36 protein-coding genes and 2 pseudogenes (1 of these 38 cut by a window edge) are annotated in these 49,987 nt (G+C 63.2%); 21 read left to right on the forward strand and 17 right to left on the reverse strand.

Translation table 11 applies throughout. From position 1 onward, the window contains the following. From ACIP1G_RS18350 to ACIP1G_RS18380, 7 genes and pseudogenes are all read left to right on the forward strand, one after another. A protein-coding gene (locus ACIP1G_RS18350) for a hypothetical protein (protein ID WP_400739588.1) crosses the window boundary here: on the forward strand, positions 1-102 show its 3' end. Its footprint begins 1,281 nt before the window's first position; only the last 102 of its 1,383 coding nucleotides appear in the window; its start codon lies off the left edge, out of view; it ends in the stop codon at positions 100-102. A 233-nt stretch (positions 103-335) separates the two neighbouring features. Continuing rightward, complete coding sequence (locus ACIP1G_RS18355; protein WP_400739590.1) at positions 336-2,252, forward strand: sigma-54-dependent Fis family transcriptional regulator; 1,917 nt, start codon at positions 336-338, stop codon at positions 2,250-2,252. A gap of 1 nt (position 2,253) precedes the next feature. Then, positions 2,254-3,987, forward strand: a complete 1,734-nt coding sequence (locus ACIP1G_RS18360) for an ABC transporter ATP-binding protein (protein ID WP_400739593.1) — start codon at positions 2,254-2,256, stop codon at positions 3,985-3,987. After that, positions 3,977-4,648 (forward strand): peptidase S8 and S53 subtilisin kexin sedolisin, encoded by a 672-nt coding sequence (locus tag ACIP1G_RS18365; protein ID WP_400739595.1) that lies wholly within the window; start codon positions 3,977-3,979, stop codon positions 4,646-4,648. The genes ACIP1G_RS18360 and ACIP1G_RS18365 overlap by 11 nt, the downstream gene beginning before the upstream one ends. Continuing rightward, positions 4,641-5,933 (forward strand): NAD(P)/FAD-dependent oxidoreductase, encoded by a 1,293-nt coding sequence (locus ACIP1G_RS18370; protein WP_400739598.1) that lies wholly within the window; start codon positions 4,641-4,643, stop codon positions 5,931-5,933. Before ACIP1G_RS18365 ends, ACIP1G_RS18370 begins: the two co-directional genes overlap by 8 nt. Before the next feature lie 90 nt (positions 5,934-6,023). Then, positions 6,024-6,782: an RHS repeat-associated core domain-containing protein gene (locus ACIP1G_RS18375; protein ID WP_400739600.1), complete on the forward strand. Its 759-nt coding sequence runs from the start codon at positions 6,024-6,026 to the stop codon at positions 6,780-6,782. Positions 6,783-6,853: 71 nt separating this feature from the next. Then, positions 6,854-7,275, forward strand: a pseudogene (locus tag ACIP1G_RS18380) (FAD-dependent oxidoreductase); the annotation flags it as partial. 119 nt (positions 7,276-7,394) lie between these two features. Here ACIP1G_RS18380 and ACIP1G_RS18385 read toward each other — a convergent pair. Beyond that, positions 7,395-8,888, reverse strand: a complete 1,494-nt coding sequence (locus tag ACIP1G_RS18385) for an aldehyde dehydrogenase family protein (RefSeq protein WP_400739603.1) — start codon at positions 8,886-8,888, stop codon at positions 7,395-7,397. Positions 8,889-9,380: 492 nt separating this feature from the next. Here ACIP1G_RS18385 and peaA point away from each other — a divergent pair, with 492 nt between their 5' ends. From peaA to ACIP1G_RS18410, 5 genes are all read left to right on the forward strand, one after another. Then, positions 9,381-10,946, forward strand: coding sequence for a quinohemoprotein amine dehydrogenase subunit alpha (peaA, locus tag ACIP1G_RS18390; protein ID WP_400739606.1), 1,566 nt, complete (start codon positions 9,381-9,383; stop codon positions 10,944-10,946). A 48-nt stretch (positions 10,947-10,994) separates the two neighbouring features. Continuing rightward, a complete protein-coding gene (gene peaB, locus ACIP1G_RS18395; RefSeq protein ID WP_400739608.1) occupies positions 10,995-12,425 on the forward strand; it encodes a quinohemoprotein amine dehydrogenase maturation protein in 1,431 nt (476 codons plus the stop codon). A 1-nt stretch (position 12,426) separates the two neighbouring features. After that, positions 12,427-12,750, forward strand: coding sequence for a quinohemoprotein amine dehydrogenase subunit gamma (qhpC, locus tag ACIP1G_RS18400; protein WP_346643600.1), 324 nt, complete (start codon positions 12,427-12,429; stop codon positions 12,748-12,750). 32 nt (positions 12,751-12,782) lie between these two features. Next, positions 12,783-13,904 carry a quinohemoprotein amine dehydrogenase subunit beta gene (gene peaD, locus ACIP1G_RS18405; protein WP_400739611.1) on the forward strand — a complete coding sequence of 374 codons (1,122 nt, stop codon included), beginning with the start codon at positions 12,783-12,785 and terminating at the stop codon, positions 13,902-13,904. A gap of 207 nt (positions 13,905-14,111) precedes the next feature. Next, on the forward strand, positions 14,112-15,785 hold the full coding sequence (locus ACIP1G_RS18410; protein ID WP_400739613.1) for a fatty acid CoA ligase family protein: 1,674 nt from the start codon (positions 14,112-14,114) through the stop codon (positions 15,783-15,785). Between the two features lie 67 nt (positions 15,786-15,852). Here the strand turns inward: ACIP1G_RS18410 and mobA are convergent, their stop codons facing one another. From mobA to ACIP1G_RS18435, 5 genes and pseudogenes are all read right to left on the reverse strand, one after another. After that, on the reverse strand, positions 15,853-16,368 hold the full coding sequence (gene mobA, locus ACIP1G_RS18415; protein WP_400739669.1) for a molybdenum cofactor guanylyltransferase MobA: 516 nt from the start codon (positions 16,366-16,368) through the stop codon (positions 15,853-15,855). A gap of 42 nt (positions 16,369-16,410) precedes the next feature. After that, positions 16,411-17,139: pseudogene (locus ACIP1G_RS18420) on the reverse strand (Fic/DOC family protein); the annotation flags it as partial. Further along, a complete protein-coding gene (locus tag ACIP1G_RS18425; RefSeq protein ID WP_400739615.1) occupies positions 17,136-17,405 on the reverse strand; it encodes a hypothetical protein in 270 nt (89 codons plus the stop codon). The pseudogene ACIP1G_RS18420 and the gene ACIP1G_RS18425, both read right to left, overlap by 4 nt. 43 nt (positions 17,406-17,448) lie before the next feature. Beyond that, positions 17,449-20,595 (reverse strand): multidrug efflux RND transporter permease subunit, encoded by a 3,147-nt coding sequence (locus ACIP1G_RS18430; protein ID WP_400739616.1) that lies wholly within the window; start codon positions 20,593-20,595, stop codon positions 17,449-17,451. 11 nt (positions 20,596-20,606) lie between these two features. Next, the gene (locus ACIP1G_RS18435) at positions 20,607-21,782 is read right to left on the reverse strand and encodes an efflux RND transporter periplasmic adaptor subunit (protein WP_400739619.1); all 1,176 of its coding nucleotides are present in this window, start codon (positions 21,780-21,782) and stop codon (positions 20,607-20,609) included. 225 nt (positions 21,783-22,007) lie between these two features. Here ACIP1G_RS18435 and ACIP1G_RS18440 point away from each other — a divergent pair, with 225 nt between their 5' ends. The 4 genes from ACIP1G_RS18440 to ilvA all read left to right on the forward strand — a co-directional run bounded on the left by ACIP1G_RS18440 (position 22,008) and on the right by ilvA (position 26,280). Then, positions 22,008-22,709 carry a response regulator gene (locus ACIP1G_RS18440; protein ID WP_400739622.1) on the forward strand — a complete coding sequence of 234 codons (702 nt, stop codon included), beginning with the start codon at positions 22,008-22,010 and terminating at the stop codon, positions 22,707-22,709. A gap of 6 nt (positions 22,710-22,715) precedes the next feature. Continuing rightward, on the forward strand, positions 22,716-24,014 hold the full coding sequence (locus ACIP1G_RS18445; protein ID WP_400739623.1) for an ATP-binding protein: 1,299 nt from the start codon (positions 22,716-22,718) through the stop codon (positions 24,012-24,014). Between the two features lie 90 nt (positions 24,015-24,104). Then, positions 24,105-24,536, forward strand: coding sequence for a PACE efflux transporter (locus tag ACIP1G_RS18450; protein WP_400739626.1), 432 nt, complete (start codon positions 24,105-24,107; stop codon positions 24,534-24,536). A 181-nt stretch (positions 24,537-24,717) separates the two neighbouring features. Beyond that, positions 24,718-26,280: a threonine ammonia-lyase, biosynthetic gene (ilvA, locus tag ACIP1G_RS18455; protein WP_400739629.1), complete on the forward strand. Its 1,563-nt coding sequence runs from the start codon at positions 24,718-24,720 to the stop codon at positions 26,278-26,280. A gap of 685 nt (positions 26,281-26,965) precedes the next feature. Here ilvA and ACIP1G_RS18460 read toward each other — a convergent pair. The 4 genes from ACIP1G_RS18460 to ACIP1G_RS18475 form a co-directional block, all read right to left on the reverse strand. Continuing rightward, a complete protein-coding gene (locus ACIP1G_RS18460; RefSeq protein ID WP_400739632.1) occupies positions 26,966-28,147 on the reverse strand; it encodes a hypothetical protein in 1,182 nt (393 codons plus the stop codon). A gap of 63 nt (positions 28,148-28,210) precedes the next feature. Further along, positions 28,211-28,678 (reverse strand): VOC family protein, encoded by a 468-nt coding sequence (locus ACIP1G_RS18465; protein ID WP_025752945.1) that lies wholly within the window; start codon positions 28,676-28,678, stop codon positions 28,211-28,213. Positions 28,679-28,788: 110 nt separating this feature from the next. Beyond that, positions 28,789-30,408 (reverse strand): NADP-dependent glyceraldehyde-3-phosphate dehydrogenase, encoded by a 1,620-nt coding sequence (locus tag ACIP1G_RS18470; protein ID WP_400739635.1) that lies wholly within the window; start codon positions 30,406-30,408, stop codon positions 28,789-28,791. A 149-nt stretch (positions 30,409-30,557) separates the two neighbouring features. Further along, positions 30,558-34,385 carry a dermonecrotic toxin domain-containing protein gene (locus tag ACIP1G_RS18475; RefSeq protein WP_400739637.1) on the reverse strand — a complete coding sequence of 1,276 codons (3,828 nt, stop codon included), beginning with the start codon at positions 34,383-34,385 and terminating at the stop codon, positions 30,558-30,560. 177 nt (positions 34,386-34,562) lie between these two features. Between ACIP1G_RS18475 and ACIP1G_RS18480 the strand changes: the two genes are divergently transcribed. After that, entirely contained in the window at positions 34,563-35,714 is a 1,152-nt protein-coding gene (locus ACIP1G_RS18480; protein ID WP_400739640.1) for a hypothetical protein, read from the forward strand. Between the two features lie 81 nt (positions 35,715-35,795). After that, the gene (locus ACIP1G_RS18485) at positions 35,796-36,578 is read left to right on the forward strand and encodes an AraC family transcriptional regulator (RefSeq protein WP_400739642.1); all 783 of its coding nucleotides are present in this window, start codon (positions 35,796-35,798) and stop codon (positions 36,576-36,578) included. A gap of 44 nt (positions 36,579-36,622) precedes the next feature. Here the strand turns inward: ACIP1G_RS18485 and ACIP1G_RS18490 are convergent, their stop codons facing one another. Then, on the reverse strand, positions 36,623-37,204 hold the full coding sequence (locus ACIP1G_RS18490) for a LysE family translocator (RefSeq protein ID WP_400739645.1): 582 nt from the start codon (positions 37,202-37,204) through the stop codon (positions 36,623-36,625). A 387-nt stretch (positions 37,205-37,591) separates the two neighbouring features. Here ACIP1G_RS18490 and ACIP1G_RS18495 point away from each other — a divergent pair, with 387 nt between their 5' ends. Continuing rightward, a complete protein-coding gene (locus tag ACIP1G_RS18495; protein WP_400739647.1) occupies positions 37,592-39,163 on the forward strand; it encodes a TerC family protein in 1,572 nt (523 codons plus the stop codon). Here ACIP1G_RS18495 and rarD read toward each other — a convergent pair. Further along, on the reverse strand, positions 39,126-40,013 hold the full coding sequence (gene rarD, locus ACIP1G_RS18500; RefSeq protein WP_400739650.1) for an EamA family transporter RarD: 888 nt from the start codon (positions 40,011-40,013) through the stop codon (positions 39,126-39,128). The two genes, ACIP1G_RS18495 and rarD, sit on opposite strands and share 38 nt — an antisense overlap. A 32-nt stretch (positions 40,014-40,045) precedes the next feature. After that, positions 40,046-41,632 (reverse strand): EAL domain-containing protein, encoded by a 1,587-nt coding sequence (locus tag ACIP1G_RS18505; protein ID WP_400739653.1) that lies wholly within the window; start codon positions 41,630-41,632, stop codon positions 40,046-40,048. 299 nt (positions 41,633-41,931) lie between these two features. Between ACIP1G_RS18505 and hppD the strand changes: the two genes are divergently transcribed. Further along, positions 41,932-43,008: a 4-hydroxyphenylpyruvate dioxygenase gene (hppD, locus tag ACIP1G_RS18510; protein ID WP_400739655.1), complete on the forward strand. Its 1,077-nt coding sequence runs from the start codon at positions 41,932-41,934 to the stop codon at positions 43,006-43,008. A 22-nt stretch (positions 43,009-43,030) separates the two neighbouring features. Here hppD and ACIP1G_RS18515 read toward each other — a convergent pair whose 3' ends face one another. Both ACIP1G_RS18515 and ACIP1G_RS18520 read right to left on the reverse strand, forming a co-directional pair. Further along, on the reverse strand, positions 43,031-43,837 hold the full coding sequence (locus ACIP1G_RS18515) for a CSS-motif domain-containing protein (RefSeq protein ID WP_400739657.1): 807 nt from the start codon (positions 43,835-43,837) through the stop codon (positions 43,031-43,033). Positions 43,838-43,969: 132 nt separating this feature from the next. After that, on the reverse strand, positions 43,970-44,656 hold the full coding sequence (locus ACIP1G_RS18520; protein WP_400739660.1) for a type 1 glutamine amidotransferase domain-containing protein: 687 nt from the start codon (positions 44,654-44,656) through the stop codon (positions 43,970-43,972). A 198-nt stretch (positions 44,657-44,854) separates the two neighbouring features. Here ACIP1G_RS18520 and ACIP1G_RS18525 point away from each other — a divergent pair, with 198 nt between their 5' ends. Continuing rightward, entirely contained in the window at positions 44,855-46,921 is a 2,067-nt protein-coding gene (locus ACIP1G_RS18525) for a response regulator (protein WP_400739662.1), read from the forward strand. A 6-nt stretch (positions 46,922-46,927) separates the two neighbouring features. Here the strand turns inward: ACIP1G_RS18525 and ACIP1G_RS18530 are convergent, their stop codons facing one another. Next, positions 46,928-48,544: a response regulator gene (locus ACIP1G_RS18530; protein ID WP_400739664.1), complete on the reverse strand. Its 1,617-nt coding sequence runs from the start codon at positions 48,542-48,544 to the stop codon at positions 46,928-46,930. Between the two features lie 78 nt (positions 48,545-48,622). Next, complete coding sequence (locus ACIP1G_RS18535; RefSeq protein WP_400739665.1) at positions 48,623-49,678, reverse strand: tetratricopeptide repeat protein; 1,056 nt, start codon at positions 49,676-49,678, stop codon at positions 48,623-48,625. Between the last annotated feature and the right edge of the window lie 309 nt (positions 49,679-49,987).

Genomic DNA, 49,987 nt, shown 5'->3' on the forward strand with positions numbered 1-49,987 from the left:
ATTGAAGGGCCAGAGGTCGTGACGCTTTATATTGTCGACGACCGTGAGGGCCTGCGAATGGTACTGGATAACCTTGAAATAAGAGAACTGTCAGCAGAATAGCCAGAATCGCGGGGAACCCCAGCCTCACAGGTTCGGCACGTTGCAACAAACATGAGGTGGTGGCCTTGCGTCGCGCGGGCGGCGCTCGATTTCCTTCACTTAGGAAGCGGGCCATGCCCCTGCCACGACGCAATCCATCAACCAGGATGACGCCCGGCCATTTCTCCCGCACACTGCGCAAAATTCCCAAGCCCGTACCCTGCCATCTTGCCGGGGCGCAGCCGGAGTAGAAAATGGCGCGATATCTAATAACAAACGCCCAAGACCCGCTGCACGAATCCCGCCAGGCGCGCATGCGCCTGGCCAGCGAAGGCGAGCTGCCGCTGGGCATGCTGCGCGATGAAATCGACGCCTCCTGGCGCCGCAGCCTCGGCCACGGCCTGGATTGCCTGCAAGGCGAGCAGGTCGGCCTGGGCCTGGGCCTGGAACAGGGCCATGACCTGCGCGCGCTGCTGGAACGCAACCGGCTGCTGGTGGACGCGGTTACCCCCGAGCTGGACTACCTGGTCTCGCGCCAGGGCAAGGCAGGCATCATTATCCTCGGCGATGCTCAGGCCAACGTACTGGCCATCGAAGGGCAGAAACACGTGCTGGAACGCGAAGGCCTGCGTGACCTGCACCCCGGCAGCTGCTGGAGCGAATCGTTGCGCGGCACCAACGCCATCGGCACCGCCGTGGTCGAAGGCCGGCCGACGCTGATCAACTGCGGCGAGCATTACCTGGACCGGCTCAGCCCGTTCTCCTGCACCTCGGTGCCGCTGCGCGACCCGCGCGGCGAAGTGATCGGCGTGCTCGACATCACCCGTGAAGGGGTCATGGCCCAGCCACAGGACAGCCTGAGCATGCTGATGCTGGCGGCCGGCAATATCGAGAGCCGGATGTTCGGCCTGTGCCACCCCGAGCAGTTGGTGCTGGCCTTCCACAGCCGCCCGCAATACCTCAACAGCGCCTGGCACGGCCTGCTGGCGCTGAGCCTGGACGGCGAGGTGCTGGCCGCCAACGACAACGCCTGCCAATTGCTCCAGGTACCGCGCCAGGGCTTGATCGGGCGCCGCAGCAGCGACCTGCTGGGTGAGCGCTCACCGGCCTTCATTGCCCGCCTGTGGCAGGGCGGTGTGAGCACAGTGCAAACGGCCACGGGCGAATTTTTCTTCCGTGCACTGCAGCTGCCACGGCACAGCCCGGTCAATGGCAGCGCGGCGCATGCCAGGCCGGCAGCGGCCATCAAATCTCCAGCGCTGGAGGCCCTGGCCGGCGGTGATGCGCGGTTGGCGCGCAACCTGCGCATGGCCCGCCAGGGCCTGGGCACCGGTTTGCCGGTGTTGCTGCTGGGCGAGACCGGTACCGGCAAGGAAGTCGTGGCCCGTGCCCTGCACCAGGCCAGCCCGCGGGCCGACAAGCCGTTCGTTGCGGTCAACTGCGCGGCGATTCCCGAGGGGCTGATCGAGTCCGAACTGTTCGGCTACCGCGAGGGTGCCTTCACCGGCTCGCGCCGGGGCGGCATGGTCGGGCGGCTGATGCAGGCCCATGGCGGCACGCTGTTTCTCGACGAGATCGGTGACATGCCGCTGGCCCTGCAGGCGCGGCTGTTGCGCGTGCTGCAGGAGCGCCGGGTGGCACCGCTGGGCGCGGGCGACGAGCAGGACATCGATGTGGCGCTGATCTGCGCCACCCACCGCGACCTCAAGCGCCTGGTACAGGTACAGCACTTTCGCGAAGACCTGTACTACCGGGTCAACGGCGTGTCGCTGCGCCTGCCGGCCCTGCGCGAGCGCGATGACCTGGCGAGCATCATCGAGGGCTTGCTGGACAAGTCCGGCGCCAAGGGCGTGAGCCTCAACCCGGCCCTTGCGGCGCTGCTCGAAGGCTTCGACTGGCCGGGCAACATCCGCCAGCTGGAAATGGTCGTGCGCACCGCCTTGGCCATGCGCGAGGACGGCGAGCAGGTGCTGACCCTCGATCACCTGACCGATTGCCTGCTGGAAGAACTGGCCAGCGGCACGACACCTTCCGGTAGCCTCAAGGACAACGAACTGGAATTGATTCGTGGCGCACTGGCGCGCCACCAGGGCAATGTCTCGGCCGCCGCCGAAGCGCTGGGCATCAGCCGGGCGACGCTGTACCGCAAGCTCAAGCAGTTGCGCGGCTGACATGGGCAACCTGTTCGCCAGGCTGGTGGAATCCAGCAACCCGCTACTCATACGCCAGGCCCTGGCCTGGCTGTATGGTTTCGTCCGCCCCCATCGACGGGCCATCGGCGTGCTGCTGGGCTTGTCCTTCGGCGCATCGCTGCTGGCACTGGTGCAACCCTGGCTGGTCAAGACACTGATCGACGACGGCCTGCTGGCCAAGGATTACCAGACCCTCTGGCACATGGCGGCGATCATGATCGGCGCCGGCGTGCTGGGCACGGTGCTGGCGGGCGTCAACCGCTACCTGCACACGCGTTTGTCAGGGCGCATCCTGTTCGCCCTGCGCGATGACCTGTACCGCCATCTGCAGCAGCTGTCGCCGACGTTCTACGGGCGTCGGCGTACCGGCGACATCCTCTCGCGGCTGGACGGCGATGTTGCCGAGATCCAGCGTTTTGCCGTGGATTCGCTGTTCTCGGCGGTGTCGGCAGTGATTGGCCTGGTGGGCGCGGTAGCGCTGATGCTGATGCTGTCCTGGCAACTGTCGCTGTTGTTGGCACTGCTGATCCCGATCGAAGTGCTGTGGTTGCGCTGGATGCGGCGCAAGGTCGAGCGTGAGGTGCGCAACCTGCGCGAGCGCTCGGCGGATGTGTCGTCGTTTCTGGTTGAGACCCTGCCGGCGATGAAGTTCATCCAGGCGTCCGGCCAGCAGAACCGCGAGGCCGGGCGCCTGGACCAGCTGGGGCAGGGCTATATGCGCCAGTTGCTCAAAGTGCAGGTGACCGAGTTCTTCACCCAGGCAATCCCCGGCACTCTGACCTCGTGGTGCCGCGCCTGCGCGTTCCTGGTCGGTGGCTGGTGGGTGATCCAGGGCACCTGGCAACTCGGTGCGCTGATCGCGTTTTCCACCTACATGGGCATGGCGGTCGGCCCGGTGCAGAGCCTGTTGGGCCTGTACGTGGCGGTGCAACGCATGGCGGTGAGCCTGGGCCGGGTGATGGAGTTGAAGCAGGAAGCGGTGGCCGTGCGCGAGGCCGACTCGCCCAGGCCGATGCCAGAAGGGCCGGGCGAGCTGCGCCTGGAAGGTGTGAGCTTTGCCCATGACGGGCGCCAGGGCGCGGTGCTGGCGCAGGTCGATGCCTGTATTGCCGGTGGCCTGAAAGTCGCCATCAGCGGTGCCTCTGGCGTCGGAAAGTCGACCCTGATCGACCTGCTGCAGCGCTTCTACGACCCGGATGCCGGGCGCATCCTGCTCGATGGCGCCGACCTGCGCGAACTCGACCTGGCCGCCGTGCGCCAGCGCATCGCCGTGGTCAGCCAGGACATCGTGCTGTTCCGCGGTACCCTGGCGCAGAACCTTGCCTACGGTGCCCCGCAGGCCAGCCGCAGCGAGCTGGAGCGGGTGGTGCGCCTGGCCCACCTCGGCAGCCTGGTCGAAAGCCTGCCGCTGGGCCTGGACGGGCTGCTCGGCGAGCGCGGCCAGCAGCTTTCCGGTGGGCAGAAACAGCGCATCGCCATTGCCCGGGCAGTGCTGCAGGCACCTTCGATCCTGGTGCTCGACGAGGCCACTTCGGCGGTCGACGAAGCCACCGAACGCGAAGTGATTGCCGCTATCGACGAACTGTTCGCCGGGCGCACGCGCATCCTCATCAGCCACCGCGCATCGACCCTGGCCGATGCCGACCTGCACCTGCATCTGCAAGGTGGGCAACTGCGCGTATTGCCCCAGGAGACGATCAGGCATGGCCACTGAATTCAGAGTAGGTGTGATCGACAGTGGTTGTGCGCCAGCACAGTCATTGGTTGCTGCCCGACGCTTCTGGCTGGATGAGGGCGTGCTGTGCGAGGGCGAGTTGCAACCGGACCGGCTCGGCCATGGCAGCGCCGTGCTGGCCAGCTTGCAAGCCGAGGCCGGCGAGCTGCCGCTGTTGCTGGCTCAGGTCTTCACCGAGCAAGGCAGCACCAGTGCCCTGCAGGTCGCCGCCGGGTTGTTCTGGCTGGCCGAGGAGGGGGTGACGTTGATCAATCTCAGCCTTGGCTTGCAGCAGGACCGGGCGGTGTTGCGCCAGGCCTGTGCTGAAGTGCAGCAGGCCGGCGTGCTGCTGTGCGCGTCCAGCCCGGCGCAGGGCAGTGCGGTGTACCCGGCTGCGTATCCGGGGGTTATCCGCATCACCGCCGATGCCCGTTGCGCGCCAGGGCAGTGGTCGTGGCTCGGCAGTGCCCAGGCCGATTTTGGTGGCCATGTGGGGGAGCGCGGGCGGGCCGGTGCGAGTCTGGGATGTGCGGCGGTGAGCGGGCGGATTGCGGCGTTGCTGCAGCAACGGCCCGGCCTGGATCGCCAGCAGATTTATGCCTGGCTGCAGGCTCATGCCGCGTTCAGCGGCCCGGAGCGACGAGGTGCAGCGGATGCCTGAGCCACACATTCTGGTGCTGGGCGCCGGGCCGGCTGGCGCCGCTACCGCACTTGGCCTGCGGCGGCTGGGCTACCCGGTGACGGTGGTCTCCGACTGGCGGCGTTTTGCCGCCGTGGAAGGGGTTTCGCAACGGGTGCTGGAAGGGCTGCGTCATGCCGGCCTGGGCGGCGCCCTGGCCGAGGCAGCGGTACCGGCTGCACGCCAGGTACGCTGGAGTGGCCAGCATCTGCAACTCAATCAGGAGTTTCTGCTCGATCGCCAGCGTTTCGACCGCGCCTTGCGCGATGACCTGAGGCGGGCAGGGGTAACCTTGGTGGAAGGGCGCGTTCGCGAAGTCTCGCGTGCTGAGGGCTACCAAGTCCGGCTGGATGACGGGCAACTGCTGCAGGGCCACTTTATGGTCGAAGCGCGCGGTCGCCAGGCACCATTGGCGGCCGACCGTTTGCGTGGCCCGGAAACGGTCAGCCTGCTCAACCTCTGGCAGGGTGAGCCCCGCACACCTGCGTCGGCCGTGGAAAGCCTGGAGGATGGCTGGGCCTGGATGGCCAGGCTGGCCGATGGGCGTTGCTACTGGCAGGTGACTTTGGACGCCGAGGGGCTGCCGGGCAAGGCGGGGCTGCCTCAATACTGCGCTGCACGCCGAGGTGCTTCGGCGCTGGTTTCCGAGTTGTTCGATGCACGTGCGCTGGAACCAGTGCAGGTGCATGCCCGCAGCAGCACGGCGATCCTTGCGGGTGACTGCGTGGGCGATGACTGGCTGCGGGTGGGTGATGCGGCAATGGCGGTTGACCCATTGTCGGGGAACGGGATATTCCAGTCGCTGTCATCGGCGTTGCAGGCGCCGGTAGTGATCAATACCTTGCTGCGCCGTCCTGAGCGGGCCGGCCTGGCGAAGCAATTTCATCAGCAGCGTATCGAACAGTTGTTCATGCGTTTTGCCCGCATCGGGCGGGATTTTTATGGGCAGGAGCTTGAACGCGCTGGGCAGCCATTCTGGGAACGCCGTCGAGGCTGGCCGGATACACAGCCGTTACATCTGGCGGCGGACTGGGCGGCGGTTCGGGTGGGGCGGCGGCCGGTGTTGCGGGACGGGTTTGTGGACGAGGCGCAGGTGGTGGTGACGGCGGATCAGCCGTTGGGGGTGTGGCATTTGCAGGGAATAGATTTGCCCTGTGTGGTGGCTAAGTTGCTGGCTGGGAGCCCGCTCGAAACCGTGCTCAAAAGCCAAGCGATGGAGCAACAAAAAATGTTGCGGCGGTGGTTGGCCGATCAGGGTTACCGCTGAGCGTATTGATACGGCATGACCGCTGCGGACCTAGCATAACTGACAGTTGTGCCTCGCGATGCGTGATGTTCTGATGGCGGGATTGAACACATGCGTACAGTGAGGGTACTTGTGAGAAAGCTTCTACCTTACCAATACACACTTTATGGACATGCTGGCATTTCTTCGCGTGTTTCTGTTCTTGGCTTCAATGGGCAGCCGCTAGATAGCTTTTCAAATTGTTATCTTCTGGGGAACGGTAAACGAGCGTTCAGTTCGATCTTGATGCGTTTTTGTTCTCCTGATGAACTTAGCCCATTCGGCCTGGGAGGGATCAGTGCGTATGTGTATTGTAGTGGTGATCCGGTTAATAACATCGATCCGACAGGAAGTATTAAGTTTAATGTTATCATGAGTCGTCGTCCTCGTCCTCGTCCTCGGCCTCGGCCTGTTGGAGTTATAGCTCCTTCAAGAGCCCAGCTACTACCGGATAGATTATTTAAAAACAGGCGGACGATAAGATTGACGGAGCGAACGGTGGTAACTCCGACACCACCAAACTTTCACTTCACAGATCAGGAGCTTTCTAATGCAGACCGCATTCACTTTGTCGCCTCTCAATCAACAACAATGGAGCACTTGCGGAGCCATGCCCCAGGGGGGTTGTTTGGACGGATGATTGCTTTGGCGGTCAGGGAAGAGACCTCCGGGGTGATAGGAAACATTGGGCAACTCTATGCGCCGGGGCAAGTTAACTTGAGGGTAAATGGTCCCTATCTTGATATTCTTCTAATGCATGCTTGGGACGCAATGGAGGTCTGGCGACGCGTTGCTACTACGGAGGAAGTGGCACGTGTTTTGAGACAGTAGAAAGTACTATCCTGCTCTTTGTTGTCGAGTTTTCTTTGGTTTTCGGTCAAGTAACGATGATGGACTAGAATCTGCGCCGGCCCGAGCGCGCCGCACTGGCGAAGCAGTTTCATCAGCAGCGGATCGAACAGCTGTTTATGCGTTTTGCCCGCATCGGGCGGGATTTTTATGGGCAGGAGCTTGAGCGCGCAGGGCAGCCATTCTGGGAACGCCGTCGAGGTTGGCCAGATGCTCAGCCGTTGCATCTGGAGGCGGATTGGGGCTGTGCGGGTGGCGGCGGCGGCCGGTGTTGCGGGAGGGGTTTGTGGACGAGGCGCAGGTGGTGGTGACGGCGGATCAGCCGTTGGGGGTGTGGCATTTGCAGGGGGTCGAGCTGGCGCCGGTAGTGTTCAGTTTGCTTGCAGGTGAATCGCTCGATACCGTCTTGAATGGGAAACCCGCGGAACATCAGATAATGCTGCGGCGTTGGTGGGGAGAGCAGGGTTACAGCTGAAATCCTGGGTCTGCTTGGTGGCCCTTTCGCGACACAAGGCCGCTCCTACAGAGAACGCGCACTCCTGTAGGAGCGGCCTTGTGTCGCGAAAGGGCTGCAAAGCAGCCCCAGGGTGACTATCAGAGCTTGATCAAAACTGACTTGAGCTCGGTGTAGTGTTCGATGGCCGCAGCCCCCATCTCACGCCCGACACCGGACATCTTGTAGCCCCCAAACGGCAGCGCCGGGTCCAGCGCGCTGTGGCAGTTGACCCACACCGACCCCGACTTGATGCGCGGGATCATCCGGTGCACGGCGGCCAGATCGTTGGACCAGATGCTGGCACCCAGGCCATAGGGGTTGTCGTTGGCCATGCCGACCACTTCGTCGAGATCATCGAACGGCATCGCCACCAGTACCGGCCCGAAGATCTCTTCCTGCACCAGGCGGTGGCGCTGGTCGACGTCGACGATCACGGTCGGCTTGACGAAGTAACCCGGCCCAAAGCCCTCGCCGCCGCAGGCGATGGTCGCGCCCAGCTCGCGCCCCAGTTCGATGTAGCCGGTGACGCGGTCCTGCTGCTTGGCCGAGATCAGCGGGCCCATCTGCACCGCCGGGTCCAGCCCGCTGCCCAGCTTCATGCCATTGGCAATGCTGGCGATGTCGGCCACTACATTGTCGAAATGCTTGCGGTGCACATACAGCCGGGAGCCTGCGCAGCACACCTGGCCCTGGTTGAAGAAGATTGCCGTGGCGGCGCCAGCGGCGGCGTCCTGCAGGTTGGCGTCGGGCATGACGATGGTTGGCGACTTGCCGCCCAGCTCCAGGGTGACGCGGGTCATGTTGTCCATGGCCGCCTTGCCGATCAGCTTGCCGACTTCGGTGGAGCCGGTGAAGGTCAGTTTGTCCACGCCGGGGTGGCGGCTAAGCGCGGCGCCGGCGTTCAGGCCGGTACCGGTGACCACGTTGAACACGCCTGCCGGGTAGCCGGCTTCGTCTACCAGTTCGGCCAGCTTGAGCACGCTCAGCGGGGTTTCATCAGCGGGCTTGAGCACCACGGTGCAGCCGGTGGCCAGGGCCGGGCCCAGCTTCCAGCAGGCCAGCAGCAGCGGGAAGTTCCAGGCGACGATGGCGCCGACCACGCCGACAGCCTCACGGCGCACGAAACCGTGGAACTGGTCGTTGGGCATCAGCGGCATGGAGGCCTCGACGGTGCTACCCTCGATCTTGGTGGCCCATCCCGCCATGTAGCGCAGGAAGTCGATGGCCAGTTGCACGTCCATCACCTGGGCCACGGCGGCGCTCTTGCCGTTGTTCAGGCATTCCAGTTCGGCCAGCTGGCGGGCGTCACGTTCCATCAGGTCGGCCAGGCGCCACAGCAGGTTTTGCCGTTCCCGCGGGCGCAGGCGGCTCCAGGGTGAATCGTCGAAGGCCTGGCGTGCGGCGCGCACGGCGCGGTCGACATCTTCGGCTTCGGCGGCGGGCACCTCACCCAGCACTTCACCAGTGGCCGGGTTGCGGAACGACAGGGTGCGACCGCTGGCGGCGTCCTGCCAGTCGGCGCCGATGCGCATCTTCAGCTTGCGTTCGAGGAAGGCGCGGGTGGCGGGCAGGATGGGCAGTTCGGAAAGCATGGGGCTGTGCCTCTTGTCTTTGGATGTGACGGGCACTGGCGCAATGGCCGTGCCAAGCTGGGCTGATGGCCGCAAAGCGCTGAAGGTATTGGGTTTTGCCTGTGCGCAAGGTTGTGATTGCAGGCCTGCGCTGTTGCACATTGAGACGGTGTGAGACGGTGGTGAAACAAAAAAAGCGGGGCCGCTGTGCGGCCCTTTCGCGACACAAGGCCGCTCCTACAGGGGACCGCGTGCAGCCTGTAGGAGCGGCCTTGCGTCGCGATCGGCCTGCGCAGCAGGCCCCTTGTCTCAAGGTGAAACACTCAGTCGCGGAATGGGACGCTCAAGGAACAGGATGCGGCATTCGAATGTCGCTGAAATTCCCCTCAACACCTTGATTTAAAACATTTTTGCAGCACCTGGCACAGTTTCTGTATCACAACCGTCACATGCACACCTGCTGTACCAAAGCGTGCGAAAAACGATAAGAACAACAACCGTGGAGGTCTGACCTTGAAGACGACTCGACTCCGGCGGCATGCGGGCAAACTGGCGCTGGTCGCCGCCGCGCTGCTGAGCACCCAGGCCATGGCGGCCGAGCAGGGCCCGAGCCTGTTGCAGAACAAGTGCATGGGGTGCCATATCCCCGAAGGCAACGATACCTATAGCCGCATCAGTCATCAGCGCAAGACGCCGGAAGGCTGGCTGATGAGCATCGCCCGCATGCAGGTGATGCACGGCTTGCAGATCAGCGACGACGACCGTCGCACGCTGGTCAAGTACCTGGCCGACAAGCAGGGCCTGGCGCCGAGCGAGACCGATGGGGTGCGCTACGCCATGGAGCGCCGGCTCAACACCGTCGAGCACTTCGACACCCAGCTCAGCGAAACCTGTGGCCGCTGCCACTCCGGTGCCCGTGTCGCCTTGCAACGGCGCCCGGCCAAGGAGTGGGAACACCTGGTCAACTTCCACCTCGGCCAATGGCCGTCCCTCGAATACCAGGCCCAGGCGCGTGACCGCGACTGGCTGCCGATTGCGCTGCAGCAAGTAGTACCCGAGCTGGCCAAGCGCTACCCGATGGAAAACGCGGCGTGGGCCGAATGGCAGAAAGCCAAGCCCAAGGCCGACGTGCTGCCGGGGCAGTGGGCATTCAGTGGCCATATGCTGGCCAAGGGCGATGTACGTGGGGTAATGAGCGTTACCGCCAACGAGGGCGACACCTTCAAGGTCGAGGTCAAGGGCGCTTATGCCGATGGCACGCCGTTCAACGGCAGCGGCTCGGCAATCCTTTACAACGGTTATGAATGGCGCGGCAACGTCAAGGTCGGCGACGCCAACCTGCGTCAGGTGTTCGCTGCGCTGGATGGCGAAATGAAAGGCCGTATGTTCGAGGCCGAACACGATGAGCGTGGCCTGGACTTCACCGCCGTGAAAGAAGGCAAGGCGCACCTGCTGGCGGTACAACCGGCGTTCATCAAGGCCGGCGCCGAGAGCGAAATCACCTTGGTCGGCAGCGGCCTGACTGGCAAGCCAGACCTGGGCGCCGGGGTGGAAGTGACCGAAGTGCTGGAGCAGACCCCGACCCTGGTGCGGGTCAAGGCCCGCGCGGCGGCCGATGCCAAGCCCGGCCAGCGCGAAGTGGCAGTGGGCGCGCTCAAAGGCGTCAACCTGGCGGTCTACGACAAAGTCGACGAAGTGAAGGTAGTACCAGCGTTCTCCATTGCCCGCATTGGCGAGAACGGCGCTTCGGTGCCGAAAGTGCAGGGCCGTTTCGAGGCCGAGGCCTGGGGTAAAGATGCCAACGGTCAGCCGCTGCGCATCGGCTACCTGCCGGCCAGCTGGAAGGTCGAGCCGTTCAACGAGCGGGCGGTCGAGGACGAAGACGTCAAGTTCGCCGGGCAGATGCAGGCCGATGGCGTGTTCGTGCCAGGCGGTGCCGGCCCCAACCCCGAGCGCAAGATGATGACCAACAACGCTGGCAACCTGAAGGTCATCGCCACGCTGGCCGACGGTGGTCAAACTGGCGAAGGGCACATGATCGTCACCGTACAGCGCTGGAACAACCCGCCGCTGCCGTAACGGCAAGACGCAACGGTTTTCCAACGGATCGATTATCGGGAGGTCGCCATGGGCGTACTACTGAACCTGGTCGAACGCAACCTGCATGAAGTGCAGGTCGATGCCGACCGCATGCTGTTCCATATTCCCAGCAGTTCGCTGTTTGCCACCGATGCGGTGACCGGCAGCATCATCGACGCCTTGCGCCAGCAAGGCTGCTCGGCCGAGGAGCTGATGCAGCGCCTTGGCCAGCAGTTTGCCGGCGACGATATCCAGGACACCCTGCGCGAGCTGATCGCGCTGGAGCTGGTCAGCGACGGCTCGCCGCTGACCCCGGAAATCGCCCTCAAGCAGGTCGAGCGCACCGCGCTGAACACCGTGGTGCTCAACGTCAACACCGGCTGCAACCTCAGCTGCACCTATTGCTACAAGGAAGACCTGGACAAACCGTCCGCCGGCAAGAAGATGAGCACTGATACGGCCGAAGCCTCGGTAGAGATGCTGCTCAAGGAATCGCCCAACGAGGAACGCTACAGCGTGGTGTTCTTCGGTGGCGAGCCGCTGTCCAACCGGCCGTTGATCGAGCACATGGTGGCCTACTGCGAGCGGCGTTTTGCCGAGGCGGGCAAGCAGGTGGAGTTCATCATGACCACCAACGCCACCTTGCTTACCGAAGAGATCATTGACTGGCTCAACGCCCACCGCTTCGGCCTGTCGATCAGCATCGACGGCCCGAAGACCGTGCACGACCGCAACCGCATCACCTTGGGCGGGCAGGGCACCTATGACGTGGTGCGGCGCAAGGCCGACCTGCTGCTGTCGCGCTACACCAGCCGCCCGGTGGGCGCGCGGGTCACGCTGACCCGTGGCATCACCGACGTCGAGACCATCTGGAACCACCTGTTCAACGAAATGGGCTTTGCCGAAGTCGGCTTTGCCCCGGTTACCTCGGGCGACATGGCCGACTTCAACCTCACTGGCGAAGAGCTGGTGCAGGTGTTCGCCAACATGAAAGCGCTGGGCCGCAAGTACCTGGAGGCGGCACTGGAGCACCGCAACATCGGCTTCTCCAACCTGCACCAGCTGATCACCGACATCCACGAGGGCCACAAGAAGGCCCTGCCGTGCGGTGCCGGGCTGAAGATGCTGGCGGTGGACCACAAGGGCGAATTGAACCTGTGCCACCGCTTCACCGGGTCCAACCTGCCGACCTTCGGCAACGTGCACCAGGGCGTGAAGCAGGCACAGCTCAACGACTTCCTGTCGCAGCGCCTGGACCGCAGCAACACCGGCTGCGAAAGCTGCCGCATCCGCAACCTGTGCTCCGGTGGCTGCTACCACGAGAGCTACGCCCGCTACGGCGACCCGCAGCACCCGACCTACCACTACTGCGAACTGATGCGCGACTGGGTCGACTTCGGCATCGAGGTCTACAGCCGCATCATGGCCGCCAACCCGGCCTTCATCGACCGCTACATCACCCCGCGGAAGGCGCACTGACATGAAGCACTTGAAGCCCCTGAACAACAAGGCGCGCATCCTCGAACAGGCCGCCGCCGAAGACCGCGTGGAAGAAGTCATGGCCATGAGCGCAGTGGCTGGCTGCACCGCTACCACCGACCCGGGTTGGGAAGTGGACGCCTTTGGCGGCGTGAGTTCGCTGTGCCAGCCGATGGAAGCCGACCTGTATGGCTGCTCCGACCCTTGCTGGTGGCCGGCCCAGGTGCCGGACATGATGAGCACCTACCAGGAATGGAACGCCCAGGCGAGCAATTCCCAGGAAGACTGGCGCAACCTCGGCACCGTGTTCCCGAAAGACAAGTGACCGGCCCAACAAGAATGACAAGGGGAAACCGCATGAAAGCTGGACGCTGCGCGCCACTCGCGCTCACCATCGCCGCCATGGCTTGTGCCGGGCTGGCACAGGCCGACGACACCGGGCCGGCGCTGAAGGCTGGCCACGAATACATGATCGTGACCAACTACCCGAACAACCTGCATGTGGTCGATGTGGCCACTGACACGGTGTACAAGAGCTGTGTAATGCCCGACAAGTTCGGCCCCGGCACCGCGATGATGGCGCCGGACAACCGCACCGCCTACGTGCTCAACAACCACTACGGCGACATCTACGGCATCGACCTGGACACCTGCAAGAACACCTTCCACGCCAACTTGTCCAGCGTGGCGGGCGAAGTGGGCCGCTCGATGTACTCGTTCGCCATCAGCCCGGACGGCAAGGAAGTGTACGCCACGGTCAACCCGACCCAGCGCCTGAACGACCACTACGTGGTCAAGCCGCCACGGCTGGAGGTGTTCAGCACCGCCGATGGCCTTGAGGCCAAGCCGGTACGCACCTTCCCGATGCCGCGCCAGGTGTACCTGATGCGCACTTCCGACGATGGCACCCTGTATTTCGCTGGGCCGGACATCTACAAGATGGACGTGAAGACCGGCAAGTACACGGTGGCCTTGCCGCTGCGCAACTGGAACCGCAAAGGCTACAGCGCCCCGGACGTGCTGTACTTCTGGCCGCACCAGAACCCGCGCCACGAGTTCTCGATGCTGTACACCATTGCCAAGTTCAAGGATGCCAAGCAGGACCCGAACGAGGCCGAGTTGCTGTACGGCTACCTCAGTGTCGACCTGAAGACCGGCAAGACCCATACCCAGGAATTTGCCGACCTGACCGAGCTGTACTTCACCGGCCTGCGTTCGCCCAAGGACCCGAACCAGATCTACGGCGTGCTCAACCGGCTGGCCAAGTACGACATCAAGGAGCGCAAGCTGATCAAGGCGGCTAATCTGGAGCACACCTACTACTGCGTCACCTTCGACAAGAAGGGCGACAAGCTGTACCTGGGCGGCACCTTCAACGACCTGGCGGTGTTCAACCCGGATACGCTGGAAAAGGTGAAGAACATCAAGTTGCCGGGTGGTGACATGTCTACCACTACACCGCAGGTGTTCGTCCGTTAAACCGGTGTGTGCTTCTTCGCGGGTAAACCCGCTCCCACAGGCATCCCACAATTTTCAGACCTGTGGTGATCCTGTGGGAGCGGGTTTACCCGCGAAGAGGCCGGCACAAATAACACAAAAACCAAGAAAGCGCCGCGCCCCTTGTAGGAGCGGGTTTACCCGCGAAGAGGCCGGCACAGACAACACAAAAACAACAAGAGATCGCCCATGCCTCAGCCAAGCTATTCCCAGGGCAACCAGGCCAAGCCCCTGCTGACCCAATGCATCGGCGACGCCTTCGACACCACCGTCGCCCGCTTCCCCAACCGCGAAGCCCTGGTAGTCCGCCACCAGGCCCTGCGCTACACCTGGCAACAACTGGCCGAGGCCGTCGACCAGCACGCCCGCGCGTTGATGGCCCTGGGTGTGCAGCCCGGTGACCGCTTGGGCATCTGGGCACCCAACTGCGCCGAATGGTGCATCACCCAGTTCGCCAGCGCCAAGGTCGGTGCGATCCTGGTCAATATCAACCCGGCCTACCGCTCCAGCGAACTGGATTACGCCCTCGGCCAGTCCGGCTGCCGCTGGATCATCTGCGCCGATGCATTCAAGACCTCCGATTACCACGCCATGCTGCTGGGCCTTATCCCTGGCCTGGCCAACGGCCAACCGGGCGCCCTGATCTGCGAGCGCTTCCCGGAGCTGCGCGGCGTGGTCAGCCTGGCCGTCGCGCCACCGCCGGGCTTCCTCGCCTGGCACGACCTGCAAGCCCGTGCAGACGCCGTCAGCCGTGAAGCCCTGGCCGAACGCCAGGCACAACTGCGCAGCGACGACCCGATCAACATCCAGTACACCTCGGGCACCACCGGTTTCCCCAAAGGCGCCACCCTCAGCCACAGCAACATCCTCAACAACGGCTACATGGTCGGTGAAAGCCTGGGCCTTACCGAGCATGACCGGTTGGTGGTACCGGTGCCGCTGTACCATTGTTTCGGCATGGTCATGGCCAACCTCGGCTGCATGACCCACGGCAGCACCCTGATCTACCCCAACGATGCCTTCGACCCGCTGGCCACGCTGCGCGCGGTGGCAGAGGAAAAGGCCACTGCGCTGTATGGCGTGCCGACCATGTTCATTGCCGAACTGGACCACCCGCAGCGCGGTGAATTCGACCTGTCGAGCCTGCGTACCGGGATCATGGCCGGTGCGACTTGCCCGATCGAAGTGATGCGCCGGGTGATCGGCGAGATGCACATGGCTGAGGTGCAGATTGCCTATGGCATGACCGAGACCAGCCCGGTGTCGCTGCAGACCGGTGCCACTGATGACCTGGAACGTCGCGTGACCAGCGTTGGCCGCACCCAGCCACGGCTGGAGAACAAGGTAGTAGACACCGACGGCAATACCGTGCCGCGTGGCGAAATCGGCGAGCTGTGCACGCGCGGCTACAGCGTGATGCTGGGTTACTGGAACAACCCCAAGGCCACGGCCGAGAGCATCGATGAAGAAGGCTGGATGCACACCGGTGACCTGGCGGTGATGGACGAGCAGGGCTACGTGCGTATCGTCGGGCGCAGCAAGGACATGATCATTCGCGGGGGGGAGAACATCTACCCGCGCGAACTGGAGGAGTTCTTCTTCACCCACCCGGCGGTGGCCGATGTGCAGGTGATTGGTGTGCCGTGCAGCAAGTATGGTGAAGAGATCGTGGCCTGGGTGCGGCTGCACCCGGGGCATACCGCCAGCGAAGAGGAACTGCGCGAGTGGGCGAAGGCGCGGATTGCGCACTTCAAGGTGCCCCGGTACTTCCGCTTTGTCGACGAGTTCCCGATGACGGTGACGGGCAAGGTGCAGAAATTCAGGATGCGCGAGATCAGTATCGAGGAGTTGTCTGCCGGGTGATGTATTGCCTGTACCGGCCTCTTCGCGGGTTTACCCGCGAAGAGGCCGGTACAGGCAACAGATAGTCTCAGCCCTGTAGCAACTCCGGGCTGTTGAAGTTGCTCAACCGGCGATCACCCTCTGCACATTCCAGCGCCTGGACCTTGTCGCGCAGCAAGGCCTTCTGCAAACTCCGCTCCCCCTCGGCCCAGGCCTGTTCCAGCACCGGCAACACCCGGCGCGGCAGCACGCTGAACATCGGCTGCCAATAGCCCCCCTGGCGCACCATGGCGGCGCAGTCATCAGCTGCTGCCACACGCAGCAGGTCCTCGATCAGCGCCCGGTCAACCAGCGGCGCATCGCAAGCCAGCACCACCACCCATTCATGCCGTGCCACCTTGAGCCCGGCAATCACCCCCGCCAGCGGCCCCGGGAAGTCCGCCTCGGCATCGCCCACCAACTGGTCGGCATACGCCCGGTAGGCATCCTGATTGCGGTTGCAGGAAATCACCAGGTCGTCGCACAGCGGCCGCACCACACGGTGCACATGCGCCACCAGTGGCTCGTTTTGCCAGTCGATCAAGCCCTTGTCACGGCCACCCATGCGCTGCCCGCGGCCACCGGCAAGGATCAACAGAGAGCAAGGCGGCAGGGAGCGATAAGCGTGATAAAGCTTCTGCACTTCTGGATCGTCCAGGCTTTCATACCTGATGTTTTCTTTGTCCAGCCCATCCAGTCCTTGGATTGCGCCAATCATCTCTGGCCATTGCGCTCTATGCGAAACATCTATCAGGAAGGGCTTCAGGTATTTATCCAGATGACCTTTCGAGGGATGGTTGATTTCAGTGCTCAAGGCCGAGAGGTAGTCATCCTTGATGGTGCGAGACCAGTCGATGGCAAAACCGGCACGATGACAGAGCTCCATGAACACCAGCAGTATCGTTCGGCCGTTACCGTCCAGAAATGGATGCGCATCGGCCAATAGCCCGAGTACTTCGCCCGGGTGCTGCCTGAGCCGCTGCTGGTCTTGCCCAAGTTTCAGCGCATGGGATGCCCAGTGTTGGATCTGGTCGGGAGGGCAGAATGCGGTATGCCGCGGATCATTGTCTGTTCCCTTGAATACCGCCAGTCTTGGCACAAGTTCGGCGCGGTCCTTGCCGGCCCAGGGATAGAAGTCCGAGAACAGTAGTTGATGCAGCTCCAACAAGGTCTGGTAGGTGATGTGCTGACAATTGGATAGCAGGAAAATGGCGTCTTCCAGGCTGGATTCAAACGCCAGGTGCTCCATTTTTTTGATTTGTGCAGGGTCTTTGAGCTTGAAGACGTTTCGCAGGTAACCTGCGGACTGAAAATCGTTGAAGGGATCGAACATCATGCGCTGATCTTTCGCCCATTGCCGTATTCAGGAGCTTCATTTAAATAACGGGCTTCCAGCTCAAGAATCTGCCGCTTGGTGAGAACACCTTTTTTCTTGAGCGAAACCAGCATTCTTTCGATGTCGTCGAGGGTGACAATATCACCCGACATACGAGTGATCGTCGTTGCCAGGTCGCTGAAACGGTCCTTTTCACTGGTAACACCATGCTGTTTGGCAAGTTCCAGGACCTGGCTTTTGATGCTGGCATCGCGGGCTTGTGTCATTTCAGCTCCTCCACCGATGCCAGCAATATTAACACACCGACTTTTACCCGTGCGGGCTGCCATCCACGGCGTTATCTAGTTGGCCAGTAGCCTCAATGGCAGCTTTTTTGCGCCCCGCAAAGCGCATCACTACCACGAAGAACACCGGCACAAACACCACCGCCAGGGTGGCGCTGAGCATGCCGCCGATCACCCCGGTGCCGATGGCCTGCTGGCTGGCCGAGCTGGCGCCGCTGGCGATGGCCAGTGGCACCACGCCGAGGATGAACGCCAGCGAGGTCATCACGATCGGCCGCAGGCGCAGGCGCGCGGCCTGCACGGCGGCGTCGACAGCGTCCACCCCCTGGTCGACCAGGTGCTTGGCGAACTCGATGATGAGGATGGCGTTCTTTGCCGACAGGCCGATCAGGGTAATCAGGCCAACCTTGAAGAACACGTCGTTGGGCATGCCACGCAGGGTCACCGCCAGCACCGCGCCGAGTACGCCGAGCGGTACCACCAGCAGTACGGCAGTGGGGATCGACCAGCTTTCGTACAGCGCCGCCAGGCACAGGAACACCACCAGCAACGACAGCGCCATCAGCATCGGTGCCTGGCTACCGGACAGCCGCTCTTGCAGCGACAGACCGGTCCATTCCAGGCCGGCACCGGCTGGCAGCTGCGCCACCAGGCGCTCGATTTCGGCCATGGCCTCCCCCGAGCTGTAGCCGGCCGCAGGCTCGCCGGAAATCGACACCGCCGGATAGCCGTTGTAGCGGGTCAGCTGCACCGGGCCGCTGACCCACTTGGCCTGGACGAACGCGCCCAGCGGTACCATCTTGCCGCTGTTGTTGCGTACATGGATTTTAAGCAGGTCCTGGACCTGGCTGCGCTGGTCGCCTTCGGCCTGCACCACCACCCGCTGCATGCGGCCCTGGTTGGGGAAGTCGTTGACGTAGCTGGAGCCCACGGCCACGTCCAGCACCGTGCCGATATCGGCGAACGACACGCCCAGGGCATTGGCCTGGCGGCGGTCGATTTCCAGCTGCACCTGCGGGCTCTCCGCCAGCGAAGCTTCGCGCACGTTGGTCAGCAGCTTGCTTTTGCCGGCGCTTTCCAGCAGCTGGTCACGGGCCGCCATCAGTTCGGTGTGGCCCATGCCGCCACGGTCCTGCAGGCGGAACTCGAAGCCGGTCGACTCGCCCAGGCCGTCGATAGGGGGTGGCAATACCGAGAAGGCGATGGCGTCCTTGAGCTGGCTGAAGGCCATGGTCGCGCGGTCGGCGATCGACTGGGCACTGTCGTCGGCACCGCGCTCGGACCAGTCCTTGAGCGTGGTAAAGGCCAGCGCCGCGTTCTGCCCGCTACCGGAGAAGCTGAAACCAAGGATCAACGTGGTATTACCCACGCCTGGCTCTTCGGCGTTGTGCGCCTCGATCTGCGCGGCCACCTGCTCGGTGCGCATGCGGCTGGCGCCGGGTGGCAGCTGGATGTCGGTGATGGTGTAACCCTGGTCTTCGGTGGGCAGAAACGCCGTGGGCAGCTGGCTGAAGCCATAGCCCAGCACCGCCAGCAGCACCGCGTACAGCAGCAGGTAACGGCCGCTGCGCTTGAGTGCTAGCACCACCCAACGCTGGTAGCCGTTGCTCATGCTTTCGAAACGGCGGTTGAACCAGCCGAAGAAGCCCTTGCGTTCATGGTGCTCACCCTTGGCCACGGGCTTGAGCAGGGTGGCGCACAGCGCTGGGGTCAGGCTGAGGGCCAGGAACGCCGAGAACAGGATCGACACCGCCATCGACACCGAGAACTGCTGGTAGATCACCCCCACCGATCCCTGCATGAAGGCCATGGGCAGGAACACCGCCACCAGCACCAGGGTGATGCCGATGATTGCGCCGCTGATTTGGCCCATGGCCTTGCGCGTGGCCTCTTTGGGCGGCAGGCCTTCTTCGGCCATGATCCGCTCGACGTTTTCCACCACCACGATGGCATCGTCGACCAGGATGCCGATGGCCAGCACCATGCCGAACAGGGTCAGCACGTTGACCGAGAAACCCATGGCCAGCATCACGGCAAAGGTGCCCATCAGCGCCACCGGTACCACCAGGGTCGGGATCAGCGTATAGCGCAGGTTCTGCAGGAACAGGAACATCACCGCGAACACCAGCAGCATGGCTTCGAACAGGGTGGTGATGACCTGTTCGATCGACACTTTGACGAACGGCGAGGTGTCGTAGGGGATGTCGTACTTGACGCCTTCCGGGAAGTAGCGTGCCAGGTCTTTCATCTTCGCGCGTACCAGCTCGGCAGTTTCCATGGCGTTGGCGCCGGGTGAAAGCTGCACGCTGAAGGCGGTGGCCGGCTTGCCGTTCAGGCGCGTGCCGTACTGGTATTCCTGGGCACCGATCTCGACCCGGGCGACATCACCGATGGTGACGGTGGAGCCGTCCGGGTTGGCGCGCAGGACAATGGCGGCGAACTCCTCGGGGCTGCTCAGCTGGCCCTTGACCACCACGTTGGCAGTGATTTCCTGGGTGCTGCGGCTGGGCAGGTCACCGATGCTGCCGGGCGCGACCTGGGCGTTCTGGCCGGCGATGGCTTCGGCCACGTCATTGGGTGTGAGGTTGAAGCCGATCAGCTTGCGTGAGTCGATCCAGATACGCATGGCACGCTCGGAGCCATACAGCTGGGCCTTGCCGACGCCCTTGAGGCGGCGGATTTCATCCATCACGTTGCGCGCGAGGATGTCCGACAGCGCGGTTTCGTCGAGCTTGCCGTCTTCGGAGGTGAGGGTGGCCAGCAGCAGGAAGCCGGTGGACACCTTCTCCACCTGCAGGCCCTGCTGGGTAACCGGACGCGGCAGGCGCGACTCGACCACTTTCAGGCGGTTTTGCACGTCGACCTGGGCCAGGTCCGGGTTGGTGCCTGGGGCGAAAGTGGCGGTGATGGTGGCGCTGCCCAGGCTGCTCTGCGACTCGAAGTACAGCAGGTTGTCGGCGCCGTTGAGCTCCTGCTCGATCAGGCTGACCACGCTTTCGTCCATGGTCGCCGCCGAGGCGCCTGGGTACACGGCGTAGATCTCCACCTGCGGCGGCGCTACGTTGGGGTATTGGGCCACCGGCAGTTGCGGGATGGCCAGCGCGCCGGCCAGCAGGATGAACAGCGCGACCACCCAGGCGAATACCGGGCGGTCGATGAAGAATTGCGGCATGAATCAGGCCCTCACTGGCCGGTGTGCTGTGCGATAGGCGGCGCCTTGGATGCGTTGTCGACCTGCACCCGGTCACCGGCCTTGACGTGTTGCAGGCCCTCGACCACCACCCGCTCGCCGGGGGCCAGGCCTTCGCTGACGACCCAGCGGTCGCCTTGGGCGCTGCCCAGCACCACCTGGCGGTCGCTGACCCGGGCTTGCTGGTCGACCACCAGCACCTTGGGTACGCCGGCGCTGTCACGCAGGATGGCGCGCTGCGGCACGCTCAGGCCCTTGGGTTGCACGGCCTGCTCCAGGCGCACGCGCACATAGCTGCCAGGCAACAGGTCGAGGTCCGGGTTGGGGAACTCGCTGCGCAGGGTGATCTGGTTGGTGCTTGGGTCGACGCTGATGTCGGAGAACAGCAGCTTGCCGGGCAGCGGGTAGGCGCTGCCATCGTCCTGGATCAGCGTGGCGCGGGCCTGGCCGTCGCCAACCTGTTGCAGCTCGCCTGCGCGCAGGGCACGGCGAAGGGCGTTGAGCTCGCGGGTGGACTGGGTGACATCGGCATGGATCGGGTCCAGTTGCTGGATGGTCGCCAGCGGGGTGGTCTCGTTCTGCCCGACCAGCGCGCCTTCGGTGACCTGGGCGCGGCCGATGCGGCCGGAAATCGGCGCGGTCACGGTGGCGTAGCCAAGGTTCAGGCGGGCACGCTCCAGCGCGGCCTTGGCTTCGGCCACGGCGGCATCAGCCTGCATGAAGCTGGCCTTGGCGTTGTCGTATTCCTGGCGGCTGACGGCCTTGTCGTCGACCAGCTCGCGGTAGCGCTGCTCCTGCAATCGGGCCTGGTACAGGGTGGCCTGGGCCTTGGCCAGGGTGGCGCGGGCGCTGTCGTGGTCGGCCTTGAACGGTGCCGGGTCGATCAGGAACAGCACATCGCCCTGCTTGACGTCGCTGCCTTCACGATACACCCGCTTGAGTACCACGCCCGCGACCCGCGCACGCACTTCGGCGGTGCGCGGCGCGAGGATACGGCCGCTGAGTTCACTGCTGATGGCCAGGGGCTGCAATTGCAGGGTTTCCACCCGCACTTGCGGGATGGGGGCCTGTTCGTCTTGCTCGGTGCTGTCGCTGCAGCCGGCCAGGGCCAGGCTCATGAACGCCAGGAGCGCCAACGGGCGCAGGCGCGGGGGGAGGGTAGTAGGCATGCGGATCTTCCGATGATGACCGGGTATATGCTACGGCAGGCGTTGCCTGGGCGGCTGTTAATACCTGTAGGGCGAGTGTGAAAAAGTGTGAAGAACAATCCTGTGGTGGGGCAGTGTTCTATATCCTGAGTATTCCTGTGCCGGCCTCTTCGCGGGTGAACCCGCTCCCACAGGTATCGCACAGGGGCCGACATGGGCATACCTCAACCCAGATTTGATCCGCCTATGCCGAATATTTTCCTGGTCGAAGACGACAGCGCCCTGTCCGAGCTGATCGCCAGCTACCTGCAACGCAATGCCTTCCATGTCCAGGTGATCGCCCGTGGCGATCATGTGCTGGACGAGTACCGCCGGCAAAAGCCCGACCTGGTCATCCTCGACCTGATGCTGCCGGGTATCGATGGCCTGCAGCTGTGCCGCCTGCTGCGCCAGGAGTCGCAGAGCCTGCCTATCCTGATGCTGACCGCCCGTGACGACAGCCATGACCAGGTGCTGGGCCTGGAAATGGGCGCCGACGACTATGTGACCAAACCCTGCGAGCCCCGCGTGCTGCTGGCCCGTGTGCGCACCCTGCTGCGCCGTAGCAGCGTCAACGAACCGCGCCTGGACAACGACCTGATCCTGATCGGTGGCCTGCGCATCGACTTGGCCGAGCGCACGGTGAGCTGGCGCGGCGAAGAGGTGGAGTTGTCCAGCGGCGAGTACAACCTGCTGGTGGTGCTGGCGCGCAATGCCGGCGAGGTCATGAACCGCGACCGTATCCTGCAGCAACTGCGCGGTATCGAGTTCAACGGCACCGACCGTTCGGTGGACGTGGCCATCTCCAAGTTGCGCCGCAAGTTCGACGACAACGCCGGTGAAGCACGCAAGATCAAGACCGTGTGGGGCAAGGGCTACCTGTTCAGCCGCGTCGAGTGGGAGTGCTGACCGGCCATGCTCAAGATCCTGGTGCGGTTGTACCTGGTGATCATCGTCGCCTACGCCGGTGCACTGCTGTTCATCCCTGACACCATCGTCGGCCTGTTCCATGACCGCTTCATGGCCTACAACCTGGACCAGGCCAAGGGCGTGCAGTCGTTGATCGTGCGCCAGTTCCGCCAGGCGCCGCGCGAGCAGTGGCCAGTGGTGGAACAAGAGCTGGCCGATGATTTCGCGCCACTGCAACTGCAACTGCTGCGCGTGGACCAGGCCGACCTGAGCGAAGAAGAACAGGCACGCCTGGAGCATGGCCTTTACGCCGTGCGGATTGCCGACTGGGGTTACTACGAGACCGTGCTGGCGCCGCTCGACAAGGAATGGCTGGTGCGCCTGCATTCTCCGCCAGACCCGCTGGACATCAACGTGCTGTCGTGGGGTGTGACCGTGCTGATCGGTGCGGCCATGCTCGGTTGCCTGCTGCTGTGGGTATGGCCGCACTGGCGCGACCTGGAACGCCTGAAGGAAACCGCCCGACGCCTGGGCCAGGGGCAGATGGCCGAGCGTACGCATATCTCGCCGCATTCCAACATCGGTGAGCTGGCCGGGGTGTTCGACACCATGGCCAGTGACCTGGAGCGCCACGTCAACCAGCAGCGCGAGCTGCTCAATGCGGTGTCGCATGAGTTGCGCACGCCACTGACCCGGCTGGACTTTGGCCTGGTGCTGCTGTTCGACGAAGTGCCACCGGCCAGCCGCAAGCGCCTGCTGGAGCTGGTGGGGCATGTGCGCGAGCTGGATGAACTTGTGCTGGAACTGCTGTCCTATAGCCGGCTGTACAACGCCGACCAGGCCCGCGAGCGGGTCGAGGTGTCGTTGCTGGAACTGGTCGATAGCGTGCTGGGCGGCTTTGCCGAGGAACTCGATAGCCGGGGTATACAGTGGGAAGTGCAGGCCGAGGGCGATTTGCCGCGGTTTGTGCTGGACCCGCGGCTGACGGCGCGGGCGGTGCAGAACCTGGTGCGTAATGCCATGCGCTATTGCGACGAGAGTTTGTTGCTGCGCTTGCGCCTGGAAGCGGATGGCGGCTGCTTGCTGACGGTTGAGGATGACGGGATTGGCATTCCGGTGGAGGAGCGGGAGCGGATCTTCCAGCCGTTCTATCGGTTGGACCGTAGTCGTGACCGTAACACCGGCGGGTTTGGGCTGGGGCTGGCGATCAGCCGTCGGGCGATCGAGGGGCAGGGTGGGACCCTGACCGTGGCGCAGTCGGCGCTGGGTGGGGCGCAGTTCCGGATTCGGTTGCCTGCTGGGTGATGGGTTGGCAGGGCCGGCCTCTTCATTTCAGGCTTTTTCTTGTGGGCTACTTCTTGTAGTTTTAAAGGTCGTTTACCCAGGGAGCTGAACATGCAAGGCAAGGCACGCAAGATCGTCCAGGCCATTCTTTACGAAGCCATCGCCGTCGCCTGTGTGGCGCCCGCGCTGGAGCTGGCGTTTGGCGCTGGCATGGCGCAGTCGACCGTGCTGTCGGTGCTGATGTCGGGTATCGCCATGAGTTGGAACATGGCCTTCAACTGGGCGTTCGAGCGCTGGGAGGCGCGCCAGCACCAGCGTGAGCGCACCTTCATGCGGCGCCTGCTGCATGCCTTGGGCTTCGAAGGCGGGCTGGTGCTGATCCTGCTGCCGCTGGTGGCGTACTGGCTGGACGTGAGCCTGTGGGCGGCCTTGCTGACCAACCTGGCGTTGTTTGTGTTCTTCTTCGTTTATGCCTTTGTCTTCCAGTGGGGCTTCGACAAGGTGTTCGATGTGCCGCTTTCGGCGCAGCAGGCAAAGTGTTGACTTGCAACCGCGCGGCAGGCTAAGTTCCTACCCCATGAATACATTCCCGCACGTGAACGCCATTATTATTACCGCCATTATCAGCTTGGCGGGCTAGCGCGTACGTGCACCGAACCCGCCCTGGAGGCGGGTTTGTTCTCTCTGACTCCTGGGCAACGTGAAAACAGCCAAGGAGTCATCGATGACCAGCTTCAGCGTCACCCCGCGTACTACTGTCACCCCCCAGCAACTGCTGTCGGAGCAGGTGCGGCGCATTCTTGCCGCGCCGGTGTACGACCTGGCCATCGAAACGCCCCTGCAAGCCGCGCCTGCTTTGTCTGCCAGCCTGGGCAACCAGGTGTTGCTCAAGCGTGAAGACCTGCAGCCTACTTTCTCGTTCAAGATCCGCGGCGCCTACACCCGCCTGTCACGCCTGAGCAGCGCGCAGCGCGAGCGTGGGGTGATTACTGCATCAGCAGGTAACCATGCCCAGGGTGTGGCCATGGCGGCATCGCACCTGGGCATGAAGGCCACCATCGTCATGCCTACCACCACGCCATCGCTGAAAGTGGAAGGCGTGCGTTCGCGCGGCGGGCATGTGGTGCTGCACGGTGAAAGCTTCCCGCATGCGCTGGCCCACGCGCTGAAACTGGCCGACAGCGAAGGCGCCACCTTCGTGCCACCGTTCGATGACCCGGATGTGATCGCCGGGCAGGGCACCGTGGCCATGGAAATCCTCCGCCAGCGCCCGGGTGCGCTGGATGCCATCTTCGTGCCGGTGGGGGGCGGTGGCTTGATCGCCGGTATCGCCGCCTACGTGAAATACCTGCGCCCGGAGGTGAAGGTGATCGGCGTCGAGCCAGAGGACTCCAATTGCCTGCAGGCTGCCATGGCCGCTGGTGAACGGGTGATCCTGCCGCAGGTCGGTACCTTTGCCGATGGCGTGGCGGTGGCGCAGATCGGCGCCCATTGTTTCGAGCTGTGTCGGCACTTCGTCGATGAGGTGGTGACGGTGAGCAGTGACGAGCTGTGTGCGGCGATCAAGGACATCTACGACGATACCCGTTCTATCACCGAGCCGTCTGGAGCCCTGGCCGTGGCCGGGATCAAGAAGTACGTGGGGCGCAACGGCGTGCAGGGGCAAACCCTGGTGGCTATCGACTCTGGGGCCAACGTGAACTTTGACCGCTTGCGCCATGTGGCCGAGCGCGCCGAACTGGGCGAGCAGCGCGAGGCGATCATCGCTGTCACCATCCCGGAACAACCAGGCAGCTTCCGCGCCTTCTGCCAGGCGCTTGGCAAGCGGCAGATCACCGAATTCAACTACCGCTATTACCCTGGCAAGGAGGCGCGCTTGTTCGTCGGGGTGCAGACCCACCCTGTGCACGACCCGCGCGAGCAATTGCTGGCCAGCTTGCGTGAGCAGGGTTACAGCGTGCTGGACCTGACCGATAACGAGCTGGCCAAGCTGCATGTGCGCCATACCGTGGGTGGCCATGCCGCGCCGGGGGCTGATGAGCGGGTGCTGCGTTTCGAGTTCCCGGAGCGGCCGGGGGCGTTGCTGGGCTTTTTGGAGCGGTTGGGCAAGCGTTGGAACATCAGCCTGTTCCATTACCGCAACCATGGTGCGGCGGAGGCGCGGGTGTTTGCCGCGCTGGAAGTGCCGGGGGAGGAGTTGGCGGGGTTGCCACTGGCGCTGGATGAAATGGGGTATCGGTATTGGGATGAGACGGAGAACCCGGCGTACAAGCTGTTCCTCGGCTGAGTCCGGTTTTTGTGGCGAATGCAATTTCCCGAATCTTCACCGTTGCAGGCGCCACCGCATTCGCGGGTAAACCCGCTCCTACATTGATTGGTGGTGCACACCGACCTCGCGGGTTTTACAGCCCGTTGTAGGAGCGGGTTCACCCGCGAAGAGGCCGGGCCTGCGGGCCAATTTCCCTGGCCGTTCGCGGTTGCAGGCACCACCGCATTCGCGGGTGAACCCGCTCCTACATTGGTCGGTGGTGTATACCTGAATCGCGGGTTCGGTACAGCCCGTTGTAGGAGCGGGTTCACCCGCGAAGAGGCCGGGCCTGCGGGCCAATATCCCTGGCCGTTCGCGGTTGCAGCCGCCACCGCATTCGCGGGTGAACCCGCTCCTACATTGGTCGTTGGTGTATACCTGAATCGCGGGTTCGGTACAGCCCGTTGTAGGAGCGGGTTCACCCGCGAAGAGGCTGTGCCTGCGGGCCAATATTCCTGGCCGTTCGCGGTTGCAGGCACCACCGCATTCGCGGGTGAACCCGCTCCTACATTGGTCGGTGGTGTACACCTGAATCGCGGGTTCGGTACAGCCCGTTGTAGGAGCGGGTTCACCCGCGAAGAGGCCGGGCCTGCGGGCCAATATCCCTGGTCGTTCGCGGTTGCAGCCGCCATCGCATTCGCGGGTAAACCCGCTCCCACACGGTTCAGCGCTCGCGCATGAAGAAACCTGCGACGAACTTGCGGAAGGTTTCCAGGCTCTTGAAATCGGCGTAGCGCTTGAAGTTCTCGGCATCCGGCTCGGGGCCGATCGGCTGCTCCAGCAGCGACACCGATAGCACCCGGTCCTGATCCGAGGTCATTACCAGTTCGTCCATCACTTGGCCACCGATCACCGGGCGACGCATCTGCACCTTGACGCCCTTGCTGGCCATCCAGTCAATCAACGACACCAGGGCCTTGAGCGGCTCGCGTTCTTCATCGCGATACACCGGGAACAGGTGGGCGCGTGATAGCACCGGCACGCTGGCCACATGGATCAGCTCGTAGTAGTGGCTGCCGGCACTGGTCGGCGAGTAAAGCATCAGCGCCAGCAATGGCCCGCTGGTGCGGTTGCCGCCCCAGTACAGGTGGTGCCCCTGGAAGTCGAAGCCGTCTTCACTGCGGTTGTTGAACAACTTGCGGCCTTTGATCTGGTCGACGCAGTCCAGCAGCAGGCCGTGGCGGCGGTGGTTGCCGAACACCGTGGCTTCGCGCAGGCGGGACTTGAGCATCAGCATGTGCTTCATGTCCAGGCGGGTTTCCAGGTAGTTGCTGGCGGGTACCCGCTCTAGCAGCGGGTAGCGGCCGGCCACGCTGCGCAATTCGGCAAATTGCGTGGTCAGGTCCTTTTTCAGGTGGGTGGCATACAGGTTCAGGCCGCTGGTTTCGAGCCAGGTCAGCAGCAGCGACAAAAGCCGCTGCTGTTCACGCCGCTCGCTGCCATCGCTGCCAGCACTGGGGGTGGCAGCGCGAAAGTCGCCGATCAGGCGCAAAGGTGTGTCGGGCGGCAGCCAGGCAGCAGGGGGCTCGGGGTCGTTTTCGCGCTCGGCGGCTTCCCGTTCGTCCTTGGTGAACGGGCAGCCGGGTGCATGCTCGGCGGTGCCCGGGTTGTTCTTGAGGAACAGCGTGCCGGTGTTGCCATTGAGGGTGACGTTGAGCACCGGCAACGCATCGGTGCGGCAATCACAGGCCAGCCACTGGTTGGCGTTGCGCACTTTCATCAGCAGCTGGTTGGCCTGCAGCAGGCGTGGGCCGACGAGGCTGCCGGTGGCAAAGCCAACCAGCAACTCCTCTTCGGCGGGGGTCAGGCTGCGCACCTGGGCGGCGGTTTTGTCGATGATTCGCATGAAGCAGCTCCAAGCTACGAGCCCCAAGCTTCAAGCAAAGTCGCGCCGCTTTCAACTTGCCGCTCAGTTGCCGCCGAACATCTTCGCGGCACGGGCGCGAATTTCGTCGGGGGTGAGGTCCTCCTTGTGGGTGGAAACGAACCAGATGTTGCCGAACGGGTCTTTCAGGGTGCCGCTGCGGTCGCCGTAGAACTGGTCGGTCAAGGGGTGCAACTGGGTGCCACCGGCCGCCAGGGCCTGGGCGTAGACCTTGTCGCAGTCCTCGACGTACAAGTGCAGGCCCACGCCTGCGCCGCTGAGCTTCTGGCTGGCGGTGAGGCCACCTTCCATGTCGCAGGGGTCACCGAGCATCAGCGAAGAATCGCCAATCTTCAGTTCGGCATGGCCGACGCGGCCACCCGGGGCGTCGAGGCGAAACATTTCTACCGCGCCAAAGGCCTGTTTGTAGAACTCGATGGCCTTGGCGGCGTCGTTGATGGCCAGGTACGGGGTGATGCTGTGCTGGCCTTCGGGGATGGGTTTGGCTGCCATGTTCAACTCTCCTTTGCAGTGGGCGCCGGTTGGCGCCCTGTTGCTTAGAGTCGTTTGCACAAATGGAAAATCGACAGCGGCGCTAGAACGATTCTCTATAAGTGCGGCCGTCAGAAGATGTAGTCGGTGGTCAGGAAGCTCGACTGGCGGTTGCGGATGATCTCGCTGATCAGTTCCTTGTTGGCCTCCTGGAAGCGCGTTGCGACCAAGGTACGGATAGAGAACACGCGCAAGGCGTCATGCACCGACAGGGTGCCTTCGGCGCTGTTCTTGCGACCGTTGAACGGGTAGGTGTCCGGGCCGCGCTGGCATTGCGCGTTGATGTTGATGCGCCCGACCTGGTTGGCGAAGGTGTCAACCAGGCTGCCGATGGTCGCCGGGTCGTTGCCGAACAGGCTCAGTTGCTGGCCGTAGTCGGAATCCAGCACATAGTCGACCACTGTCTGCAGGTCGCGGTAGGGCACCACCGGCACCAGCGGCCCGAACTGCTCTTCGTGGTACACGCGCATGCTGTGGTTCACCGGGTACAGCAGGGCGGGGTAGAAGAACGAGCCACGGCTGTTGCCGCCGCCTTCGTTGAGCACCTTGGCGCCTTTGGCCGTGGCATCGGCGACCAGGCTGTCGAGGTAGTCGACCTTGCCCTGCTCGGGCAGTGGTGTCAGCGCCACACCAGGCTCCCACGGCATGCCGGGCTTGAGCGCGGCCAGCTTGCGCTGGAATTTGTCGAGGAACGCATCCACCACATCCTCGTGGACGAACAAGATCTTCAATGCCGTGCAGCGCTGGCCGTTGAACGACAGCGCGCCGGTGACCGCCTCTTCGACGGCGTTGTCGAGGTCGACCTGCGGCAGGACGATGCCCGGGTTCTTGGCGTCCAGGCCCAGTGCTGCGCGCAGGCGGTGCGGGCGTGGGTGCAGTTTTTTCAGGTCGCTGGCGGCCTTGTGCGTGCCGATGAAGGCGAACACGTCGACCTTGCCGCTGGCCATCAGCGCGCTCACGGTTTCGCGGCCACGCCCATAGATGACGTTGATTACCCCCGGCGGGAAGCTGTCACGGAACGCTTCAAGCAACGGGCGAATCAGCAGCACGCCGAACTTGGCCGGCTTGAACACCACGGTGTTGCCCATGATCAGCGCCGGGATCAGCGTGGTGAAGGTTTCGTTGAGCGGGTAGTTGTACGGCCCCATGCACAGGGCCACGCCCAGCGGCGCACGGCGGATCTGGCCGAGGGTGCCCTGTTCCAGCTCGAAGCGGCTGGAGCGGCGGTCGAGGTCCTTGAGGGCGTTGATGGTGTCGACGATGTAGTCGCAGGTACGGTCGAATTCCTTTTCCGAGTCCTTGAGGTTCTTGCCGATTTCCCACATCAGCAGCTTGACCACGGCCTGGCGCTGTTCACGCATGCGCGCCAGGAAGGTTTCGACGTGCTGGATACGCTCGGCCACGCGCATGTTCGGCCAGGCGCCACGGCCCTTGTCGTAGGCTTGCACGGCGGCGTCGAGGGCGGTGAGCGCGGTGTCGGCATCGAGCAGCGGGGCGCTGCCCAGTATCACCTGGCGTTCTTCGTCGCCCTCTTTGAGCCAGACTGGGCTGCGCACAGTGGCCAGCGGCCCGTCCCAGCGCCTGAGCTCACCATTGACCAGGTAGTCGCGTTGTTCCAGTGGGGCTCCCAGGCGCCAGGTTTCGGGGATGTTCTCGGCGCTGGGGAAGAGTGAATCGAGCAGACGGTCCATGGGTACTGCACCTCACATTGCTGGGCGGGTTTTGAGCCAGGTGAAACGCTTCAGCTTGCAGCATGCACCGGCCGCCGGAAAAACACCAGTCTGGCTCAACATGGGCGGCAGTGCCTGCTGGTAGGAGGACAGGCACTGCATTGGTGGTGTCAAAGTGGCAGGTTGAACAGGTTGTAAGGAGGGTGGGTGAGCCACTCATCGCGTAGAACGGGGTCTGTGTCGATCACGGCCAGCCGCCGCCAGAACTCCCGGCGGGCCTGATTCGGGTGTGACAGAAAGGGCTCGCGGTCCAGCAATGGCCGCAGGTCGCGGCGGTATTGCAGTGGCAAACGTTGCCACAGCGCCGTTTCTGCGGGGCCTGTGTTGGCAAAGAACTCCAGATAGTCACTTTCGCTGACCAGCAGGTCCACCTGGTGAGTTGCGTTGTAGGCTTCGATCTGGGCCAGCGCTGGCTCGCCCAGCCACTCGCTTTCAAGACGCAGGGCGTTGGCGACAGGACGCGAAACGTTGAACGCAGCAGGCAATTGCTGGAACTGGTTGGCCGAAAGATCCAGCATCAATGGCTCGCTGACGAGGTCCAGGCCCCGTGGCAGTTCGGTAAGCGAACAGCCAGTCAGGAACAAGGTTTTAAGTTCGGGAAGCCAGCTCAAGTCGGGTGGCACAAGTAGCGGGTTATCGGTCAGATCAAGCACGCCGAGTTCACTGTACTGGTTGAGCGTTTGCTGTGCCTGCACATCCCAGGTCATGCGGTTGCTCTCCAGGTCGAGCCAGTGCAGCCGTTCAGGGTGTGCCAGGCAAGGCAGCTGGTCGAAACGGCAGCTGGTCAGGAGCAGGCGCCTGAGGTTGGGGAAGCGCTCGTAGAATGCAGCTGGCAGGTGGCTGAGCACGGGGTTGTTGCTGAGAGAAATGTGCCCGATATGAGCGAAATCGTTGGGTAGGGCGAGACTGGCAAGATCTTCGTTACGCAGGTTCAGGCTGGCCAGGTCGAGGCTGTGGAGGCGTCCATCGCGCCCGAATGGCAAGCTGGAAAGGCGGCGCCAGGCGTTGATGATCGGGCGGATGGCGAGGTGGCGCTGGTGCGGGTGGGCAGGGTCGGGCCGTGCCCATGCCTGCAGATCGCGGCGCAGGGCATCCAGGCGCTGTTGCAGGTCGCGCAGGCGCTCGGTGCCAGAGCGCATGTCGAACAAGTTGGGCGCTTCCTCCTCGTCGCCCAGCCATCCGGCGAATTCCGCATCGCTGGCAGCGGGGAAAATACGACGGTAGGCTGCAATTAGCGAGTCCGTCTGGCGCGGGGCCGCAGGTAGCGGCGCCAGGGGGCGGCCACCGCGCAGCCAGCCTTGGGGGTTGCGCCGCAGGGCGCGCTGCCCCCATAGCCGTTGCGGCAGTTCCGGGCGATGCTTATCCACCCATGCCAGCACACGCTGGCGCAGTACACTGCCGTCTGCTTCAGCGATACCAAGGGCTTTGCGTATTTGGCGTGGGAGCGCCTGTTCCACCGCACGGCACAGGTCCTGATCACGCTTGGTGGGCGCGGGGCGGTCACCGAGGTCGGCCTCATAGCCTTCGACAGACTTGATCACCTGGTATCTGGTGCTGGCCTGTTCGCTGCCAGTGTAATCCAGCCTTGGGCCTTCCGGGCTCGCGGCGCGCAGCTCCAGGCGCAGGTCATCAGGCCAGTCGGGCATGGCATCGAGTGCGCTGAACAGCAAGCGTTCGCTGCCGGTGCTGGCTCGGGCCGGTTGCAACACGCCTTCCAATGCGCGCACCAGGGGCAGTTCGTGGTGGACCTGTTCGATCTGTTGGCGAACCACTGCCGGCAGTTCGCCGTGCTGTTGCCAGGCGAGTGCTTCAGCTTGGTCCAGCGGCGCCAGCAAGCGCCTGGCCAGGGCGGGGGAAAGGCGAGGGTAGGCCGCGAGCAATTGTTGCGCTGGCGGGGCGATGGGCGCGCGGCCGTTGTACAAATGCTCGAACATATCCAGCGGCGCCTCTGCGGCCGATGCTTCTACCTCGGCCTGCGCCGCCATGCGCTGCAGGGTATCCAGCAACAGCGGCGGCGTTGGCTGGCCTTGCAGGTGCACCTGGCGCAAGCGCTCGGCATCGACGCCACAGATACGGCTGGCCTGCTTCAGCTGCTCAGGGGTGAACGCCGCGTACTGCTCGCCCAAACGGCGCACCAGCTCGGTGAATGACCATTGGCCGGGTTGCTCATGCTGGCCGCGCCAGGCGCCTTGCGCATTGTGCTCCAGCGGCGGTTGCCAGGCATCGGGTGTATCCGGGTGGAAGATGCGCCACTGCTGCACTGTGCTGTCGAAATGTTGCTCGTAGAGGTGGCCCCCCATGCGGATGAAGTACCGCCCCTCGTACAGGTACTGGCCTTGCGCATTGGCTTGCAGGTTGCCTGGCAACACCTCACGACTGCGGTAGGGGGCAAGGTCCCCGCGCCAAAGCTTGTAGTGCCCGTCGTTGCTGCGCACTTCCTGCAAACGCTCCATCAACGGGCTGCTGAACAGTTTGGGTACCACGTGGCCTGCCGCTACGAAGCCGCCCATCATCGCCAGGTTCAGGCCGACCGCTTCCAGGTGACGCAGCGCCAGGTGGCGGTCACCCTCCTGCCAGGCTTCGTAGCCTTCGAAGGCTTCGCCTAGCAATTGGCACGCCGTGACTGCCAGCATCAAGGTTCCCACGCTTGGTATGAAGAACCCGGCAACATTGAGTACGTCCCAGCCAAGGTTCTGCCATTCCTCCAGGCGTCTGGCCCGCGCGTTGGCATCCGCCGTCGCGGTCGGTACTGCGACCAGGCTGGCCTCATGCTTTAGGCGGGCCAGGTGCAGATCCTGGTAATAGCCGAAAGGCTCTGCCGTGATGGCCTGGCGCGTAGGGCGCAAGTCTGCGTGCGCTGCGCGCTGCCAGGGGCGGTCGTAGGCAGCACTGCCGGAGGCGTCCAGGTTTTGTTGCAGCAGGTCGAGGAAATGCGCGCGCTCATCCTGCGTGATGTAGGCAGTGAACACCTGGCGGGCATCGGGCTCCAGCAGCAAGGTCGCCAGTGCATCATGCACCGCTTCAAGGTCATTGCATTGGCGCAGGGCCGGATCATGGCCGGGCAAGTACAGTGCCAACCCCGTGCTGCCGGCGTCAATCAGCATGACTTCGTGCAGGACAGTGCCGAACAGCGCCAGTTGCCAGCACTTCACGTTGCCACCTTGCAGCAACTGTTCGAGCTGATCGCGCGTGGTGCCGTCAAGCAGGTGGCGCAGGTAAGCGAGGTCGCCCGCCAGGCGCAGGCGGTCTTTTTGCACCTTTATGGCTTGCTCGCGGACCTTGGGGTGAGTGAAGTGTTGTTGCAGATGCGTTTGGTAGCGGCCACCCAGGTCCAGTTCGCGGCAGAGCGTGGCGAACGTGGCAGGCGCAAGTGGCAGGGGTGCAACGTGGTACTGCTCCGAGGCTAGCGGAAAGTGCGCCATAGGTGCCTGCATGCCGATGGGGGCAGAGCCCTGAACCTGAATGGGTATGACCTGGATGTTGCCGCTCAGGGCAATGGCACTCTGCGGGGTGAACACCTCGTCGTCGGCGAAGTTCTGCAGGGCGGCCTGTAACAGGTTGTCGCAACGATGGCTGTAGAGATAGCGCAGGCCAACCCAGTGCCAGATACGTTCAACCCGCAGTAATTCGCTACCCCGCAGTGGCGGGTTGAAACCTTGCTCGGCAAGGTGGGCTTGTAGCAACGGCTCGGCGAACTCATTGATCTGCTTGAGGCCTTTGAGGGATTTGGCCAAGGCTGCCTGGGCACTCAGCAGGCGCGCCTGGCTGGCGAGCACTGCTTCGCGCAGGTGGGGGGCTGCGTTGGCAAACCAGTCCTGCTCATGCCAAGGGGCTACCTGGGTTTGCTTCAACGCGGCCCAGTGCTTGGGCGTTGCCTGGCGGGCCCAGTGCGGCAGTTGGGCCGCAAGCAAGGCTTGATGCGGGTTTTTGGCAGGCATGTCGATGCTCCTTTCGTGCAAAAAGGGCATCAAACGCTAATTCTCGATAGCGAAGTGGTAACGGGGTATGGCGCGGGTGGCTATGTATCTAGCCAAGTGCTAGTCGGGCCGGCATTGCTGAACTACGCTCCTTTCCCGATAGCCCCATAGAGCACTTCACAGGACGTCGAAGAAGATATGAAAGCGACCTTGATGGCAGTGGCGAAAAAGTTCATATCGCCCTCGATGCGCTACGAAATGAGGCTCCTGGCCAGCAAAGTACGTGAGACGCTGGCACGTGCCTGTTTCTGGCGCTGGGAAATGGCGCGGTTTCGGCTGCAGCAGGCGAGCGCCTACGAAATTCTCTATATCGGCAGGAAGCAGCAACGGGAAATGGCCAAGCTGCTGATCGGCGGCAAGGGCCAGGGCAGTGCGTCGATCACTGACGGCGCAAGCGCGACGCCTGCCGAGCATGTGGTGGTGGTCAGCGAAATGCCGACTACGGGGGCGCTGTCGGTACCGCATTACCTGAGCGCCGTGGTGCCGCTGGGGCGCCCGCTGGAGGACATCACGGCGCGTTACGACAGCGAGCTGCGGCGTAGCATTCGCAAGAACCGCCCGTTGTACCGGATGCGCCAGACCCTCTCGGACGACGAGATTGCCATGGCTGACCGCGACCTGCTGCGCCCCTATGCCAGCGCCAGGCAGGGTATCCATGCCGCGCAGTTCCCCACCGATGATGTGTTTCGCATTGCCAAGAGCGTCGGCCGGCTTGACTTGATTACCTTGGACGATGAAGTGATCGGCTGCCACCTGGGCTGCGAAGTAGTGCGTGGCGGCAAGCGTTACTGGAGCACGTTGCGCTTCGGTTATTGCGAAACAGTGTTTTCCGATGCGAAGAAGTTGCGAGAGGTGAACTCGATCACCACCTTCATGGCCCTTGAATGGGCATTGGAGCAGGGGTTTGATTATTACGACATCGGCCTTTGCCTGGCGCGTCCGGATGATGGGTTGTTGAAATGGAAACGCCGCCGCGGCGGTGATATCGATTCGCTGGGTAACCATGCCTACCTGTTTGTCCGCTTGCCCAAGACCGGCACGGCAAAGTTCCTCTGGGATACGCCGATGTTTGCAGTCGAAGGCGACAAGCTCACGCTGCACCTGGGGCTGCCCGAGGGGCCGAGCGTTGAGGAAGTTGCCAGCCGCTACCACGAAATGGTGTTTGGCGGGCTGCACAAGATCTATCTTTATGGTGGCAGCGCTGCGGGCGAACCGTTCGTGGAAACCTTGCGCAGCCGCTACGCCAGCCAGCAGTCACCGCCCACCCTGGAACGGGTCATGTGTAACTGAGTGGCCTTCAAGCGAGGGCTGGACCTGTTGGTGGGGTAAGCGTGTAGTATCTGGGCGCCTGAAAGTGGAGCGGGGCGAGGCATGATCGAGGTATCACGGTTCTGGCGCGACCCTGCGTTGCCCTTTGTCGAAGCCCGGCGGGTAGGCGACGGGCGCCAGGTGTGCTACGCCGCGCATTCCCACGAGAGCTTTTCCATCGGGGTGATCACCGGTGGGCGCAGCACCTACCTGAACGGTGACCAGCGCATCGAAGTGGGGGCGGGCACCACGGTGCTGATGAACCCAGGCGTGGTGCATACCTGCAACCCCATCGCAGGGGAGCCTTGGTCCTACCTGATGCTGTTCGTTGATATGCCCTGGTTGCAGGCGCAGGGTTTTGCCTTGCCGACGCTAACCTGGAGCGCTTCGCCAACCTTGTACCAAAGATTGTTGCGGGCCTTTGCCGATCTGTTCGACGCGGGGGTGCCAGACCGTGAGAGCCGCCTGGCAGCCCTGTTCGAAGCGCTGCCGGGCATGCTCGACGGTAACGCCGGCATGCATGGCGAGGGTAACCCGCGGCTGGACGTGGCGGCTGCGTTCATCCGCGCCCATCGTAGCGACCCGTTGAGCCTGGAGGACATCTGTGCGGCCTGCGGCCTGTCGCGTTCCTACCTGATTCGTGCGTTTCGCCACCGCTTCGGCCTTACACCGCATGGCTACCTGCTTGACCAGCGCGTGCAACTGGCCCGGGCGCAGCTGCGCCAGGGCAGGGCGATTGCCGAGGTTGCGCAGGAGGCAGGGTTTGCCGACCAGGCACACCTGCAGCGGGCATTCAAGCAGCACCTGGCGGCAACGCCGGGGCATTACCGCAATGCACTCGGCTGAATGATGTGTTGGCAGTGCTGGCGATAGGGCCGGTACAGCAGCCCTCAAGTGATCAGGTAAACCGCACTGCCCACCAGCAACACCGCCAACCCTCGATTGAGCAGGCGCATGTGCCATGGGTTGCCCAGGTACTGGCGAATCACACTGCCGGCCCATGCCCAACTGGCTACCGAGAGGAAACAGATTGGCCCGTAGATCCAGGTAAACAGCCACAACAAATGCTGCTCAGCGCCGGTGTAGGCGCCGACCCCGGCCACTGCCGCCAACCAGGCCTTGGGGTTGAGCCACTGCATCGCAGCGCCCTGCCAGGCCGAAGGGGCTTGTGCAGGATGGTCGCCGCCCAGCCGGCCGTCGTCGCAGGCCAGTTTCCACGCCATGTACAGCAGAAACGCCACACCGCCCCAGTGCAACAGCAGGCCCAGCAAGGGCCAGCGTAGCAGCAGTTGATGCAGGCCCAGCCCGACCAGCACCAGCAGCAGGCAGAAGCCCAGCGTGGCACCGGCCACATGCGCCAGGCTGGCACGCAGGCCATGGCGGGCACCGCTACCCAGTGCGACGAGGTTGACCGGGCCGGGGGAAATCGAAGCGGCCAGTGCGAAGGCGGCCATGGACAGGGACAGGCTCATGAGGGGAATCCGTTTGGTTGAAATAGGCCTTTATCCTCGGGTACCGACGGGCTGGAGTATTGAAGAAAAGTACCCACTGGCAGCTAGAACCATCCCTGTAGGAGCGGGTTCACCCGCGAGAAATCCAGCGCGGTGGATGGCACCGGCATTGCCGGTGTTCGCGGCTAAAGCCGCTCCCACAGGTTCCGCAAGGACCAGGTAAAGCGATGGTTGTTACAGGTTTTGTAATAGTTTTGCGCTATCAGAGAAACCTGCTGTGCTTGTAGGATCATTTTCCCAATTTGTTATCCAGGTCTATATGAGCACCTTCGCGGAGCCCCCCAGTCCCCGGCCCAAGCGGCCATCCTTCCCTCGTCCTCGTGACGCTTCCCCTGTGAGTACCCGTTAATGGAATGGCTAGCCGACCCCACGGCCTGGCTGGGCCTGTTGACGCTTATCGTCCTCGAACTGGTGCTGGGTATCGATAACCTGGTGTTTATCGCCATCCTCGCCGACAAGCTGCCACCGCATCAGCGCGACCGCGCGCGGGTCATCGGCCTGAGCCTGGCGTTGATCATGCGCCTGGGCCTGTTGGCCAGTATTTCGTGGATGGTCACCCTGACCGCGCCGCTGTTCGAGGTGTTCGACAAGAGCTTCTCTGGCCGTGACCTGATCATGCTGTTTGGTGGTGTGTTCCTGTTGTTCAAGGCCACCATGGAGCTGCATGAACGCTTGGAAGGCCATGTGGCCCAGGCCAGTGGTGCGGTGCGCCATGCTGCGTTCTGGCCGATTGTCGGGCAGATCGTGGTGCTTGATGCAGTGTTCTCGCTGGATGCGGTGATCACTGCGGTCGGCATGGTCGAACACTTGTCGGTGATGATGATCGCGGTGATCTTCTCGATCGGCATCATGATCGTTGCCAGCAAGCCGCTGACCCGCTTCGTCAATGCCCACCCCACGGTAATCATGCTGTGCCTGGGCTTCCTGATGATGATCGGTTTCAACCTGACGGCCGAAGGCCTGGGCTTCCACATTCCGAAGGGCTACCTGTACGCCGCCATCGGCTTCTCGATCGTGGTCGAGCTGCTCAACCAGTTGGCCCGTGCCCGCCGCAAGCGCAGCCTGCAGCAGCACAAGCCGCTGCGTGAACGCACCGCGCATGCCGTGCTGCGCCTGTTGGGCGGCCGTCGGGTCGAGGCCGACGAGGTGGGCGAGGAAATCGCCGACCTGGTCGAAGGCGGTGAGGAGCAGGTGCTGTTCGACCGCCGTGAGCGGGTGATGATCAGTGGTGTATTGAACCTGGCCGAGCGGCCGATCCGTACGGTGATGACCGCACGCGCCGAGGTCGATGTGATCGACCTGGCGCAACCGGCCGAGGCCATCACCCAGGCCCTGGCCAACTCGCCATACTCGCGCTTGCCGTTGATCCGCGATGGCCGCGTGGACGAGCCCCTGGGCTTTGTGCACAAGAAGGAGCTACTAAAGGAACTGCTGTCGGGCAGCCAGCCAGACCTGGAAAGCATGGCGCGGGTGCCATTGAACCTGCTGGAAAGCTTCAGCATTCTCAATGCCCTTGAGCAGATGCGTGGCCAGTCGACCCACATCGCCTTTGTGGTCAACGAGTTCGGTGACTTCACCGGCCTGCTGACCATGACCGACATTCTTGAGTCGATTGCCGGTGAGTTGCCGGATGCCAGCGAGGTTGAAGGCCCGGGTATCGTTCAGGAGGGCGAAGGCTTTGTGGTCAGTGGTGCGTTGAACCTCAGCCAGGTGCAAGCACGTACCGGCTTCAGTGCCCGTGCCACCGAGGACTACCAGACCCTCGCGGGCCTGGTAATGAGCCTGCTCGACCGCCTGCCGATGGTCGGTGACCGCCTGGCCTGGAATGGCTGGACGCTGACCGTGGAGGCGGTTGAAGAACGGCGGGTGCGCCAGGTTCGGCTTACACCGAACGGCGACGTTGACGCAGCAGGTGCTTGAAACCCTCTAGCACCAGCACCAGCACGGCGGCCCAGATTGGCAGGTAAGTCAGCCACTGATCCGGGCCGATGGTTTCACCCAGCAGCAGCGCCACGCCCACCAGCAGTACGGGCTCGACGTAGCTGAGCAGGCCGAACAGGCTGAAGGGCAGCAAACGGCTGGCCAGTACGTAAGCGATCAGGGCCGAAGCGCTGATCGCCCCCAGAATCGGGATCAACGCGTAAAGGCCTGGGTGGGCTTGCAGGTCAGCCGGCGAGAGCGGGCCCTGGATCACGAAGAACAGTGCCCAGGGCAACAGCAGGCACATGTCGCACCACAGGCCACCCAGGTGGTCGGTGCGGCAGCGCCGGCGCAGCACGAAGTAGATCGGGTAGCCGATCGTCACCAGCAGGGTTTCCCAGGCGAAGCTGCCATTCTGGTACAGCTCGTGGCCCACGCCCAGCGCGGCGCAGGCCACGGCGACCTTCTGCAGGCGCGACAGGCGCTCGCCATACACCAACCGCCCGGTCAGGACCATGGCCAAGGGCAGCAGGAAGTAGCCCATCGACACTTCCAGGCTGCGCCCGTGCAGGGGCGCCCAGAGGAACAGCCACAACTGCACGCCCATCAGCCACGAGGTGCCGACCATGCCGAGCAACAGGACGGGCGTGCGCCTTACCCGGCCCAGTAATTCGCCTACCCGTTTCCAGTCTTTGGACACCAGCATGAACAAGGTCAGGCAGGGCAGCGTCAGCAAGGTGCGCCAACCGAAGATCTCTTCGCCATCAAGTGGCTTGAGCAGCGAGGTATAGAAGTACATCACAGCGAACAGACAGGACGCCATGACCGATGAAACAATGCCTTTTGACACGAATGCCTCGAATAGGGAGTTGAGCGGGTGGATCAGCCGCGCATGATCTCAGGGGGCGCGGCTTGCGGCAACCGCAACGCGCCCGGGCGTGTGGCCAGCGCTTCAAGGAACTGCGCGGCCGGCATGGGCCTGGCGAACAGGTAGCCCTGCTGGTATTCCACGCCGTGGCGGGCCAGGTAGTCGCGCTGGGTGTCGGTTTCCACGCCCTCGGCAACAATGCCCAGGCCCAGCTTGGCCGACAGCTCGATGATGGTTTCGAGTATATGCACCGACAGCGCGTCGCCACCAATCATGGCGACGAAGCTCTGGTCGATCTTCAGGTAGTCGACCTTGAACTGGCGCAGGTAGTTGAGGCTTGACTGGCCGGTGCCGAAGTCGTCAAGGGCGATCATCACGCCTATTTCATGCAGCTTTTCGAACAGCTCCAGGGTCGTCGGCGTGGCTTCGATCAGCTTGCGCTCGGTCAGCTCCAGGGTCAGCACCACCCGCCCGGGTGGGAAGTGCTGCAGGAAGGTGCGACAGTCGTCCAGCAGGCTCAGGTCGCGGCAATGGTCGGCGGTGATGTTGACGCCGATATGGAAACCGTCCTCCAGCAGCCCGGCATACGGCGCCAGGTGCTGTGCGGTGTGCATCAGCAAGGCGCGGGTCATGGCGACGATCTGCCCGCTATGTTCGGCGTAGGGGATGAACAGGTCGGGCCGTACCAGGCCTTCTTGCGGATGGTTCCAGCGCATCAGCACTTCGGCGCCGGCCCAGCGGTAATCGCCCTTGCGCACCACCGGCTGGAAGTATGGCAGGAACTCGTCAGCTTCCAGCGCCCGTTGCAGTTCGGCGCGGGGCGAGCCGGCGCGGCGAATTTGCCAACGGCACACCAGGCCGGCCACCGCGCCCAGTATCAGCAGCAAGCCGAGCAGGGCAGGGTAGTGGCTGCGCCACAGCTGGCGTTGGTGATCGGCGGCATAGCCGCCCTGCACGCTGAACGGGTAACGCGTCGAACCCAGCAGCACGTTCGCGCTGGCCGCCGCTGGCGGCACGCCCTTGTGCACGATGCCATCCTGGCCCATCCAGGCGTTGCCCACGCGAATCTGCAGGACTTCGTCGGGGCCGATCAGGCGCAGCGCCGTCAGCAGGTGGTCGCCATCCACCGTGCTGATCGCGCCGCGGTCAGCGTCGCTGGCCCGGTACACCAGCAGCGGGTGCCCTGGGGTAACGGAATTGCCATCCATCAGCCACAGCTGGCCGTCGACGTAGTCGCCGGGGTTGACCGGCTCCTCGAAAGCGCCGAACAGCGAGGAGCAATAAAGGTTGTTGCGCCTGAACAGGCTGGTGGAGCGGACGAAAGCGTTGCGCGTGACCTGGGCGCGCAGCATGAGCTGGGCCTGGTCGCACGGGTTGCCGGCAAGGGGCAGCAGGGCATTGGCAGCCTTGGACAGGTTGTCGAGCATGCGTTCGACATGCTCCACCACCTGGCGGGTAGTGGCCTGGCTGCTGGCCTGCATTTCACGCTCGACCTGCCAGTTCATCACTGCCATGCCACACACCACGGGCAGTACGCCGACGACCCAGGGCAGCAGGGTGCGCCAGCTGAGGCTGGCGTGGCGTTTGGCGGTAAGGGGCATGCTGACCTGGTCTGTATGAAGGGTAACGAGAGGATAGCCGCTTGTCGGCGCGAGCGACCAACTAAAACGCGACAAACTATTTTACGCAATGTAGAATCGGTTTACGAATACAACAATAAGGTCCTTCAACTCCGAAGGATCAAGCCCGCCGAGAATGGGTCCATATGACATACCATGGGTTCAAGCTAATCATTGGTGATTTCCTCGCCCGCAGCGTGCGGGGCATCCCGTGCTCACCGCCATTTCTGTGCCACATCCCACGCAATCAATAATATTTCGCTGCAGATGAGGACACGAACATGGCTGATATCTTCGACAATCCAATGGGCCTGATGGGCTTCGAATTCATCGAACTGGCTTCGCCGACCCCTGGCGTACTCGAGCCAGTGTTCCAGATACTGGGCTTCACCAAGGTGGCTACCCACCGCTCCAAGGATGTGCACCTGTACCGCCAGGGTGGCATCAACCTGATCCTGAACAACGAACCCAAGAGCGTTGCCTCGTACTTTGCCGCCGAACACGGCCCGTCGGTGTGCGGCATGGCGTTCCGCGTGCGCAATGCCCATGAGGCCTATGCCCGCGCCCTGGAGCTGGGCGCCCAGCCGGTAGAAATCGAAACCGGCCCGATGGAGCTGCGCCTGCCAGCGATCAAGGGTATCGGCGGTGCACCGTTGTACCTGATCGACCGCTTTGACGAAGGCAGCTCGATCTACGACATCGATTTCAATTTCATCGAAGGGGTAGACCGCAACCCGGTGGGAGCTGGCCTGAAGATCATCGACCACCTCACCCACAACGTTTACCGCGGGCGCATGTCCTACTGGGCCGGCTTCTACGAAAAACTGTTCAACTTCCGTGAAATCCGTTACTTCGATATCAAGGGTGAGTACACCGGCCTGACGTCCAAGGCCATGACCGCACCCGATGGCATGATCCGCATCCCGCTCAACGAAGAGTCGTCCAAAGGGGCTGGCCAGATCGAAGAGTTCCTGATGCAGTTCAATGGCGAAGGCATCCAGCACGTAGCCTTCCTGACCGACGACCTGCTCAAGACCTGGGATGCCTTGAAGGGCTTTGGCATGCGCTTCATGACTGCGCCGCCGCAAACCTACTACGAAATGCTCGAAGAGCGCCTGCCAGGTCACGGCGAGCCGGTCGACCAGTTGCAAGCACGCGGCATCCTCCTCGACGGTGCCTCGCAGCCTGGAGACAAGCGCTTGCTGCTGCAGATTTTCTCGGAAACCTTGCTCGGCCCGGTGTTCTTCGAGTTCATCCAGCGCAAGGGTGATGACGGCTTTGGTGAGGGCAACTTCAAGGCACTGTTCGAATCCATCGAGCGTGACCAGGTACGCCGTGGTGTGCTGAGCACCGATTGATACCTGCAAGGTAGCGCCGCCCTCATGCACGGTCGGCGGCGCGACCACGCCTGGTTTGACGCGCCCTGAACAGGCCCAGATAGACGATTGAGCCGGTCACGATCCCTACCAGCATCAGCGAGGGGAGGATCTGCAGTATCGATTGGCGGATTTCCTTTGCAGTAAAGCCATCGGCATAACCGCCCTTGACCGTGTACCCGTACTTGGCCGACACAGCACTTGCAAAGAACTCGGACTGCGACGGGCGTTGCCCGGTGCGGCTGTCTCCTGTGCTCCAGAGGTAACGTTCGTCAAACTCCAGTAGCAGTGTCAGCCCGTCCTGAAAAGCGTCCAGTTCGTTGCGAAGCTGCATGGCATAGGCTGTCACGATCACGCCGTGGTTCTTGCCGGGCAGGTGAAAGTTGACCAGAAGCTTGCGTCGCGTATCGGGTGGCCCGTAGGAAATTTCGACTTGCCGACCAGACGAGGCAAAGGACGATAGATGCGTCAGCGCGTCCGAAGTGGTGCTGCAATAGGCTTGGTTCTGCTTGAGCAAGGTCAACGACCTGATCATGGACTGGCTGGCTACCTGATCCTGTAAAACGCTATTGACCTCGTCGCAGGGTTCTCCGGCAAAAGCTTGGGCACGCAACGCCGTCTCGCGTAATCGGTCCAGCGCCTGGTCGACACTGTAAACCGCCTCCTGGACCGAGATACTCGCGTTTTCCGCGAGTTTCATTTCAAGCTGAAAAACCATCACCAGCACCCCGGAAACTACAGGCACCAGGCCCACTGCCATAAGCAGCAGCAGCTCCAACAAGCTGCGCCCGGCGTGCATGAATTTCGACATAGGCCAATCGCTCTCCGGTCCGAAACTGTTCGTGGTGAACAGCTGAACCCTGAGCCTATGTATTCAATGACTGGCCGGCTGTAGTCCGGGTGCAGTGTGCGCGGTGGGAATTCGAGAAGCCCGGCGTAGGCTTCAACTGCCCTTGAGTTTTGCGAGCACCTTATCGGCCAGCAGGGCGGTGGAGGCGGGGTTCTGCCCGGTGATCAGCCGGTCATCCGCAATCACATACGGCTGCCACGGGTCATCATGTTTGCTGTAGCTACCGCCGCGGGCGCCTAGTTCGTGTTCAGTCAGAAAGGGAACCACTTTGTCCAGCTCGACCAGTTTTTCTTCGGTGTTGGAAAAACCGGTCACTTGGCGGTCCTTCAACAGCAGGCTGTTGTCGCTGAGCTTGATGTTCAGCAGGCCGACCACACCGTGGCAGACCGCGGCGACAATGCCCTTGTTCTCATAGACCATGCGCGCCAGCTCCTGCAGCGCCTGGTCTTCGGCAAAGTCGTACATCACCCCGTGCCCGCCGGTGTAGTAGATGACGCTGTATTGCTCGGCCTTGACCTGGCCAGGGCTCAAGGTGGCGCCCAGGCGTGCCATGAAGTGCTTGTCGTCATACCACTGCCAGTCCAGGTCGGGGGCCATCTGCAGGCTGTGCGGGTCGATGGGGACGTAGCCGCCCTGCGGGCTCACATAGTCGACCGTGTAGCCGGCCTTTTCGACTTTTTCGACGAAGTGCACGGCTTCACCCAGCCACAACCCGGTCGCCCGCTTGAGGTTTGGATACTTGGCTGTATTGGTCAGCACCACCAGCATTTTCTTGCTCATGACCACGCTCCCGTCAGCAACCTGAATGGGCCGTTGCTCCCTGGCCCGAGGGAAAACCTAATCAGCATAGCTGCCAGCTGCAAGTACGCCATAGTGAGTGGCTGGTGCGTGCTGTGCTAACTTGAACAAATCCAAGAGGCAAGCCTGCCAGGTCTGGCGGCGGCGTGGTTAACCCTGAGTATTGCTGGAGTCACGATATTGGTCGCAAACGGTACGCCTCGCGAGCCTGCGCCGCAGATCATTCTGAAACCCTCTGTTTTGCCACCGGTGCAGCAGATGGGCGAACGGATTGTGCAATTCGACTGGGGGCGCACACCGCTCGGGCCGTTGCCACGCTGGCCGGCTTCGCTGCGCGTTGCCGTGGACATGATGCATTTGTCGCCGTTCCCGTGTGCCGTGGTCTGGGGGCCAGACCTTAGCGTGGTCCACAACGACGGCTACCGCGGGTTGCGGGCTGCAGCTCCAGATGCGCTGGGCATGGCATTCGATACGCTGTGGCGTGACGTCTGGCCGGCAGTGGGGCCCTGGGTGTTCAAGGCGCTTGAGGGGCATTCTAATTTTGTCGAGGACCCGCCCCTGCGTATCGAGTGTGGTGAAGACGCCGAGCCGCTATGGTGCGCGTTCGGTTACGCACCGCTTCGCGATGAGCTTGGCAGGGTAGTGGGTTTTCTGCATACGGTGATCGAGACCACGGCCAGCGTTGAGGCACACCACCATTGGCGCGAGCAGGCGCAAGGCTTTGAGCGGCAGATCGAGCGCCATGTGGCAGAACGCGAGCAGATCTGGCACTTGTCGCGTGATGCGATGATGACCGTTACCCCTGAGCTGAAGCTACAGAGCGCCAACCCGGCCTGGTACCGCATTCTGGGCTGGGATGAACAGCAGGTACTGAATGTGCCGGTTCTGGAGCTGGTGCATCCGGCGGATCGCGCCGAGGTGCAGGTGGCCGTGTCCGGGCTCTTGCAATACAGCAACGCTGAGCAGATCGAGACCCGCCTGCGTCACCGCGATGGCCATTATCACTGGTTTTGCTGGAGCGCCCGGTTTGATGGCAGCCTGCTGACCGCGGTTGGCCGAGACATCACTGAAGACCGCGAAGAAGCCGCACGCCAGTCCGAAGCGCTGCTGCGCAACAGCGAACGCATGGAGGTGGTTGGCCAGTTGGCCGGGGGCATGGGCCATGAAATGAACAACTTGCTGTCTGGCATCGGTGGCAGCCTTGAACTGCTGCAACGGCGCTTTCAGGAAGGGCGCCTGGAGCGGATCGAGGCCTATGTGGACGTTGCGCGCGATTCGGTGCAGCGTGCCATGGAGCTGACCCATCGTTTGCTGGCGTTTTCCCGCCATCAACCCTTGGCCCCCAAGCCGCTGGACTTCAATCGGCAATTGCACCTGAGCGAGCCATTGCTGCTGCGTACGCTGGGCGCCGAGATGTGTTTGCACTGGCAATTGGATGTGGCGCCTTGGGCGGTAAACCTGGACGTGCTGCAGCTTGAGAATGCCTTGATCAATCTTTGCGCCAATGCCCGTGAAGCGTGCCTGGAACGCGGCAACGTCACTATTCGCACTGTCAACCAGCGGTTGACGGCTAGTTTCCCGAATGAGCGCGGCCTGCCGCCAGGCGATTACGTTGCCTTGCATGTCGAGGATGATGGCCATGGTATGGCGGCGGCGGATATTGCCAGGGCCTTTGAACCCTTTTTCACCAGCAAACCCATCGGGCGTGGGGCCGGGCTTGGGTTGTCGATGGTGTATGGCTTTGTCGGCCAGTCGGGGGGCTACGTCTGGATCGAGTCGACCGTGAACCTGGGGACCAAGGTATCCATGCTTTTCCCGAGGAGCCATGCCCCGGTACCTGAGCCGCCCACGCTACCCGTGCTTTCACAGCGCAAGGCCCAGGGAGAGCGGTTGTTGCTGGTCGATGATGAGCACAATTTGCGTGCGGTGATGCGCGAATACCTGACCGAGCGTGGTTTCGAGGTCACCGACGTGAGCGATGCGAATGCCGCGTTGGAGCGGTTTCGTCATGCCGGCCCCTTCGACCTGGTGATCACCGATATCGGTTTGCCCGGCGGTTTCAGCGGCCGGCAAGTGGCCAAGGCCATGCGCATGCAAAGGCCGCAGCAGAAGATCCTGTTTATTACCGGCTATGCCGATCAGCCCGTCGAAGCGCAGTTTCTTGAACAACCGGGCACGGCATTGATGAACAAACCGTTCCCGCTGGCGAGCCTTGTCGATCAGGCTATACGCATGCTCGACGGGTAATCCGCTTCAGGGCTTGCCGAGAATCTGCGTCACTTGCGCCTGCAGCTGTTTCAGTTCGAAGGGCTTGCAGATCAGGTGCATGCCGGCCCCCAGGAAGCCCTCGCGGGCCATGGCGGTTTCCGCATAACCCGTGATGAACAGCACCGGCAAGTGGGGGCGCAGGCTGCGCGCAATTTCAGCCAGTTGCCGGCCATTCATGCCGGGCAGGCCGACATCACTGACCAGCAAGTCAATCGGTTGTTTCGAGCGCAGCACCTTCAGGCCCTCATTGGCATTGGCGGCGCCATGGCAGGGGAAGCCATCTTCGCGCAGGGCCTGGCACAGCAATTGACGCACATGCGGGTCGTCCTCGACCACCAGCACATGATGGCCCAGGTTGCCTTGCCTGGGTAGCACTGGCCTGTCTGGTTCTTGGGGCTGGTCGACATGGCGGGGCAGGTACAAGTCCACCCGGGTACCCTGGCCAATCTGGCTGTGCAGGGTGACATGACCATGCGACTGCTTGCTGAAGCCATAGACCATCGACAGGCCCAGGCCAATGCCTTGGCCGATCGCCTTGGTGCTGAAGAACGGTTCGAAGGCGTGCTCCAGCGTGCTTTGCGCCATGCCCTGGCCGTCGTCGATGATGCTCAGGTGCAGGTAGTCGCCTGTGCTCAGGGCGTCTGCGCCGAAACGCTCGTCGCCAACGTGCTGGTTATTCGCCTCGACGCGCAGCAGGCCGCCACTGGGCATGGCCTCGCAAGCGTTGACCAGCAAGTTCTCGAGCGCTTCCTGCAGCTGCTCGCCATCAGCCTGCACCGGCCACAGGCCTTTGGCTATGTGCACTCGCAGGCTTACGGTAGGGTTCAGGCTGGCGCTCAGGCGCTTTGCCTGCAGCATGCTGTGCAGGTCGATACGTTGGCTGTGCAGTGACTGCCGGGAAGAAAAGGCCAGCAGGCGGTGGGTCAGGCGAGCGGCACGTGACACTGCCTCGCGGCCCATGTGCAGCACCGTGTCCAGACCGTCGCTGCGGCCTTGCTGCAAGCGCCGGTCGATCAACTCCAGACTGCCGCCAATGCTGGTGAGCAGGTTGTTGAAGTCATGGGCGACACCCCCTGCCAGTTGGCCGATGGCTTCCATCTTGCGCGCCTGGTAGCGGGTGAACTCATTGCGCTCCTGTTCTACGCTTGGCTGCGCACCCTGGGCATCCACACGTTGCTGCAGGTCGTGCAACTGGTCGCGTGCCAGGTACTGCCGGCGCCGGTTGCGCAGGGCGGTCTGGGCCATGTGCAGCAGTTGGGCGTTTTCGAACGGGGTAACCAGCAGTAGCAGATTGCCCACTGGGTGGTTGCCTGTACGCGTGGCTGACGGGGTACCTTGGGTGAGCAGCACGATGGTGAGGTCTGACCAGCTAGGTTGCTGGTCGATGAACGCCTGCAGCAACACACTTGGGCCTTGGCTGAATACCTGCTCGGCGATGATCGCCAAGCCTGCGCCTTCGGTAAGGCACGCCTGCAGGTTGGGCAAGTCGGCTGCGCACAGGCTATCGATGCCGGCGCCGGTGAGCAGGCGAGCAGTATCCGCCGCTAATGGCGGGGGTGCCAGGATCAGGGCACGTTCGTCCAGCGCCAACGAACTGGCCAAAATGACTCTCCTTTAGGTTGGCCCGATATTTACTGGACCTTGGGCACAGGCCCAGGGTTCAACAAAATCGTTGGCTGCCTAAAGGCCCTGTTGCAGCACCGGGTCGTCCGGGTTTTGCCGCTCCAGTTCGGCCAGCAGCACCTGTACGTTCTGCAACTGGCCGGTCTCCTTCCAGTACTGGATCAGCAACACCCGTGCCCGGCGATTGGCTGGCTGCCGGCTGAGCACGGTTTCCAGCTGCTTCTGCGCGGCGTCCAGTTGCTCCAGCTCATGCAGGGTAACGGCCAGGGTATAGCGGTAGTCGGCGTTGTCCGGGTCCAGTTCGACGGCGCGAGACAAGGCCAGCAGGGCGTATTCGCGCAGTTCGTGGCGGTTCAGCCAGAGCCCCAGTTCATATTGCAAAAAGGCCGAGTCGGGGCTTAGTGCCAGGGCTTTGCCCAGCACCTGGCGCGAGGCATCGTGATGGCCCTGGCGCTCCAGCAGGCGTACCTGGGTGGCCAATGCGTCAAGGTTGCCGGGGGCTACTGCCAGCGCCCGTTGCAGCGCCGTGGCGGCCTGGGTGTAGTCGTTTTCGTGCAGGTACAGGCGCGCCAGGTGCACCTGGGCGTCGGCATCTTCGGGTTGTTGCTCCAGGGCCTGCTGGTATTGCTCAAGGGCTGCCTGCAGCGGGCCGAAATACAGGCCGATGGCGTCGGGATCGAGGCCCAGCAGGGCATCCACGGCGGCAAAGCGCACGCTTTGCTCTTCGTCATCCAGCAACGGGCCGAGCACCAGGCTGCGCTGCGCTGCCGGCAACAGGCGGCGGATACCGGCAATGGCTGCGCGGCGCACCAGTGGTTCGGCATGTTCCAGGTCCTGGCGGGCGAGCTTCAATGCCTGCGGCGAGGGGTAGTTGGGCAGTTCGGCGTACAAGGCTGCGCGGCGGATAGGGGGCAGGTCATTGCGTTGTAGTTGCTGGTACAGCACCCGCGCAGCGCCGGGCTGGCCTTCATGGGCCTGGCGCAGGGCCTTGGCGTAGCTGTGTGCAGGCAGGGTAGGCGGGGTTGGCTGGTCGTCGTGCCACAGGTAGCCGAACAGGGCCGTTACCAGGATCAACAGCAGCAGGGCGATCAGGTAGCGGTTGCGTCTGGGCATCGGACGATCCGTGGCGGCGGGAAGGGCAGAGCTTGGGGCAGGTGGGGGGTAAATGCAACTGGGTGTCTGTCTCGACATTTTCTGCGCCTGTGAGATCGAGCGCCGCAGGTGTTCGCCGGAACATTTGCAGCGCCTGTGAGATCGAGCGCCGCCCGCGCGGCGCTTCGCGGCTAAAGCCGCTCCTACGTTTGTTTCGGGCCAGTATCGCCTGTGACAGGCGCGCGCGACCGCCTTGTTTGTACGACGCGATATCGAGGCGTGCGCCAAGGCGTTCGCGCGCAAATCCCACAGGCATAATTGGCCCGAAAC

The organism is Pseudomonas sp. NPDC089392, assembly GCF_044749595.1.
Lineage (GTDB): Bacteria > Pseudomonadota > Gammaproteobacteria > Pseudomonadales > Pseudomonadaceae > Aquipseudomonas.

Bases quoted from the DNA above. Each gene is read 5' to 3' on its own strand.
- ACIP1G_RS18355 (WP_400739590.1), top strand. From the start codon at position 336: ATGGCGCGATATCTAATAACAAACGCCCAAGACCCGCTGCACGAATCC.
- ACIP1G_RS18360 (WP_400739593.1), top strand. From the start codon at position 2,254: ATGGGCAACCTGTTCGCCAGGCTGGTGGAATCCAGCAACCCGCTACTC.
- ACIP1G_RS18365 (WP_400739595.1), top strand. From the start codon at position 3,977: ATGGCCACTGAATTCAGAGTAGGTGTGATCGACAGTGGTTGTGCGCCA.
- ACIP1G_RS18370 (WP_400739598.1), top strand. From the start codon at position 4,641: ATGCCTGAGCCACACATTCTGGTGCTGGGCGCCGGGCCGGCTGGCGCC.
- ACIP1G_RS18375 (WP_400739600.1), top strand. From the start codon at position 6,024: ATGCGTACAGTGAGGGTACTTGTGAGAAAGCTTCTACCTTACCAATAC.
- ACIP1G_RS18385 (WP_400739603.1), bottom strand. From the start codon at position 8,888: ATGCTTTCCGAACTGCCCATCCTGCCCGCCACCCGCGCCTTCCTCGAA.
- peaB (WP_400739608.1), top strand. From the start codon at position 10,995: ATGGGCGTACTACTGAACCTGGTCGAACGCAACCTGCATGAAGTGCAG.
- qhpC (WP_346643600.1), top strand. From the start codon at position 12,427: ATGAAGCACTTGAAGCCCCTGAACAACAAGGCGCGCATCCTCGAACAG.
- peaD (WP_400739611.1), top strand. From the start codon at position 12,783: ATGAAAGCTGGACGCTGCGCGCCACTCGCGCTCACCATCGCCGCCATG.
- ACIP1G_RS18410 (WP_400739613.1), top strand. From the start codon at position 14,112: ATGCCTCAGCCAAGCTATTCCCAGGGCAACCAGGCCAAGCCCCTGCTG.
- mobA (WP_400739669.1), bottom strand. From the start codon at position 16,368: ATGGGTGGCCGTGACAAGGGCTTGATCGACTGGCAAAACGAGCCACTG.
- ACIP1G_RS18425 (WP_400739615.1), bottom strand. From the start codon at position 17,405: ATGACACAAGCCCGCGATGCCAGCATCAAAAGCCAGGTCCTGGAACTT.
- ACIP1G_RS18430 (WP_400739616.1), bottom strand. From the start codon at position 20,595: ATGCCGCAATTCTTCATCGACCGCCCGGTATTCGCCTGGGTGGTCGCG.
- ACIP1G_RS18435 (WP_400739619.1), bottom strand. From the start codon at position 21,782: ATGCCTACTACCCTCCCCCCGCGCCTGCGCCCGTTGGCGCTCCTGGCG.
- ACIP1G_RS18440 (WP_400739622.1), top strand. From the start codon at position 22,008: ATGCCGAATATTTTCCTGGTCGAAGACGACAGCGCCCTGTCCGAGCTG.
- ACIP1G_RS18445 (WP_400739623.1), top strand. From the start codon at position 22,716: ATGCTCAAGATCCTGGTGCGGTTGTACCTGGTGATCATCGTCGCCTAC.
- ACIP1G_RS18450 (WP_400739626.1), top strand. From the start codon at position 24,105: ATGCAAGGCAAGGCACGCAAGATCGTCCAGGCCATTCTTTACGAAGCC.
- ilvA (WP_400739629.1), top strand. From the start codon at position 24,718: ATGACCAGCTTCAGCGTCACCCCGCGTACTACTGTCACCCCCCAGCAA.
- ACIP1G_RS18460 (WP_400739632.1), bottom strand. From the start codon at position 28,147: ATGCGAATCATCGACAAAACCGCCGCCCAGGTGCGCAGCCTGACCCCC.
- ACIP1G_RS18465 (WP_025752945.1), bottom strand. From the start codon at position 28,678: ATGGCAGCCAAACCCATCCCCGAAGGCCAGCACAGCATCACCCCGTAC.
- ACIP1G_RS18470 (WP_400739635.1), bottom strand. From the start codon at position 30,408: ATGGACCGTCTGCTCGATTCACTCTTCCCCAGCGCCGAGAACATCCCC.
- ACIP1G_RS18475 (WP_400739637.1), bottom strand. From the start codon at position 34,385: ATGCCTGCCAAAAACCCGCATCAAGCCTTGCTTGCGGCCCAACTGCCG.
- ACIP1G_RS18480 (WP_400739640.1), top strand. From the start codon at position 34,563: ATGAAAGCGACCTTGATGGCAGTGGCGAAAAAGTTCATATCGCCCTCG.
- ACIP1G_RS18485 (WP_400739642.1), top strand. From the start codon at position 35,796: ATGATCGAGGTATCACGGTTCTGGCGCGACCCTGCGTTGCCCTTTGTC.
- ACIP1G_RS18490 (WP_400739645.1), bottom strand. From the start codon at position 37,204: ATGAGCCTGTCCCTGTCCATGGCCGCCTTCGCACTGGCCGCTTCGATT.
- ACIP1G_RS18495 (WP_400739647.1), top strand. From the start codon at position 37,592: ATGGAATGGCTAGCCGACCCCACGGCCTGGCTGGGCCTGTTGACGCTT.
- ACIP1G_RS18505 (WP_400739653.1), bottom strand. From the start codon at position 41,632: ATGCCCCTTACCGCCAAACGCCACGCCAGCCTCAGCTGGCGCACCCTG.
- hppD (WP_400739655.1), top strand. From the start codon at position 41,932: ATGGCTGATATCTTCGACAATCCAATGGGCCTGATGGGCTTCGAATTC.
- ACIP1G_RS18515 (WP_400739657.1), bottom strand. From the start codon at position 43,837: ATGTCGAAATTCATGCACGCCGGGCGCAGCTTGTTGGAGCTGCTGCTG.
- ACIP1G_RS18520 (WP_400739660.1), bottom strand. From the start codon at position 44,656: ATGAGCAAGAAAATGCTGGTGGTGCTGACCAATACAGCCAAGTATCCA.
- ACIP1G_RS18535 (WP_400739665.1), bottom strand. From the start codon at position 49,678: ATGCCCAGACGCAACCGCTACCTGATCGCCCTGCTGCTGTTGATCCTG.